Raw genomic sequence first — 44,157 nt, 5'->3', positions numbered from 1 at the left:
TTCCCCCTGAAGCCCGGTGGCCAGAGCGCAGTGGTCCCACCCGGTCCCGTTCCGAACCCGGAAGTGAAACGCTGCCGCGCCAATGGTAGTCGGACGATAGGTCCCGCAAGAGTAGGTCGCCGCCGGGATTTTTTTCATCAGGCCCCAACAGTCCCATCACTGTTGGGGCCTGTTCGTTTTCTTGTCTCCTTGAATCTAGCCTCCGGCTAAGTAGAACAAAGGCCCGTTATAATATTTCCTTAACTATTCCTCCTTTTTTCTTAACGGCTTAAGGGGGTGCCGGATATTGACGGACCACGTTCTTTCGTCAGAATAGCGGCGTATGAAATCTCATATTATTCAGAAACCTGTTGCCGTTATTCTGGGGAATGCCGGTAACATAGGATCTCTGGCGGCCAGGGCATTTGCCTGCCAGGGAACTGCGGTTGCCATGCTGCATGAGCACGGTGAAGAGGCATCCCGCGTGGTCGGCTGTCTTCCGGGCTCCAATCACTTTGCCATGTCCGGACATCTGGACCATTCCCCAGATCTGGCTTCTTTTGCGGGATTGGTGCACACCCTGTATGGGCGGGTGGATTATCTGCTTACCTGTGAAGATGCTGGGGTTGAGGTGAAAGGCTTGAATTGTTCCGCACGTAGCCGCCTGGCTGTTTTGCTGGAACATGTTTTTATTTCCGGCGCCATGGTCGTCCACATGGTTTCCCGTTCCGGAAGAGAGGGGAGGCGGAGGAAGGAGAGCCGCAAGGGGGGAACCGGAATGGAAGATTGCCTGAACCGGAGTGATATCAGAATGAACCGGGTGGTAATTCACCGTCCGGTATTCCGGCATGTCTCGAATTCCCGGCTGGCTTCCTCTGCCTGCGCGGCGGCGTTGTTCCTGTGCGGGAGTGAAGGACGGCATATCCACCAGGAATACATCGTCGTTAATGGAAGAAGGGCAGCCTGGAGGCACGGCTTCCGTCCGGAAACGCCCCTCTTCTTTCTCAAGTCCTACCTGGAATTTTGTTCCGCCTGTTCACGGACGGTGTTTTTGGATGCCTGACAGGCGTGCCATATTTCTGTATTCTGTCGTGACAAAAAGTGTCTGTTAAGATAGTATGCCCCCAAGTAAAGTTATGAAGTTTCAAGGTCTTTATACAGCAATTGTGACTCCTTTTATCGGCGGTCGTGTCGATGAAGAGGCTTTTAGAATGCTTGTGGAAGCCCAGGTTGCTGCCGGCGTGGCCGGTATTGTGGCTGTCGGCACCACGGGAGAATCCCCCACCTTGACTGTAAAAGAGCACTTGAGGGTGATTGAACTGGCCGTCAAGTACGCTGCGGGCCGCATCCAGGTAATTGCCGGTACAGGGGCCAATGCCACCGCAGAGGCCATCCACATGACGCAGGAAGCGGAGAAGATGGGCGTGGATGGTACGCTTCAGGTGTGCCCTTATTACAACAAGCCTTCCCAGGATGGCGTTTATGCCCATTTCAAGGCCATTGCGGACGCTACGAGGCTCCCGATCATGCTTTACAGCATTCCCGGCCGCTGCGGCATTGAGATCAGTGTGGAGACGGTTGGCCGGCTGGCAAAGGACTGCCCGCATATCATCTGCGTGAAAGAGGCCGGCGGCAGCGTGGACCGTGTGAATCAGCTCATGCAGGTGGTTCCTGAAGATTTCACCATTCTATGCGGTGATGACGGCCTGACGGTACCCTTTATGGCCTGCGGAGCCAGCGGTCTGGTATCCGTGACCTCCAACCTGGTTCCCGGCATCATGAATTCCATCGTGAAGGCCGGACTGGACCGGAATATGGGAGAAATGCTTTCCCTCCAGAAGACGTTTTATCCCCTCATGAAGGGATTGATGACGCTGGACAGCAACCCGGTTCCGATCAAGGCGGCACTGGCGTTGAGAGGTGATATCCAGCCCGGCGTGCGCCTCCCCCTGGTTCCTTTGCCGGAAGAGAAGGAAGCCCAGCTTTCCGCTCTTCTTCAACGTTTCAACGTTCTTTAATATCTTAATTATATGATTTCCATTCTTGTTACAGGTATTTCCGGCCGCATGGGCCAGGCCGTCCAGGAGGCGGTAACGCAGAATCCGGACACTTGCGTGGGCGCCACGCATGACCAGGGGCAGGAGCTCTATCCGGCCCTCGCCAAGTGCGACGTCGTCATTGATTTTTCCCATCATGCGTTCACCAGCACCCTGCTGGCTGAAGCCGTGGCTAATAACAAGCCCCTGGTGATCGGCACCACGGGTCATACGGCTCTGGAACGGCAGGAAATTATGGATGCAGCCGCGTCCATCCCGATCGTGTTTGCCTCCAATTATTCCGCAGGAGTGAACGCCCTGTTCTGGCTGACGCGCAAGGCGGCCCAGATTCTGGGAGACAGCTGTGACATTGAAGTGATGGAAATGCATCATCGCCACAAGATTGATTCTCCTTCCGGCACGGCCCGCACCCTGGCGGAAATTTTGTCCGGCGCCATTGACCGGAATTATGAGGACAGCGTGGTCTTTGGCCGTGAAGGCCTGGTGGGCCCACGCCCGGCCAAGGAGATAGGCATGCATTCCCTGCGCGGGGGTGATGTGGTGGGTGACCATACCGTGGTGTTTGCCTCTGACGGCGAACGCCTGGAACTGACCCATAAGGCGTCCAGCCGCATGACATTCGCCTCCGGAGCGGTTCGCGCCGCCCTCTGGCTCCAGGGAAAGGAACCGGGACTGTATACCATGGAAGACGTCCTGGGCCTGTCCGAGCTATAATTTTTCCGGCGTCATGGCCGTCCTTCTTTCCCGGAGCGGCCATGACGCTTTTTTTGCGTGATGAAGAGAGCCGGCATTGCACTGGGTTCCAACCTGGGGGACAAGAACAGCCTGATGGTCCAGGCCCGGGACCATCTGCTGCAGATGAGCCTGTCTGACGATCCTTTTTTACAATCTTCCCTGTACGCTACCAGTCCCCAGGGCTGCCCGCATGGAGCGGATGATTATTTGAATGCCGTGGTAGAGTTCACCTGGCCCGGCACGGTGGAAGAGCTGCTGGTGCACTGCCAGGGAATAGAACGTGCGCTGGGGCGCGTCCGCTCCGGCATCCGCTGTGAGCCCCGTACCGCGGACGTAGACATCATTTATGTGGGAGACATGGTGGTGAATGATTCCCCGCGCCTGATTCTTCCCCATCCCAGGGCCCATCTTAGGAAGTTTGTCCTGAAGCCCCTTTCCGATATCAGGCCGGACCTCATTCTGCCGCGGCAGGATAAGACGGTTGCCGAGCTGCTGGCGGAACTGGATACGGATGAGGCTGACCCGCTCTTGGTTTCGGAACGCTGGTAACTGCTTGTTTACTGAACATCATGAATCAATCTCTTGAAAAAGCGGAACGCATCCGCGCCTGCAAGAACAGGCGGCACGTAACGCTGGTAACCGGTTATGATTATCCCACGGGCCGTCTTCTGGATGAAGCCGGCGTGGACATTGTTCTGGTAGGGGATTCTGTGGGAATGGTGCTTCTGGGGTTTCCGGATACCACCCACGTGACGCTGGACCACATGCTCCACCATGTGGAAGCTGCGGCCCGTGGCGTAAAGAATGCTCTTCTGGTGGGGGATATGCCTATTCATACCTATGATACCGTGGAGGATGCCGTGCAGTCCGCCAGGCGCCTGTTCCAGGCCGGAGCGGATGCCGTCAAGCTGGAGGGAGGGGCATCCCAGGCGGAAAAGATCCGCGCCATTGTGGATTCCGGCATTCCTGTGGTGGGGCACATCGGCCTTTTGCCGCAGAAGGTGCTGGAGGAAGGCGGTTACAAGATCAAGGGGAAATCCTCCGCGGAGGCGGAGGCCCTGGTGAGGGACGTGAAAGCCGTGGCGGAGGCGGGAGCCTGCGCCGTGGTGGTGGAAGGCGTGACGGCTCATGCGGCCCGTCAGATTACCGTCCATTCTCCCATTCCCACGCTGGGCATCGGCTCCGGCGCTCATACATGCGACGGGGATGTAGTGGTGATTCATGATCTGGTGGGCGCATTCCCGTGGTTTGTCCCTGCCTTCGTAAAACCCCGCGCGGACGTGGCCGGCAGCATGACTGCCGCCGTCAGGGAATGGATGAAGGATTCCTATACGGAACCGGGCTCCATCAAGTTACCATAATTTATTTTAACCTATGCTGGTATTTTCTACATGCTGGAATTCCCACCGTCACCAGGACGGAGAAGAGATGATTGATGAAATCCTCTCCCTGGGATTTGACCATGTGGAGCTTTCCCACGGCATCAAGCTCTCCCTCCTGCCCGGCATCATGAAGGCGGTGGAAGCAGGGAAAGTTCAGGTGGCCGGCGTTCATAATTATTTCCCCGCTCCGATTGACGAGGTGGGGGACGCTCCGGACAGCAGGCCGTTTACGGCGGATCTGTCCCAGGTGCGCAGCAAGGCGATTGAACTGACGAAAAAATCCATGGAACAGGGCGCGGCCCTGGGAGCGGGATACATTGTCCTCCACATGGGTACGGTAGAGCCTCTGGTGAAGCGTACGGATACGGCCCATTTGCAGAGCCTGGCACGGCAGGGAATGGTGGGAACGGAGTCTTTTGCCGGAACCAAGGGAGAGTTTGTGCGCCGCCGCAACGGAATGGCTCCTGTTTACCTGGAGCGCGCCCGTGAGGCCATCCGGCAGCTTCTCCCTGGCGCCGCGGAACTTGGCGTGAAGCTGGGCATAGAGGGGCGCAGCCATTACGAGCAGGTTCCCAGCGAGGATGAGATGGACCTGCTGATGCAGGAGTTTGGAGAAAATCCCTTCATTGGCTACTGGCATGACTTCGGCCATATTCAGAGAAAGCACAATTTGCTTATCTTGAATCATGAGCAGTTTCTTCGCAGAATGTCCCACCATTTGATAGGGGGTCATGTAAACGACGTCAAGTGGCCTTCCCGGGACCATCAGGTTCCCCTGTTGGGCGGCGGGGTACCGTTTGAACGCCTGCTGCCCTTTTTCCCGCATGGAGTCCCGCTGGTTTGGGAGCTTTCAGGCCGCGCCTCTGCGGAAGACATTCGTGCGGCGCGTGAGCTGTGGACTGAAAAATTCCCGCAGACGCTGGACTGACCATCTTGTGGTTGTAAATCCGGCGGAGTGGATATAAAGTCGGGACGATGATAGACAAGACGACATCCCGCGTCATCCTGGGCCTTCTGGGAACGGCCTGTGTCCTGATAACGGCGTTTGCCTGGTACAAGACCAGCCATGCCGCCTCTCCGGAGGCAGGGATGCGCCATAATATTTATGATGAAGATGTGCCCTTGTCGGCTCCCGTTCCTGTAGATTACAGGATGATTTTATTGACTCCCCAGGAGTTGGCCAAGGCCCCGCTGGCGGATGTGTTTACGTCTCCGCTGGGAGATGAGAATGGAGCGTTTACCTACGTTGCCCAGGGACTGGGGGACATGAATGTTCCCCGCGGCGGACGGCATACCGGACAGGATTTGAATGGAATTGGCGGGGAGAATACGGATGAAGGCCTTCCGGTGCGCGCTGCCGGACGCGGCCTGCTTGTTTACGCGGGCGAACCTTCCCCAGACTGGGGCAACGTGGTGGTGCTGCTTCACCGACTGCCGGACGGCCGTTTTATACAGAGCCTGTATGCCCATTTGAAGACTGTCAGCGATATTCCCCTAGGTTCCCTGGTGGGCCGCGGAGAGCAGATCGGCACCGTAGGCACTGCGCATGGGAATTATCTGGCCCATTTACATTTTGAAATAATTGAATCCATTGCCCATGAAGCGGGGATGCCGGGCTATGGAAAGACAACGTTCAACCGGATCAATCCGGATGAAGTGCTGAAACAGTACGCCCCCCCTGCTGGCGTGGTGATGCCTGATCCCATTATTGCCCTGAAACAGGTCCAAATGGCGGCGGGATGGGAAAAACTGCTGGAAAACCTGTACAGGGATAACAGTATGGAAGCTCTGGACAAGATACTGCCGGATGACCGGCCGGACACGGCGAAGAAGGAAGAACGCTGAACGAAGAAAGCCAGGCGGTCACGGTTGCGTGTCCGTATTTTCGGAAACCAGCTCCTGCTGTTTCCTGCTGATTTGCAGGACGCAGACCAGCCACAGCACGGTGGCCGCCGTCATCAGGGAGCCAATCACCAGGAACGCCGCCAGGTAATGTTCAGCCCCAAAGGGGAAAAGGGCGCACAGGGTCAGGGCCGTGGTAACAAGCAGGTACAGGCGCAGGGAGCGGGACGGAGTTTGCAGCATCCACTCCGCCGGATTCTTGGACGCACGGTACAGCTCCTGAAGAATCAGCGCATTCAGCACCATGCCGACTACGGGCATGCAGCTCAGGATGACGCTCAGGAATGGTGTGAACCGGAGCCCCTGGATGTGGAATCCATGAACATTGGCGCACGCCCGGTACAGCCAGATCAGCTGAATCAGCAGGGAAGGGATGAACAAAATGCTGAAGAGGAAGACCATCGGCGCAGCGGAGGAAGGGAGCTGGGCCAGGTTCTGCTGAATGGCCGCCTGGATTTCCTCATAACTGGCGGTATTGTTGGAAAAGACAATCCAACTGCTCCAGAGCATGCAGGGGAGCAGGACAATGCATGCCAGGATAGACAATCTGGCAAGACCCGCCAGGGGATACCGCAAACGGTACGGCTGGTCTGCAGGCAGGCTTTCCTCTTCTTCATCCCGGCTTTTTTCCGGGGCGGAGAGCATAGCCGGCAGTACCTGTTCCACGGGCATCCATCCATCCATGCCCTGTTTCCAGGTGAGCGTTGTTGAGTCGATCACCCCCTGTCCCAGAAATTCTCGGACCTCATATTCGGAATAAGCTCTCGGCTGGGAATCACCGGGGAGTTTCAGGTAGTATTCACTCATTACCTATATTTTAGGAAAAGAAGCAGGCGCGGGGCAATGGGAAATTTGACGGATGACTGATTTAGTCAGAAAACAAAATAGCCGCCCGGAGGCGGCTATTAAAAAGTGGTCGAGCTGACAGGATTCGAACCTGCGACCTCTTCGTCCCGAACGAAGCGCGCTACCAGCCTGCGCTACAGCTCGTTGTTTGTGGTGCGGCGAAGTCTACGGGTGAAAGGAAGGTTTGTCCAGTTTTTTTTATTCGCTGCGGCACTTGGTTGTGATACGGTACCGTAGTTATGATGGATATGCTGGTGCGGCTGTATGATTTGCCTGATATTGAAGAAGAGTTGCGGAAGCTTGGAAAGGAAGGCATTCTGATTCGGCGTCCGGGGGCTTATGAACGCCATTTGGTGGCTGGATGGGTAGACCGGAATTTTTCTCCCAAGTGGGTGAGCGAAACGAAGACCGCATTCAGCCGCCAGCCTGTTTCCTGTTATATCGCCACACGGGAGAAGAAGATTCTCGGTTTTGCCTGCTATGACGTGACGGCGCGCGGTTTTCTTGGCCCCATGGGGGTTGCGGAGGAGGCGCGCAAGAGCGGCGTGGGCAAGGTTTTGCTGGTTTCCGCATTGAACGCACTCCGTGAGATGGGGCATGCCTACGGGATTATCGGCGGGGTGGGGCCTGCGGAGTTTTATGCCCGGACGGTAGGTGCGATGCCCATTGAAGGGAGCTCTCCCGGCATTTACGTGGATATTCTGCCGGAGCCCTGATTTCGTCGGTTACGGAAGTTGTTATTTTTTATACCCTACGGGATGGCAGAGCATGGGCGTTTGGGGGGAGGCCAGTTTCAGGGCTTTTGCCAGGGCATCCTTGTTCATGCTGGCCCGTGGGTAGGTGGCCAGTCCAGTCCCGGAGCAGAACAGGGAGATGTTCTGGGAGACGATGCCGGCGTCCATGGCTGCCCAGGGTTCCGCCGTGTCCGTCACAAGAACCAGGCACACGGGCGCGTCCGCCGGGCGCGCGTCCCCGTCGCTTACGGGGACCATGGCGTGGGCCTTGTGGTCATAGAGGTAGGAGGCGTCTTTCGTGCACACGTAAATTTTGACGTCCTGGCGGTTCATGGCGGACGGGGCGGTACGTTTGCCGGAATCCTGGCGGTTGACGCCGTTGGCGGCCCAGAGCAGGTCTGACAGATCTTTTTGGGAGAGCATTTTTTCAGAAAAGCTCCGGATGGATTGGCGGTCGGAGAGGGCCTTCATGACGGGCGCTCCCCGTTCCAGGTCCGGCTGGTCCAGTTTGACGGGTTCCGCGGCGTGAATGAGGGCTGTTCCAGACAGCCCCGCAACGAGGAGGGACAGGATGATTTTTTTCATGGCTTTGCGGCGGGAGTGGTTGACGGATGCGGATGTTCCGCATTTTCCCATTAGCCGGAATTTAACATGGGGAGGGAGGGCTACAAGGTTTTTGTGCGCTCGTTTTTGCCGCCGTCCGGCGGGGCGCCGCAGGGGCGGGAAAAAATCGAAGGAGTTTTTCAAGAAAAGCCTTGAGTTCTTGCGTGAAACTGGTATTGAAGGCAACCGATTTTTCGCCCGGCGGGGGAAGGCGCCCCGATTGCCCGCCGGCCAATAAGGGGCCATGAGAAAAATCGGCAATACTAACTCATCAACCATTTAAATGAGCACAACTGAACTGGCGGAACTTATTGACAGCAAGTTCCGCGAATTGCGTGAAGGTTCCATCGTTACCGGAACCATCCAGGAAATCCGTCCCCAAGTCGTTTTGGTGGACATCGGCTACAAGTCCGAAGGCGCTATTTCCATTTCCGAGTTTGAAGACGAGGAAATCGAAGTGGGGGACCAGATCGAGGTCCTTCTGGAACGCCTCGAAAACGACGAAGGCATCGTCGTCCTTTCCAAGGAAAAGGCCGCCCATAAGCAGAACTGGGATAAGATCGTGGGCGTGTACCGCGATGGCGGCCTGGTCAAGGGTAAAGTGAAGAGCGTCGTCAAGGGTGGCCTCATGGTCAACGTTGGCGTGGAAGCCTTCCTTCCCGGTTCCCAGGTGGATATCATTCCTCCGCGCGACCTGAACGAATACGTGGGCAAGGTTTACGAATTCAAGATCGTCAAGGTGAACGACGACCGCAAGAACATCGTCCTTTCCCGCCGCGAAGTGATCGAAGCCGAACGCGCCGACCAGCGCCAGCGCTTCCTTGAAACCGTCAAGGAAGGCGACAAGGTGGAAGGCCTCGTGAAGAACATCACGGACTTCGGCGCCTTTGTCGACCTCCGCGGCATGGACGGCCTGCTTCATATCACGGATATGAGCTGGGGCCGCGTGAACCACCCGAGTGAAATGCTCCATATCGGCCAGTCCCTGGAAGTCGTGATTCTGGAAGTGGATCGCGAAAAGGAACGCGTTTCCCTGGGCCTGAAGCAGATGACGGACAATCCCTGGGCGGACATCGAACGCAAGTACCCGATCAATTCTCATGTCAAGGGCCGCGTGACCAAGCTTCTGCCTTACGGCGCCTTCGTGGAGCTGGAAAAGGGCGTGGAAGGCCTGGTGCACGTTTCCGAATTGTCCTGGGTCAAGAGAATCACCCGTCCGAGCGACGTGCTGAAGCTGGACCAGGAAATCGAAGCCGTGGTGCTTTCCATCTCCGTGAAGGAACAGAAAATCTCCCTCGGCGTTCGCCAGTTGGAAGACAATCCCTGGGCGGATATCGAATCCCGCTTCCCGATCGGCACCGTTATCAAGGGCCAGGTCCGCAACCTTACTCCCTACGGCGCTTTTGTGGGCCTGGAAGAAGGCATCGACGGCATGATCCACGTGTCCGACATGAGCTGGACCCGCAAGATCAACCACCCCTCCGAAGTCCTCAAGAAGGGCGACGAAGTGGAAGCCATCGTTCTGGAAATCAAGAAGGAAGACCAGCGTGTCTCCCTTGGCATCAAGCAGCTTGAGTCCGATCCGTGGGAATCCATCAACGACCGCTTCAAGGTGGGTGACATGGTGACCGGCCAGGTGGCCAAGATCGCCAGCTTCGGCGCCTTTGTGAACCTGAACGGCGACATCGACGGCCTGATTCACATCTCCCAGCTTAGCGAAGACCACGTGGAACGCGTGAAGGACGTGATCAAGGTGGGTGATGAAATCACCGCCCGCGTGATCAAGGTGGACAGCATCGAACGCCGTATCGGCCTTTCTATCAAGGCCGTCAATTACGACACCGAACAGCTCCGCCGTGAAACCGCCTCCTTTGAAGCTCTCCGCCCGAGCAGCGACATGGTGGGTCTGGAGCACGCCTTCAACCTGGCTACCCGTGAAAACGAAGAATGGAGCCCTTCTGAAGAGAAGTAAGCTTATCTCCGTAATTCACTGATTGATTTAGCCGCCGCGAATAGTGATATTCGCGGCGGTTTTTTTTCTCATTCCAAATCAGGATGGAAAAAGTCTTGAGTTAGTTCCGCCTAAGGGATTAACTGTTCTCTTATACCATGTTGGAGCTGACCAAGAGCAATGAGGATTATCTGGAGGCCATCGGGCTGCTGTCTGAAAAGAGCGGAACGGCCCAGGTGCGGGATATTGCAGAGATGCTTAAGGTGAAAATGCCGTCCGTGACGTCTGCCGTGAAGCAGCTGGCGGACATGGGGCTGGTGGAGTATACGCAGTACGCTCCGGTCAAACTGACCCCCCAGGGGCGCCGGATTGCAGGGAAAATCATTGTCAGCCACGGCATCCTGTTTGATTTTCTGCGGGAGGAGCTTGCCCTTCCGGAAGAACGCGCCAATGAGGTTGCCTGCCAGATTGAGCATATCATGACCTTTGAGGAGATAGAAAAGCTCAAGTCCTGCCGGATACGGCCTTTTGAAGGAGCCGGTGATGACGCTGCCGGGCAAGTTTAGGGTCAGTGGCGGCGGGCTTTAGATAAAGCCTCCGCTGCGCTTCGGAGGCCGTTTTTAATGAAGGCCGGAAACCGGGAAAACCCGGTTGGGCCGGAAGTTTTGTAGCCCGGGTTCCCTGTCCTGGCAGAACCCCTCTGAAGTTCTGCACAGGAAATTCCCCATGAAAACGAATGACCGGAGGAATTGGCATTTTGCCCTTTTCCGTTCAACCGTTTCGTGGTAGGTTCCCGCGCATGGATCCCCATATCGCTGCAGATCTCTCGGCGCTCGACACGGCTGCTTTACACAGCCGTCTTTCCGAGCTCGGGAGCTATCTTTGACCTGGCCGGCATTCAACAACGAGTGGCCGAGTTGGACGAACGCATGAGCGCACCGGATTTCTGGGATGACCAGAATGCCGCCCGGGCGCTGATGGCGGAAGTGAACCCCCTGAAACACAGGATGGAGGCCTTTTCCGGGCTGAAGTCCAGGCTGGAGGATATTGACGCCACCATTGAACTGGCCCAGGAGGCGGATGACGACGATCTGGGCCGCGAGGCCGTGGAGGAGTTTGCCAAGTGGCAGAAGTCCCTGGCGGATTTTGAGCTGCTGACCTTGCTGAACAGTCCGCAGGACCAGGCTTCCTGTTACGTGACCATCCACGCCGGTGCCGGCGGCACAGAAGCCTGTGACTGGGCGTCCATGCTGCTGCGCATGTATATCCGCTGGTGTGAGCGCCGCGGCTTTTCCGTGACTTATCTGGAAAGCACGGACGGGGATGACGCCGGCATCCGTTCCGTGACCTTGAAGGTGGATGGCGAGTACGCCTACGGCTATTTGAAGAATGAACGCGGCATCCACCGCCTGGTGCGCATTTCTCCCTTTGATTCCGCCGGGAAGCGGCACACTTCCTTTGCCTCCCTGGACGCCACGCCGGAAGTTTCCGATTCCATCAATATTGAGATTCTGGACAAGGATTTGAAGGTGGACACCTACCGTTCCGGCGGCAAGGGAGGCCAGAACGTGAACAAGGTGGAAACCGCCGTGCGCATCACGCACATTCCCTCCGGCGTGATTGTGGCCTGCCAGAACGAACGCAGCCAGCTCCGCAACAAGGAGGAAGCCATGAACATGCTGCGCGCCAAGCTGTACCAGATTGAGGAAGACAAGAAGCAGGCGGAAGCCGACCGCCAGTACAGTGAAAAGGGGGACATCGGCTGGGGCAACCAGATTCGTTCCTACGTCTTCCAGCCTTACCAGATGGTGAAGGATTTGCGCACGGGCGTGGAATCCGGCAACATTCAGGACGTGATGGACGGCAACCTGGACCCCTTTATTGAGGCCATGCTGCGCGGCCACAAGCGCGAACGCTGACGTTTTCCTTCCCTTCTTATGGCCGCCGGACTGATTATTGACGTTCTTTCCCTGTTCCCGGAGATGGTGGAAGCCCCCCTGGGCGGCAGCATCCTGGGTAAGGCCCGTGAAAAGGGGCTGGTGGAGGTGCGCTGCCATAACATCCGTGACTGGACGGTGGACAAGCACCGCAAGACGGACGACTACCTCTGCGGGGGCGGGCAGGGCATGCTGTTGAAACCGGAACCCATTTTTGCCGCCGTGGAGGAACTCCGCAGGCCGGAAACGCGCGTGGTGCTGATGACCCCGCAGGGCCGCACCTTCAATCAGTCCCTGGCCGGGGAGCTGGCCGCATCCGGCGGCCACCTCATCATTCTCTGCGGGCATTATGAGGGGGTGGACCACCGCGTGGTGGAAGAGCTGGTGGATGTGGAGCTGTCCATCGGGGATTATATTCTCACGAACGGGGCGATTGCCGCCGTGGTGGTGATTGATGCCGTAGCGCGCCTGATTCCCGGTGTGCTGGGGGATGAACGCTCTTCCGTGGAGGAATCTTTTTCCAACGGCCTTCTGGAGGCGCCCGCCTATACCAAGCCGAATGTGTTCCGCGGGATGGCCGTTCCGGACATTCTGCTGGGCGGCAACCATCCCGCCATTGAAAAGTGGAAGCACGGGAAATCTCTGGAGCGTACGCGGCTGAACCGTCCGGATTTATGGAGGGCGTGGCTGAAGGCGCATCCGGAGGATGCCGTGGAATGAGATATTTGACCGCCGCGTCAAATTTCTCTTGCCAAGACCGGGGCCTTCCGTTATAAGACCTCGCCTGCCACCGCGAGGGTGGTGTAAAGCACCTTTCTGAACCTTTTACAAAACATAAGATCATGTCCAAGCATTCCAGCCTCAAAGCAACCGGTACCGTAGGCGGCAAGCGTTCCGTCCTGAAGCGTTTTGAACGCGTCAAGCTTCTCAAGGAACGCGGCGAATGGAAGAAGGGCCAAAGCCCCCTCGGCCTGCCGAAGACCAAGCATGAAGCTTAAGCCTGCTTTTACCCCCTCCGGAGAGTTTCCCGGCGGAGTCATGCACGGCAAGTCATTTTCCTAATACAGGAAGCCTCTCGGATGTCTATGAACCGAGAGGCTTTTTTCTTCCGGCAAAGAAGGCTTTCCCTCTTTTTTTGGGGGGCGCAAATTGCCGTAATACAAACAATACAAAACCATCCGCTGAGATAGCGGACATTATACCAATATGAGTGAAGAACAACATGGCTCCGAAGAAAACGGAGGTATCCGCATTAATAAATTCCTTGCATCCTGCGGCATTGATTCCCGCCGGGTGGCTGACAGACTGATTGAGGAAGGACGCGTGGAAGTGAACGGGAAGGTTATTGATACGCCCGGAATGAGGGTGACGGAGAAGGATTTCGTGAAGGTGGACGGTCGCCACATGACCCCCATGGAAGAAGTCGTAGTGCTGCTGAACAAGCCGCGCGGGTACGTATGCAGCCGTGAAGCCCAGGGGGCCATAGGCACTGTTTACGACCTGCTGCCGCCGCGTCTGCGCCATCTGAATTATGTGGGACGGCTGGATGCGGATTCCGAAGGCCTCCTGATCATGACGAACAAAGGGGAGCTGACCCAGACCCTTTCCCACCCTACCGGCGGGATTGAAAAGGAATACTGGGTGACGGTAGATCAGAATTTTGACAATTCCGTGCTGATGCAGTTTTTGCGCGGAGTCCGTATTCCGGAAGGCAATGCCAAGGCCAAGTACGTCTGCCGCGCTTCCGCGCGCCGCGCCTGCATTGTTCTGGAACAGGGGTTGAAACGCCAGGTGCGCCAGATGTTCCAGTGCCTGGGTCTCCGTGTCCGCAAGCTGGTGCGCGTGCGCATCGGCTCCCTGTGGGGGGGGGATCTGGAACCCGGAAGTTGGAGATTCTTGGATGATGCGGACGTAGCCCTGTTGCTGAAGAATCCTCCCCGCCAGCGCAAGTACCTGGGCGCTTCCCAGCTTGTCGCCGGGACTTCCGCCAAGGGCGAACAGAGCGGGAAAGACAATGATTCCGATGAAGGTTATGTATTTAATCCGGAAGATTTTGAGGCTGGGGATTCTTATGAACCTACTCCGGAAATGAAAACCCGCTTTGCGGATACGGAAGACGAGGATGAAATCAAGGACGGGGAAGACCTTCGGGATGATTTCGGATTCCGTTCCCGCGAACGCCGGGAAGATGGTTTCCGTGGACGCCGCGAAGGCGGTTTCCAGCGCCGGGAAGGCGGCTTCGGTGGCAATCGCCGTGAGGGAGGCTTCCAGCGCCGTGAAGGAGGTTTCAGAGGAGACCGCCGCGAGGGAGGCTTCCAGCGCCGTGAAGGAGGATTCGGAGGAGACCGCCGCGAGGGAGGCTTCCAGCGCCGTGAAGGCGGATTTGGCGGAGACCGCCGCGAAGGAGGATTCCAGCGCCGTGAAGGCGGATTTGGCGGAGACCGTCGTGAAGGAGGATTCAAACGCCGCGAAGGCGGTTTCGGAGGAGACCGCCGTGAGGGAGGATTCCAGCGCCGTGAAGGCGGATTTGGTGGAGACCGNGGAGACCGTCGTGAAGGAGGATTCAAACGCCGCGAAGGCGGTTTCGGAGGAGACCGCCGCGAGGGAGGCTTCCAGCGCCGTGAAGGCGGATTTGGTGGAGACCGCCGTGAAGGAGGCTTCCAGCGTCGAGAGGGAGGATTTGGCGGAGACCGCCGCGAAGGAGGATTCAAACGTCGCGAAGGCGGTTTCGGAGGAGATCGCCGCGAGGGAGGCTTCCAGCGCCGCGAAGGCGGTTTTCGCAAACCGGGCTTTGGCGGCAGATCTTCCGGCGGTTTCTCCCGTGGAAACAGGGGCCGTTAATGATTGACTTGTTCCGGTATGAAGAAGCAGTGCAAATGGTGGCTCCTTGCCGGATTGTGTGGGCTGTGCCTCGTTCAGCCTCCGCTTCATGCGTCTCAGGATGCTCCCTCCCCGGCTCCTGCCGGTGAGGGGGATTTTGGGACGTACCTGTCCAGTCTTCAGGAGAAAGCCCATAACGGGGATAAAGCTGCCGCCCGGGAGCTGGCCGTGCATTATGATGTGGCGGGAAATGCCCCGGAGACGTCCAAATGGATGTCTGAATATGTTTCCCTGGCGGAGAAGGGGGCTAATGACGGGGACATGGATTCCATGCTGGATTTGGGCAAGCTGTTTTATACCGGAAGCCGCTTGTACCCCAAGAATCTTGAAAAGGCCCGGTACTGGTTTACCCGCGCTGCTGACAGCGGGAATGCCGCGGCCCAGTACCAGGTGGCTGTAATGGCCTCCAAGGGAACCGGCGGTCCGAAGGATGAGGAAACGGCGTCCCGCTATTATGAAAAAGCCCTCCAAACATGGAGGAAAGAGGCGGACGCCGGCGATTCCAAGGCGGCGTTGTGGGCGGCCCTTGTTTATGAGCGGAAGCTGGTTCCGGACAGCTCTCCGGAAAAGTCGGTTCCGTACCTCCTTCATGCTGCGGAAAGCGGCAACCTGACGGCGCAGGGGCTTCTGGCATTCAAGTACCGGGATGGCCTGGGCGTTCCGCAGGATGCGGCCAAGGCCGTGGAATGGTTTGAAAAGGCGGCCGGACGGAAGGATCTGGGCGCCGTCATGGAACTGGGCATGATGTACCGGGACGGCAAGTATATGCCTCCTGACCGGGAAAAAGCCCTCAACTGGTTTGAAAAAGGCGCGGAATGGAAGGATCCGTACAGCATGGCTGCCCTGGCGGACATGCTGATGGAAGGCTCTCCTTCCGGAGAACAGGCGGCGCGTGCGCTGGCCCTGTACCGTGAAGCCGCCGCCATCGGTTACCCCCCTGCCGCCCTGAAGGCCGCGGAATTGCTCCAGAACGGGAAAGGCGGGGAACTGGATGCGGATGAAGCCTACAGGTTGCTGCGGCGCGCCGCAGACGCAACGGGGGACCCCAAGGCCATGTACATGCTGGCCCAGGTGTATTATACGCGGGGTGATGATGCGCAGGGGGATTCCCTGATGAAAGCATCCGCCCAGGCGGCTTATCTGCCGGCCATGAACCGCATGGCGCGCCTCCATCTTCTGCCGGGCAGCACCCTGTCCTGGAATCCGGTGCTGTCCTATTATTATTGGAACCAGGCCGGAGAACTGGGGGATGAAGGGGCGGCTTCCGCCGCGTTCTGGCTGCTATGGGGCAGCATGGCTGCGCTTTCCCTGGTGATTTTCCTGGTCGTTTGGCGTTTCCACCGTTTTGCCGTCAGAAGGCTTGCGGAGCAGCAAAAACAGGAACAGGAATCCTCTGATGACGCATGAAGCGCATTATGAGGTATCCGGCATGAAAAAATCTGTTAAAAACACCATAGCACTCCATGATGAATACGTTAGCTATTTTTGGACTGGGAACGCCGGAGATTATCGCCATTCTGGTGATTGTCTTCCCTGCGCTTTTCCTGGTGATCTTCCTGGTCGTTTGGCGTTTCCACCGTTTTGCCGTCAGAAGGCTTGCGGAGCAGCAAAAACAGGAACAGGAATCCTCTGATGACGCATGAAGCGTATTATGGAGTATCCGTCATGAAAAAAATCTGTTAAAAACACCGTAGCACTCCATGATGAACACGTTAGCTATTTTTGGTCTGGGAACGCCGGAGATTATCGCCATTCTGGTGATCGTTTTCCTGCTGTTCGGCGCTAAGAAACTCCCGGAATTCGCCCGCGGCCTGGGCAAGAGCCTGGGAGAGTTCAAGAAGGCCAAGTCCGAGTTTGAAGAGGAGCTGTTGAAGACGGAAAAGGAAACCGTGAGCGATGCTTCCGCTTCCAAGCCGGAAACCCGCCCCTCCCCCGAGCTTTCCCAGCCCATTGACGTGGAAGCGGAAAAGCCGGTGGAAACCAAGGAAGAGACCAAGTAAGTTTTTACTGCCTGACGGCAGAAGGAAAAGGGCGGGAACTCCCGCCCTTTTTTGTGCCTGGATGGCAGGGGGGCGCAGGAAGGCGTGCGGGAAGATTTTTTACAAGGACCGGGAGGTTCCTGTTCCAGTAGCATGGCGCCGGAAGATAGGAAGGACAATATCTTTACGCTTGAACGGAAGTCAGTCATTAGGGGATGAAGGACTTCCGGTTTTCACAGGGTGCGGTGGAGGAGCTATACCTCACGGGTTGAACGGCTAACTCCCTTGAATCGCAAGGTCCAGGCATTGATTTCTTGCGTTGGCCGGGGGCTTGTTGTACACATGTATTAATGAAAATTCATTTTTGCGGCGCGGCGGGTACGACGACGGGGTCCCAGCATTTGCTGGAGGTGAACGGAAGCAGGATTCTTCTGGATTGCGGCATGTACCAGGGGCGGCGTGAGGAGGCCTGGCACATCAACAAGGATTTTCCCTATTTTTCTCCGGCGGAGGTGGATGCGGTGGTTCTTTCCCACGCGCACATCGACCATTCCGGCAACCTTCCCAATCTGGTGAAGCAGGGGTTTCAGGGGAATATTTACAGTACGTTTGCGACCCGGGACCTCTGCCAGCTCATGCTGGCGGACGCGGCGCGCATCCAGGAGCACGATTGCGCGTTCATTAATAAGATGAACAAGCGCCGGGGCATTCAGCAGCCGGAGATTTATCCCACTTATTCCGAACAGGACGCGGAACGGTGCATGCGCCAGTTCGTGAATATCGGGTATGAACGGTCCATCCCCGTCGTTCCGGGCGTGACGCTCACGTTTTATGATGCGGGCCATATTCTGGGGGCCGCGCAGGTGTGCCTGGATATTGAGGACCGGGAAGACGGGCGGAAGAAGCGCTTCCTGTTTTCCGGAGACGTGGGAAGGGGGGATAATGAACTCCTGCGTGATCCCGTGCCCGTTCCGGATGTGGACATCCTGTTGATGGAGAGTACTTACGGAGGCCGTTTCCATGAAGCCCCCTCCCGTGATGACGAAGCCTTCTGCAGGGTGATCAGGGAGGCTCTGGAGCTGGGCGGCCGCGTTTACATTCCGGCTTTTGCCGTGGAACGCACCCAGCAGCTTCTTTACCTGCTGAACAGGGCTTATCATGAAGGCTCGCTGCCTTTGCTGCCCGTGTATGTAGACAGCCCCATGGCCGTGGGCGCCACGGAGATTTTCCGCATTCATCCGGAGTGCTTCAACAAGGAGGTGTACGATTTCCTGTTCCGGGAAAAGGATCCGTTCTGTTTTGAACAGCTGCGGCTTATCCGTTCCGTAGGGGAATCCCAGGAGCTGAACAAGATGAACGGGCAGGCTATCATTATTTCCGCCTCCGGCATGTGTGAAGCCGGGCGCATCCTCCACCATCTGGCAAACAATATCGGCAACCCGAAGAATACGGTCCTTTTTGTGGGCTATTGCGCGGAACATACGCTGGGCCGCAAGATCATGGACGGGTGGAAGGAGGTTCCCATCCTGGGCAAGCAGTACACTGTCCGGGCCAGGATACGGGAGATGGATTCCTTTTCCGGCCATGCGGACCATGGAGAGCTGCTGGAATATTTTGACAAGACCGGAGGGCCCAAGAGAAATATCATTCTGGCGCACGGGGAGGAGAAGGCCTCCCTCGCCCTGGCGGAGGCGCTCAGGGCGCGGCAGCCCAATCCCGTTTCCATCGCGCAACTGGGAAGCGCCATGGTGCTTTGACGTTCCGGAGCGCCGGGCCTTCCTGCTGCGTTTTTTTTCAGGGTACGCCGCTTTCACGGCGGAGGCGTCCGGCGTGTTCCAATCAAGTCATGACGGCAGGATGGCTGTGCTGCCCGCTTGACCCGGTGTGTTTGCGGGGCTAGCGTGCAGGTATGCCTTCCTTGTTTATTGAATATCCCAAGTGCACGACTTGCCAGAAAGCCAAAAAATGGCTTGATGAACAGGGCGTTTCCTATAAGGACCGCCACATTGTGGAGCAGAATCCCACGGCGCAGGAGCTCCGGACCTGGATTAAAGAGAGCGGCCTGCCGTCCAAGAGGTTTTTCAATACCAACGGCCTGCTGTACAAGAGCATGAATTTGAAAGACAAGCTTCCCGGCATGAGCCTGGAGGAGCAGGTGGCCCTGCTGGCTACCAACGGCATGCTGGTCAAACGCCCCATTCTAATCACCAACGGGAGGATCTGCGTCGGCTTCAAGGCTGACGAGTGGAAAGCCGCCCTTCATTCCTGATTTCCGCCATGCCCCTGATTACCCGCACCAAGCAAGGCGCAGCCAATTTCGGCCCCTGGGAAAACGTCGTCAGGGTGCTGATTCTGGTATGGTTCATGCTGTACACGCTGAATGCCATTCCGGACGTTCACCCGCTGGTAGGCCGCATTGCGGCCAAGGTGAATTACTGGATCAGCTATTTCTTTGTGTTTGAGTACATCCTGCGGGTACTGTGCGCCAAGCCGCGGAAGGCTTATATCTTCAGCGGCATGGGCATTCTGGATTTCATCGTCTGCGTGCCGTTCCTGGGCATGTTTTTCGGAGTGGACTGGCAGATTCTTTATTCCCTGCGGATTGTCCGCGTGCTGGCCATCTTCAAGCTGGCCCGGTTTAATGAAACCGCAGCCAGTTTTAAAAAGGCCTTTTACCTGATCCGGGATGAATTTTTCCTGTTCTTCTCCGTGATCCTGTTCATGTTGTACGTCACGTCCCTGGGCATTTACATTGCGGAGCATGAAGCCCAGCCGGAGAAGTTCCGCTCCTTTTTTGACGCCCTCTGGTTCGCCGTGGAGACTCTGAGCACGGTGGGGTACGGCGATCTGGTGCCCATTACGCCCATGGGGCGCATTTTTACCGGGGTGATCATGTTCATTGCCGTATCCATTATCGCCATTTCCACGGGGCTCATCACGTCCGCCTTTTCCCGCGTATGGCAGCAGGAGAACGTTTTTGCGCACCGCCGCAAGCGGCCCGCGGACAAGGCCGCGGCTGACGCCGGCGGCGAAGAAGGGGAGGCCAAATAGTCTCCGGTTTTTTTTGAGGATTCCTCAACTCCGGTCCATGGATTTTTGAAACAGGCTTGAACAGGAACGGCCGCCTTTCCACGGGGAAGGGCGGCCGTTGCGTAAAAGCGGGAAAGGATGTTTCCTTAGCTGTTGTACATTTCCGTGTAGTACTGGTCCGCCATGCGGTCGGAGTCGAACTCGGGGTAGATATCCGTCATCGCATTGAAGACGATGTCCATCCACTTGTCGTTGTGATCGTAGTAGAGCGGCAGAATCTTGTCGTCCAGGATGTTGTAGAAGTTGTCGCGGTCGGAGCGGTCGCGGGCTTCCGGGGAGAGGTGGGGAGCCGCTTCCGGGATGACGAAGCAGTTTTCTCCGTCCTTGGCGAATTCACAGATCCAACCGTCATTGGTGGAGACGGAGATGGAGCCGTTCATGGCGGCGGACATGCCGGAGGTGCCGGAGGCTTCCCGGGTGACTACGGGGTTGTTGAGCCACACGTCGGAGCCGTTCTTCAGGTAGCGGCTCAGGCCCAGTTCATAGCCGGTGAGTACGGCGGAACGGGGGTATTTGGCCGTCATGTCGTTCAGGCGGTTGAAGATTTCAATGGCGCCGTGGTCCATCGGGTAGGGCTTGCCGGCCCAGATGAATTGCACCGGATAATTGGTGCGCTGGAGCATGCGTTCAAACATGGTGGGATTGCCGGTGACCAGGTCCGGACGCTTGTAGGCCGCAAAACGGCGCGCCCAGACGATGGTGAGGCAGTTCGGGTCAAAGACGCGGCCCGTCTGTTCCCCCACCATGCGGAAGAGGGCTTTCTTCAGGGCGCGCTTGCGGCGGATGAAGGCTTCCTTGTTGCGGGCCTGGAAGGCTTCCGCCAGTTCCGGGTCCTGCCAGTATTTCTGGTTCTGAGCGTTCGTGATGTGGATGATGGGGCACACGCCTTCATAGTCCTTCCACATCTGGCGGGAAACTTCGCCGTGGAGCTTGGAAACGCCGTTGGCGATGTGGGAGAGGCGCAGGGCGGCCAGCGTGTAGTTGAACGTGTTGTCCGTCAGGCCTACGGCGGCGCGCACCTGTTCCATGGAAAGCCCGTCGAAGAAGGAGAACGTGTTCATGGTGTTCACGTCCATCTTTTCATTCCCGGCTTCTTCCGGAGTGTGGGTGGTGAAGACAAAGCGCTTGCGCACTTCCTCCACGCTGCCGGTCTTGGCAAGCACGTGGAAGGCGGCGGCCAGGCCGTGGGCTTCGTTCAGGTGGTAGATTTCCGGTTCAATGCCCAGCTCGTCAAAGAGGCGGGCGCCGCCCTTGCCGAGCAGCACGTACTGGGCGATGCGGGTGAAGCCGTTGGCATCATACAGGCGGCGGGAGATGTTGCGGCTTTCCTCGTCGTTTTCCTCCAGGTCCGTGGAAAGGAAGAACATGGGGGCGGTGCCGAAGGTTTCCGGATTCAGGAAGTAGGCCTTCACCCAGACGGGGGCGCCGCAGACGTGGATGAGGAATTTGATGTTGTGGTCTTCCAGGAACGGGTAGTTCTTGCGCATGTACTGCGTGGCCATGGAACCGTCTTCAGCCCGGATCTGGTTGTAGTAGCCGTAGCTCCACAGGATGCCGACACCTACGAGGTTCTGGCGCAGGTCATGGGCGCTGCGCATATGGGAGCCGGACAGGTAGCCCAGGCCGCCGGAGTAGATTTTGAATGAATTGTCAATGGCGTATTCCATGGAGAAGTACGCTACGCTTTTTCCGTATTTGGGGTCGATTTCATACGGATGTTCGAAAATGGTGGGTAAAAATGATTTCGCCATGGTTCTGTAAGTAGAGTAAAACGTTCAACAGGTGAACCGTATGCCTTGGTATCATGATTCGTCCATATTGGAAAGGGCAAATTGCGTGTGTGTCTGAATTGTTGATTGAACAGGAATGCCTTTCCGGAGTTTGCCTTCCCGGGTTTTACAGGGCCGGAACGGAGGGCAGGCGGCGGTGCGCCAGGCTCCGTTCCGGAAGCGGTTTTCCGGTGCGCCGGAAACGAATTTTGAGCTTGCCGCCGCAGGGGAAAAAGAGCATGAATGAGGGGCATGAAAGCTCTTGTAAAAACGCAGGCAGGCCCCGGTTTGGAACTGATGGATGTTCCCATGCCGGAAGTCGGCCCGAACGATGTCCTGATTAAAATTCATAAAACAGCCATTTGCGGCACGGACCTTCATATCTGGAACTGGGATAAGTGGGCCCAGCAGACCATTCCCGTGGGGATGCACGTGGGCCATGAGTTTTGCGGCGTGATTGAATCCGTGGGTTCTTCCGTAACGGAATACAAGCCCGGGGAAATCGTTTCCGGGGAGGGCCACATCGTCTGCGGCCACTGCCGGAGCTGCCGTTCCGGCCGGAAGCACCTGTGCCCGAACACGAAGGGCGTGGGCGTGAACAGGCCCGGCTGCTTTGCGGAGTATCTTTCCATTCCCCAGGACAACGTGGTGCGCATCCACAAGAGCATTCCAATGGAAATCGCCTCCATCTTCGATCCCCTGGGCAACGCCGTCCATACGGCCCTGTCCTGGGACATGGTGGGGGAAGACGTCCTGATTACGGGCGCGGGCGTCATCGGCTGCATGGCCGCCGCCGTCTGCAAGAAGGCCGGAGCCAAGACGGTGGTCATTACGGACATTAATGATTTCCGCCTGAGCCTGGCCAAGACGCTGGGCGCGGACCGCACCGTGAACGTGACCCGTGAAAAACTGGAGGACGTGATGAAGGAGCTGGAAATGACGGAAGGGTTTGACGTATGCCTGGAAATGAGCGGCGCCCCGTCCTGCCTGAAAGACATCATTGACAACTCCCGCAACGGAGCCAACATTTCCCTGCTGGGCATCCAGCCGGACGGCTCCAGCATCGAATGGAATAAATTCATCTGGAAGGGGCTGAAGATGAAGGGCATTTATGGCCGTGAAATCTTTGAAACCTGGCACAAGATGGATTCCATGATCCGCAGCGGCCTGAACATAGCGCCCATCATCACGCACCGGCTGCCCTACACGGAATTCCGGGAAGGCTTTGAAGCCATGAATTCCGGCAAGTCCGGCAAGGTGGTTCTGGACTGGATTGTCTGATCTGTCCGGCCTTTTTTAACATGTTAAGGAATGCCCCGGTTTTTCCATGTGGAAAGCCGGGGCATTTTTTAGCGGTGGAATAAGGAGGAATATCAGGCCGTCTTTCTGGGCGGTGGCGGGGTATGGGCCTCACGGGCCTGGGCGCGGCGCTCCTCCTTCATGCGGCGCGCGTAGCTGTCGTCGTCTTCCTCAAAGGCGTCCGGGTGCGTCAGCTTGAGCCTGCGCACCACCTTGGCGTGGTCCTCCGGGGAAACCATATCCGTGAACAGTCCGCCATGGAGGTGGTCCACCTCATGCTGCAGGCAGCGGGCCAGCAGCCCGTTGCATTTGATGGTCACCGTGCGCCCGTCCATCAGTGTCAGAACGGCTTTCACGCAGGAACGGCGCATAATGTCCGCATAAACCTTGGTGATGCTCAGGCAGCCTTCCCGGTACGGCACTTTTTTCCCGAAGGGATGCAGAACGGGGTTGATGAAATTCAGGGGCATGATCTGTTCCAGCGTAGCCGGGCGTCCGTCCACCTCCAGCCAGGTAGTGGTGGTGTCCGTGGGCGGAATATTGATGGTGACCATCTGAATGGGTCTTCCCACCTGCGGAGCGGCCAGGCCTATGCCCCCCTGGGCCAGGGTCTCCTGCATATCGTCCAGAAAGGAAAGAAGGTCTTTGTTGATATGAACCACGGGGCTGCATTCCTCCCTCAAAAGGGGGTGCCCGTATTGAAGAATGTCAAGAATCACGGCGGATAAGATGGAGTTGGTAATAAGGTGTGACCTCCGGGTTCGGGAGAGTGTTCATGATATTAAAAGAATATTTCCGCACATCAAGAATGCGGGAATGTTTTTTCCGGATGAAATGAAAAGGCCTTGAACTTTGGGGCCGCTTTCTTACGGTAACCATGTTGCCACGATGCGGGCCGGGCTTCAGGGCCTCCCCTCATCAACGCCGCTTTCTCATGAAACTCAGTTCCCGTTTTTTCCTGTTCCTGAATTTGCCGCTGCTGGGGGGGGCGTGTCTGCTGGCGCTGTCTTCCTGCGGTAATAAGGAGGATAAGCCGGAATATGTTGAAGAAGGTGATTCCGGAAAGCTTTCCCCGGTGGAATCTTATGAAGAGCTCCTTTCCCTGCGCCTGAAGGATGTGGAGCAGATGACGGACCTGGTCGCTTCCATTCAGGACCGCGCCATGGGAGAGGCCGCGATGGAGGAGCTGGGGCGGCTGACGGAAAGGCTGAAGCTTTACGACATGAACTGCGGGCGGCTGATGATCCTGAATCCGCGCGTACATGAAGAATCCCGGAAGGAGCATCCCGCCTTTCATTCCATTCTTCAGGAGCGGGTGGACCAGGCCCACGAGCGGATGATGGAGGGAGTGCTGAAGATTCATCAATTCGGGTATTATGATTCCGGCCTGATCCGCGACGGTCTGGAAAAATACGGGCTCAGCCTGACGGAGGAACGGATGGCCCGGTATTTGAGCGACAGGATTCTGCCGTTCCTGAAAGCTTACCTGGACCAGTATTCCGCCATGGTGGACATGCTGGAAGGGATTGACAACAAAGTGGCGGCGGAAGCTTATGCCATGTCCGTAGCCCTCCAGGGCCGCATGGTCAAGGAGCAGGTGAGCAATATCGGACGGCTAGAAAAGGAGTACAGGGCCTGGATTCCCGGATTTGAACGGTACTACCATAACGGGCTGGAGAAGATGAGGAGGAAGGCGGATGAAGACCGCAAACGGGCGTTCCGGGCTCTGTTAAGGCTGGTGACTGCCAGGATGTATGATTCCCCTGCCATGCAGAAAGCGGTGGTAGGCCTTGAAATGGAACAGCCCAGGCTGATGGATTTTCAGGAATTCTGGGTTGACCCCATCATGACCATGGAGGAATTCTGCCTGTGCCTGGAGAGAGTCCAGTTTCTCCTGAGAGGCATCAAGGATACCGCGACGGCGGACCAGCGCGCCATGGAAGTGGTGGAAGTGGTGGCCAAGCTGAAAAGGCTGCGCTACGTTGTTGATATTTTTCAGAAATCAGGGCAGATGAACCTGGTGAAAACCAAGGATATGGAGCGGATCAGCCGCCGTGCGGAGGATGCGGAAATGGCTGTTTCCAGCACCATGGCCCATCTCATTGTGGAGACGGACGTTGTGAGCCGTTCTCCGCTTCTTTCCCGCGCCATGGGCTTTTACCGCTATGTGATGTACATGCATTGAGAGCGGCATGCCGGAAAGAGCCTATTGACATCCACGGGAGGAGCAGGACAATCGGTCCATGAAGGATATTGATTTTTCCGGCCGCGTTGTGGTAGTGACGGGGGGCGCTTCCGGTATTGGCCGCGCCATTGCGCGGGCATGCGCCGCGGCAGGCGCACGGCTGGCGGTGCTGGATGTCAGGCATGGGGAAACGGCCGCCCTGCTGGAGGAACTGCCGGGAGAGGGCCATCTCTGCGTGACGGGGGATGCGGGAGTGGAAGAGGACGTGCGTTTTTTTGCGGAAAAGGTATTGGAACGCTTCGTTCATGTGGATGTCCTGGTAAACAATGCCTGCATTACGCGCCGCGGCATTCTTTCCGGCTGCTCCTATGAGGACTTTAATGAAGTTCTGCGCGTGGGCGTTTCCGCCCCCTACCTGCTCAGCCTTTTGTTCCGTGATCATTTTTCCCGCGGCGCTTCCATGATCAACATCGCCTCCACCCGCGCCTCCATGTCCCAGAAGGACACGGAAAGCTACAGTGCGGTTAAGGGCGCCCTCGTCTCCCTGACCCACGCCCTCGCGATGAGCCTGGCTCCCTTCGGCGTCCGGGTGAACAGCATCAGCCCCGGCTGGATTGATACGGGGGCGTTCGGCCCCTTGTCGCGGGAGGACGCGCTCCAGCATCCTGCCGGACGCGCCGGAACGCCGGAGGATATCGTCCAGGCTGTGTTCTTCCTTTGCCGTTCCGGCTTTGTCAATGCGGAAAACCTGGTCATTGACGGCGGCATGACCCGCATGATGGTGTATCACGGGGATGAGGGCTGGACGTTCCGTCCGGAGCTGCCGGACACGGTCCCCTCATGACGGCAGACGACGGCTGAGCCAGGCATCCGGATGGAATACGTACCCGTGCGGGAAAACGTTTCCCGCATGGGGATGAAGCAAGGGCGGGCACGAACGCGAAGGCGCGTTGTTTGCTTGGAACGGCCTGGTCCGTCATTCCCCGGAGCACAGGTAGTACAAGCCCTTGCAGGGGGCGGCCACGATGGCCGCTGGAATGATGAGAATATTGGCAATCACGGTACCGGGGGCGTCAATCAAGCAGCTCTGTGCTCCCGCCAGAATTCTCCGGCCCGTGGAGGGAGCGCTGATGATCTTTACGGCTGCTACGGTGGGAGAAGCGTTTTCTTTTCTGCTAAAGTTCAGGTGGGGAAGGGTAATTTGATGAGCTCCATACAGAGAAAACCGGGGAGGAACGGTGAAATTCTCCTCAAGTACCATGCCCAGGAGGTCTTTGTATTCCATGGGATCGGGAAGGTCTTTCTTGTTAAGCTGCAAAAAGACGGTCTTTTCCGTTCCCGGAATATCCTCCATTTGTGAAATGAAGTCTGACTGGGCCATGGGCGGTCCGATGACCGGAGTTTCCTTGCGCTGGTCGCATTGCACGGCTTTGATGTAAACGAAGCCGTTTTTCACATAGGCGCGGTCATCCAGCTCCCAGTTGCGGTAAACGGTCCCGGCGTTCAGCGTCTGGGCGGCCGTATTGACGGAAATGCAGGCGCACGGCAGCAGGAATGCCGCCGGCAGGAGGAGGAAACGTTTCATGGGGTACTGCCGTGGATAGCAGTATACTGACTGACAGTCAATATAAAATAGAAGAGCCGCTCCTTTCCGGAGCGGCTCCAATATTCCCTTCACGGGAGCAGAATGATCAAAGTCAGCGGATGGTGACGCGGGGATCGTTCGCCAGGACATCAGCCAGTTCATCCCAGCCGTCTTCCGTCTGGAGCTGGAACATCTGAAGGTATACGGACGCTACGCCGGGGGAGTACTTTTCAAACAATTCATCCACGGCCTTGGAAAGTTTTTCCTTGTCCAGCGTTTCCGGCAGTTCGTTGACAATGCCGTTGCCGTCATGGGGGATGCCCAGCGTGTTCAGGAAGGTAACCAGCATGTCCTGGTGCTTGCGCAGGAGCCAGACTTGAAGCAGATGGTCACCTATCTCATTGCTGGGCTTCCATCCCAGCATTTTCTGGATGAAGGAAAACTGTTCCTTCAGGGGCTTGCGCTGGATGAACTCCGGGCGCAGCTTTTTCAGGGCGCCCAGTTCACGCACGGCGGCGCGGTAAATGGCGCGTTCCTGGTTGCGCATCCAGTCCAGAATGTCGCTGATGGTCTGTTCGTCTGCCTGCTGGAAAATGTAATATGCCTTCATGATAAGTAAGGAAAGAAAAGCTCTTTGAGGAGTTGAACTCCACCATGTTTCCTCCTCCTATGCAAGCTCTTCTACTGTCAACTGCCGCGCTTGTCTCCAATTCCGGATTCAAGGCGCAAAAAAACGGCCTTATTGCAAAAAAGACTTGCTAAAAGGGGGCTGTTATGGTTACTTACCTCCGCGCTTCTCGCGATGCCACTGTAGCTCAGGGGTAGAGCAACGCATTCGTAATGCGTGGGTCGTCGGTTCAATTCCGACCAGTGGCTCCATCTTCAGAGTTGGAACACATCGTGGGGAACTGCCGGATACATGCCTCGTTAGCTCAGTTGGTAGAGCAGCTGACTCTTAATCAGTTTGTCCACGGTTCGAGCCCGTGACGGGGTACCATCCGGTTGTTCCGGCAAGGAACGCCATTACATCCAAGTGCCTCGTTAGCTCAGTTGGTAGAGCAGCTGACTCTTAATCAGTTTGTCCACGGTTCGAGCCCGTGACGGGGTACCACTTCTTTTTTAAGTCCGGCTTTGCCATCTGCAAGCCGGGCTTTGTGTTACAGGCGGTTGTTGAAAAAACGATTTTTTTGTCCATCCGGATGTTTACAGCCGTTTATTCTTGTATCCCCGCGCCGTCAATTACGGGTTTCTCCGTACATGGGGAAAGGGTCATGTTCATCCACGCATGACATCTCAAGAAAGTATTGTTTGGAATACGGCTCTTTGAAAATATGGCCATTGTAATAATGGGAAATGGCAAACATGTCGGCCAGGATGCTGCCGTCTTTAATAACTCTGCCGGGCAGCCCCCATTGCTGAGAACCGTCTAAAGACCTGAGATAGCCTTTATACCCCCGGTAAATAATACGGCCGTCATGGTAAATGATTAATTGATCTGCATCTTTAATGTCACTTTTTGCCAGGAATTCCTTGATGTTGGAAGAGGTGAAATTTAAAAAATACGGGCTTTGGGCCACTGTTACATTTTCAGAAAAAACAATCTCCCCGGGCTTCCGTTCAATTTGAATATGGGCATGGCCGTTTTTTGTAAAAAGAACAATTGAGGCCAGGATTAAAATAATTAATATAAACGGGAAAGATATTTTTAATATGCTTTTTTTCATGGACTTATGATTCTGTCGCCGGAGATTGGCCGGAGCCTTCAATATGGTGCCGAGCATACACGGTATCGGCGCATCTTCCAGAGTAATAAAAATTGGGGAGCAAACTGAAGCGGCTCCCCGCCAGGATTTCAAGACCGCGCCCCTTTTGATTGCGTGGAAGAGTCAGGTGGTGTAGGAATACGGCAGTGAAGGAACGGAGCGTTCAGGAGTGTTTCATGGCCCGGTGCTTTTTGCCGGAGAAAGGCGGCGGGAGCCGTTCTGAAGCCTGGGGACGCTTGAAAGCGGCCTTGATGGAACAATGGTTAAAGCGGGAGGGCGGCCATGGATGCCGCCTCCCGGAAGGATTCGCATTTTCCCATCGGGAAGATGATGAATTCCGGGCAGTCACTCCGTCCGTGCTGGGGAGTTTGCTGGAACGTTCCCTGGCGGATGCGCCTCGGTCCGGGACCGTGTATACTCCCGGCTTCCTGGTCCGCTGGATGGCGCGGGAGGCGGTGTCTCTCTGGCTGTCATCCGGATCGCCGGACTCCCGGAGTGATGAAGAAGCCGTGTTGCTGAAAAATATCCGGGTTCTGGATTTATCCACCGGGGCCGGGGCATTTACCATGGGAATACTCCAGGAGCTTGTCCGCCGCAGGAAACGCCTGGAGCCGGAACGTCCGGAGGCGGATTTAATCCGTTCTATTCTGGAGGAGAATATTTACGGGGTGGACATTTCTCCGGAGGCGCTGGAGGTGGCCCGTTTCCGTTTTCGCTGTGCGTTGCTGGCCGCGGGCGGGGAGGGCGTCTTCCGGGATCATCTCCTGTGCGGAGACAGCCTGGATTTTTCCGCGGACGGCGTCTGGCGGCAGGGGCTTGCAGCAGTGATGGAAGACGGCGGCTTTGACCTCGTGATAGGGAATCCCCCTTTTGTGGGGGAAAAGGGAAACAGGGAGTTGTTTGCCCGGCTGAAATCCTCTCCTCTGGCCTCCTTCTGTTCTTCCCGCATGGATTACTGGTATGTGTTCGCATGCGTGGGGCTGGATGCCCTGAGTCCCGGGGGCGTCATGCACCTGGTCGTTCCCAACAAGTGGATGGCGAATGCCGGTGCGGCGCCCCTCCGCCGCAAGTTGCTGGCGGATTGCAGTTTGCTGCGCCTGTCCGACTTCGGGGCCTGCCGGGTGTTTGAAACCGCACGGGTTCACACCATGACCGTTCTGGCGGAAAAGGGGGGAGACGGGGCCGGAAAGCTGGTTCCGGAATACCGGCGCTTTTGCGGTTCCATGGAAGAGGTGGGGGCATTTCTGGAACATGAACCCTACCGTCAGTTCCCTCTGCCGGAAGATGCCGGGGTGTGCGTGAAGGAGGGCCTGTCTTTCTGCTCTGCCGCCCAATGGGCCGTTTTGGAAAAGATGGAGGCAGCCGGAAATTTCAAGCTGGATGGAGCCAGGGAAATCACCCAGGGGATTGTACCGAATCCGGATGTTGTTTCCTCCCGTGCGCTGGAAAGCCTGGAGCCGGGAATAGTGCGCCGCTCCGGAATCCGGAGGGGGGAAGGGGTATTTGTGGTGCCGCAGGATTATTTCCATGGGCTGCCGGAACGGGAACGGCGCTTTCTCAAACCCCTGTATGAACCTGCATTGGCAGGCAGATATTCCCTGAAGGAGCCGGAGAAGGTCTTGCTGTACCTGACCCCGGATAACGGCTCGGACCAGGCAGTGACCCTGATTCGCCATCTGGAGAGGTTCCGGCCCCTGATGGAGCGCCGCAGGGAGACAAGGATGAGGCGCATGAAGTATTACCATGTGCACTGGTCCAGAAGAGAGGAGTTCTTTTTACCCGGTCCCAAAATTCTCGCCGCCCGCAAATGTGCGCGGCCCACGTTTACCTACACGGAACGGGAAGCGTATGTGATGATGTCATTCAACGTGATCCGCACGGAGCGCGTGAGCATGAAGTACCTGGCGGCCCTGTTGAATTCCAGGCTGATGCAGTTCTGGTTCCGCCTGCGGGGGAAAATGCAGGGGGATGCGTTCCAGATGGATACGGCTCCTATCCTCCGGGCTCCCGTCTGTGTGCCCCCGCTGGCCGCGCTTGAGGAGGCGGAAAGACTGTCCGGGGTTCTGCACGCCTCCTACCGTCCGGAGGATGATGAACGGATGAACAGGCTGGTGGAGGATATTTACGGCCTCTCCCCGCAAGAGCGGGAAGTGGTTATTCAGGCGTGTCCTCCACAGCAGGCCGGGAGGGGAAGCAGGCCAGAATGATGAGCAGCAGCCAGCAGGCGGAGGAAATGATGCCCAGGAACTGCGTTACGGGGCCGCCCTCGTAATGGAAGCGGTCCATAACAGCCCAGTTGAGCAGGCCGATGATTCCCAGCGCAATATAGCCGTAGCCCCACGCCGTGCTGAACCCCGCGTCCCGGAGCCTTCTGATGGTGACGCCCCAGATGGGCAGATAGAAGGCCATCATGATTATTTGCACGGCAAGGATGAAGGAGGTGATATGGGGGGCAAGCATGGCCTGGATTTGAGCCTGGTCATGCACTCCGGCCAGTTCCCCCCACGGAAGCGACATCGCAAAGAATACTGCGCCGGCTATGCCGAAGATCATGGAGAAGAGGTACAGAAAGAGGTAGAACCCCCAGAATTCGCGCCGCGGTGCCGTTCCGGAGAAGGAACAGTAATTCTTGGTGAGGCACAGGATAAAGTATTTCCAGAGAGAGGGGCGCGTTTGGGTGTTCATGTCTGCCCGTCTTCATAGCACGGGCCGCCGGAAAACTGCAATGGCAAAAGAAACATCCGGGCTTGATTTTCAGGAACGCCCCCTTAAGGTGTCTGCCCTGCAACCTGTTTGTTGACGCTGTGATGAAGTCTCTTTTTCTGAGGAACGGCCTGTTTGCCGTCTGCTGGTGCGCCGCTTTTTCCGCAGCGGAGGCCGGTGCGCGCGTAACGCAGCCCCAGCCCGCGCCAGGTGAGCCTCTTCCGTCCTTGTGCCGTGTGCTGGACCGCGGCCCCGTTCTGTACCGGAATGATTCTTCCTGGATTAAAAAGGTGAAGCTGACCTTGATCGGCCAGTACCAGGCAGCCGCCGTCAGTCCCAATGGAGCCAACAAGTTCTGCCCCTCCTCCGGCGGCCATAACAGTGAGTGGCGGCGCGCCTACCTGGGCGGGGATGTTGTGATGGGGGACGGCTCCTGGCGCCTGTCCAACCTGACGAACGTGGGAGACCTGGAGGGCCGCCACCGCGAAGTGCGCGGGGAATGGACCGGCAGCCGCACGGAGTGGTCCCTGTATGAACTTTATCTGGAAAAGACCATGCCCGGCGTCAAGTTCAGGGCCGGGAAGCTGACTCCGCACCTGACGTCCGAATACTGCCTGGCATCCTCCCGGATCAAGACGGTGGAGAGGTCCGCCCTGTGCAATGAACTGATTTCCATCTCCAACTGGGGATTGGAGGCCAATTTCCAGAAGGACGCCAAGAGCCTGTACCATTCCTACGGCGTTTATCTGAACGCAAATGGTACGGACCTGAAGGATGAAGTGCAGTTTCATTCCGCAGACAACGTATTTGCCCTGAACGCTATGAAATGGAAGGTGGCGTCTTCCGCTTGGGACAGCCAGACCCTGGGTTACCAGTACGCACATAATTTTACGGAATGGCGGGGAAGAAAGATTCCTTCCACTTCTGATTATTGCGGGACGGGAGCCCAGGACGTAATTTCCCTGAGCTGGGATGCCAGCCGGGGAGCTTTTTCCGTGATGGGGAACCTGCTGGCGGGCGTGGGGATTGTGGGCCAGCCGGGCGCTAAGAATGTGTACGGCCTGGTTCTTCAGCCCGTTTACCGGATTTCGCCCCATTTGGAGGGCGTATTCCAGTACCAGTGTTCGTTCGGTAACCGTTCCGTGAAGCTGAACACCCGGTACGCGCCCAGCGTTACCCATTATCCCGGGTGGGTGGACAGCATGCATTCCTTTTACCTGGGGCTGAACTGTTATCTGTGCCCGGAAGCGGTCAACGCGGTGAAGCTGATGCTGGCGGTGGAGTATGTCGCCAGCCGGGCGGATTCCGCAACGGCCAAGGCGTTCAACGGCTGGAGCGTGTTTGGCGCCGTCCGGTTCAAGTTCTGATCTTCCGCCGCCCCTACTGTAATTTTCTCAGCACGGTGGGCTGGTAGGCGGGGAGCGCCGGAATGGGGACATAGCCCGGAGGCAGCTGGTCCCACATGGGATGCATGGGTTGCGGGTCCGCTTCAAATACGGCTCCGTTGAAGGATTTGATGATGGTGCGGATGGCTCCGGACGGAGCCGGCTGGATCACAAAGGGACGCGGGGCGGACTCCTGAAGGTTCATGTCCAGGTTGACCTCCGCTTCGTTCCAGGCGGGCCAGACGTCGGACGGCGCGGATATTTCACGGATTTCCGTGTTGGTGGCGGAACGGGGAGTGTGGAAAAAAGGGCTGTCCGGGTCACCGTCGTTCAGCCAGATTTCCTCATCCGGGGGTTCTGTGGTAATGACCGTTTCCTTCCGGCTGTCCGGATGGTGGAATTCATAGCCGGACAGGGCGTGCCCGTCCCTTTCCATCCTGTCGTCATTCATGTGGATATCAATGGCGGGCCTGCTTTTGGGAGCCGCGTGCCTCATTTGTGAATGGAAGAGGGCTGCCTGCCGTTTCAGGGCTTCCGGGGAGGTGCCCCGCGCGTATTTGGGGAAGAAAACGCTCTTGGTATCTATTTTGCCGGGACGCACCTTTACCGGCTCGTCCGACAGTTCAAAAATGTACTTCACGGGCAGTTCCGTCGCGAAAGCCCCGCAACAGAACCACCCCAGGGACGCCAGGCCCAGGCACGTCAGGAGATACAGGCGCGGTACTAATTTCATTAGTGGTTGAACTGGTTCCAGTAAAACAAAAAGAGGGGAAATATTCAATGATAAAAGAGAAAATCCCTTTTCTGCGGCGCATGACGGCGTTTTGCGCGTTTTCCTGTGGCGGAGGCGGTATTTCCGTCATTTCTCTTCTTGGCACGTCCGTGCGGCTGTCCTATGGTGGTGGGCATGATGAAAAAAATAGTTGCCGGGTGCGTGGCCGTCTCCGTGTCCCTTCTCTGGTGCGGGTGTGACCGCAAGCCTGCCTCCGGGGAAAAGCAGGGGACCCCTGCCGGGGAGCGGGAGGAACCTGCCGCGGAAAAGGCGGAAAAAGGGGAGGCCGGAAAATGGAAGGACCGTCTGGATGCCGCCACAGCCGCCGCTGCCCGTGAGAAAGGGAATGACAAGGAGCAGGTGAAGGCGCTCAATGATGTGGCCGCCCTGTACGCGGAGGGATTGCAGAACGGCTGGGCGCATCCGCTGGATGTGCGCGCCTGGTGTGACTCCGTGGCGGAGGCCGGGTCCGGATATTCCGGGGAAACGGTCATCGGCGCCATGTACCTGTACGGAACCGGCATCAAGCGTGACGCCGCGGCGGCCAGGGAATGGTTTGAATACGGGCTGGCACGCCCCGGCAGCCAGCGGGGAAATGCCCTGTACATGCTGGGCATGATGTATTTCAAGGGGGACGGGGCGACCCAGGACCGGAACAAGGCGCTGGAACTGTGGAACAAGGCGTCGGATGAGGAACACCCTGCGGCCATGGGGCTGCTGGGCCGGGCTTACATGGAAGGGGAAATGGGCTTTGACAAGGATGCCGCCTCCGGGCTGGTGCTGCTGGAAAAGGCCGCCAACGGAGGCAATACGCCTTCCTCCGTCTACCTGGGGAACCTTTATGCGAAGGGGGCGGGAGTGCCGCAGGACATGGAGCGCGCCATGAAATGGTATGAACAGGCGGCTTCCGCCGGGGACGCCCGTGCCCAGTACATCGTGGGGCTGGCGTATCTGGATGGTTCCGGCGTTCCCGTGGATGAAGGCAAGGCGTTCAACTGGCTCCGGCTGGCCGCCGGGCAGGGCCACGTCAATGCCATGCTGATGCTTTCCGTCTGCTACAGTACCGGAAAGGGAACCAGGCAGGATGCGGACATGGCGGAAGTCTGGAAAAAGAAGGCGCTCCAACTGAATGCGGAGCGGGAGGGCTCCGCCGCGCCGCGGGCGGAAGAACGCTAGTCTTCCGCCATGCCTTCCCGGATCTCCCGGTTCAGGAAATCCAGGGCCTGTTTCCGTTCCAGAATAATGTTTCCCCGTCCGTCCGGAATGACCAGCAGGCCGTCCCGGTGTTCCAGGATGGCGTGGATCATGGCGAAAACGTGGCCCAGGGCGCATTCATCCTCCAGGATGAAACGCAGCATTTTGGTGCGGCTCCCTATTTGCTGAAGGGCCGCGCGGTCCCTTTTGAACGCCTGCCGGGCGTCGTCCGTCTCCATGACCCAGAACACGTCCAGCTGGGATTCTCCCTCTTCGTCCAGGTATTCCCCTTCCAGCACATGCTCCGGAGCATGTTCCGGCGCGCCGGAAAGGTTCAGGCGGAAGCAGGCGTCCAGGCGGAACATGTTTTTCTGCAACTCCTCCGCCGCGGGCAGGGGCTCATTCTGAATAAAAAGCCAGAATTCCTGCTCTTCCGGGGCTGGGGCGGCGTGGGTCATGGGCGGATTGTGGCATTCCGGCGGCATTTTCCCACCCGGATTTGTGACATTGGGGCGGTGTGCGCGGATTTTTGGATGTTCAATGCCGCTCCTCCCGATTAAAAACAGGGGCATGAGTATTCCCGTAATGATGACGATTGCCGGTTCTGACTGTTCCGCCGGGGCCGGACTTCAGGCGGACCTGAAGGCGGCCCACGCCATGGGGGCGTTTGCGCTGACGGCGGTCACCTGCGTCGTTTCCGAGGTGCCGGGACTGGTGCGCGGCATTCAGGAGGTGGACCCTGCCCTGGTCGCGGACCAGGTGAGGATCAATCTGGAGCATTTCCCCGTAGCTGCCGTGAAGACGGGCATGCTGTACTCTCCGGCCATCGTCCGCGCGGTGCATGAGGTGCTTTCCGGCGCAGGTATTCCCGTGGTGGTGGACCCGGTCATGATTGCCACGGCAGGGGACCGCCTGATGCGGGAAGAGGCCGTGGCCGTTTATGAAGAGCTTCTGCTGCCGGGAGCGGCCCTGCTGACTCCCAACCTGGATGAAGCCGCCGTCCTGCTCCGGAGTTCCGCCAATCCCGGGAGGGATGAACTGCCGGAGTGCGCCGCACGGCTGGCCCTCAGGTACGGGTGCCCGGTTCTTTTAAAGGGCGGCCATCTGGAAGGGGACTGCCGGGATGTGCTGGCCGGGCCGGACGGCCGCATTCTGGGGGAATGGAACCGTCCGCGCGTGCAGGATGTGAGCACCCATGGAACGGGCTGCTCCCTCTCCGCCGCCATTGCGGCACGGCTTGCCGCGGGGGATGGGCTGGTGGCGGCGGTGGACCGCGGCCTGGGCTTCATTGCCGCCGCCATCCGGGACCACCTGCGGTGGGAGCATCCGGACCGGGTGGACGCGCTGAAATTGTGGTAGAATGCCGCCCCGCTCTGCGCTGGCTCCCCCGTTCCGTTTTCCGGGACCCGGTTGGGAAAAGCGGGGAGTGCCGATGTCTTTCTGTGCCTTAATAACGCTTTGTGCTTGCGTATGGCATGCGGGGTTGGTAGTTGTATCCACGCCCATGTGCCACATGGAGCTCTTAAGAATTAGTAAATATCATAGCAATTATCACTATGGGACAGCAAATCCGCAAAGTCACCAAGCGCCGCAGACGTGTTGAATACATCAAGCGTAAGAAGGAACAGTCCAAGTTGAATTCCAATACGCCTATTCGTCTGGCCGTTCCCGTTGCCAAGGACGCCAAGCCTGCCGCCAAGGAAGCTCCCGCCAAAAAGACCGCGGCCAAGGCCCCCGCCAAGAAGGCTGAAACCAAGGCTCCCGCAGCCAAGAAGGCCCCCGCCAAAAAGCCGGCTGCCAAGAAGGCCGCCGAACCCGCCGCTGAATAATTGCCTGGGCGGAGGTCTCCCCCTCCGTGCGTCAATCAAACAGTTTTCACAAGCCGCCGCGCAAACACGCGGCGGCTTTTTGCATGCCCGGAACCCTCCTGCCTTCAAAAGGATCAAGGGCAGGGACGGAGGAACTTTTCCTCCCACGCCGGGAAGGTATGGCCCGGGTTCTGAACGGCGCCCTTTCTCCCTGGTTCATGACCCGTGAAGGGGGCTTCTTCTGGGTTCTTCCGGAATGATATTGACTCTGACCCCCGGAGGCGTACAAAAAGGAATAACACCATCTTGTTTTTTTCAGATATGCGCCATCGTACCACAGACACCGCCAAGGGGCACCGCAATTACATCATCATTGCGTGTGACGTGCTCCTTTTCCTGGCCATGCTCAAGTGGCTCCCCGTGGAGCCGGAAGTAGCCAGGGGGCTGGCCATACTCACCTTCATCGGCATTCTGTGGCTGACGGAGGCCCTGCACGTGACCGTAACCGCCCTGCTGGTGCCGGTGCTCGCCATGTTCATGGGCATTCTTCCGGGAGCCAGGGCGCTGGCGGGCTTTGCTGATCCCACCATTTTCCTGTTCTTCGGCGGCTTTGCCATGGCCGGAGCCCTTCATGAACAGAAAATTGACATCTGGCTGGCGGGGAAAATCCTTCAAATGGCCAAGGGAAGCCTGGGCATGGCGCTGGTGCTGATCTTCCTGGCTACGGCCTTCCTCTCCATGTGGATGTCCAACACGGCCACGGCGGCCATGATGCTCCCCCTCGTGATCGGCCTGCTGGACCGCGTTCCGCCGGAAAAACTCAAGACCACGGCCCCTTTTGCCGTGCTGGGAGTGGCGTACAGCGCTTCCATTGGCGGCATGGGGACGCTGGTGGGCTCCCCTCCCAATGCCATTGCGGCGCATGAGCTCGGCATGGGATTTGCGGAATGGTTCCGGATTGCCATGCCGATTGTCCTGGTATTCGGGGTAGTCGTTTTCTTCCTGATGTACCTGTTCTTCCGGCCGCGGCTGGGCCTGCATGTGGACATGACCCCGGAAGAAGGCAATGAGCAGGGGAGCCGGCTGAATGCCAGGCAGGTGCGCGTTCTGGTTTTGTTCGTGCTGGTAGCCGGGAGCTGGATGTGCAGCAGCTTCCTTTCCGCCGCGCTGGGCGGCATTCCGGCCATGGATACGCTCATTGCGCTGTGCGCCGCGGTGCTGCTGCCCCTGTGCGGAGTCATCAACTGGGGCGGCATTGCCAAAAACACGGACTGGGGCGTTCTGCTGCTGTTCGGCGGCGGCATCACGCTCAGCAGCATCCTCGTCCAGACAGGCGCGGCGGGATTTCTTGCGGACCAGGTATCTTCCATTGCCATGGGGCAGAACCCCCTTGTCATTCTGCTCATCATCAGTGTCTTCATCTCGTCACTGACGGAATTCTGCTCCAATACGGCCAGCGCGGCCCTGGTGGCTCCCCTGATGGTGACGGTGGCTGCCGCCATGGGAATGTCCGCCACGCCGCTGGTGCTTCTGGTAGGCATAGGCGCGTCCTGCGCCTTCATGCTCCCGGTATCCACGCCGCCCAACGCCCTGGCTTATGCCACGGGGAAATTCCCCCAGATGACCATGGTCAAGGTGGGGCTGCTGATTGATGCAGTGCTCATCTTCGTCAAGGCCTTCTGGGCGTGGATATTCTGGATGTAGGCAGGAGGGCGGTCGCAGGATTTCCCGTTCCGGGTGCGGTGGTTATTTTGCCGGAGCGGTTGCGCTCTGCGCCTGTTCCTGGAGCTTCCGCGCCGCTTTCTTATCCAGCTTGGCCAGCTTGGCGATCAGGTAGAAGAAGGAGGGGATGAAGAATACGCCGATGAAGACGGCCGTGATCATCCCGCCGATCACCCCCACGCCCACCACCCGCCGCGCCGCCGCTCCCGCACCCGTAGCCAGGGCCAGCGGAAGGCAGCCCATGATGAAGGCAAAGCAGGTCATCAGGATGGGGCGCAGGCGGATTCTGGCCGCGTCCAGCGTGGCCGTGAGCAGGTCCGTGCCCTGCCGGAGTTCCAGCACGGCAAATTCCACGATGAGGATGGCATTCTTAGCCGCCAGCGCAATCAGCACGATGAGGCCGATTTCCGAGTAAATGTTCAGGTCCAGCCCGAATATCCACAGGGCCAGGAAAGCGCCCAGGATGGCGATGGGAGCGGTCATGAAGATGGCCACGGGGAGAGACCAGCTTTCATACAGGGAGGCCAGGATCAGGAAGACGAACACGGCGGAGGCAATGAAGATCATGCCGATGGTGATTCCCTTCTGCGCCTGTTGTTCCTGGTAGCTCATGCCGGAATAGTCATACCCCATGGCTGCCGGCATGGTCTGGGCAAAGACTTCCTCCAGCGCGTTCATCACCTGCCCGGAGGAATAGCCGGGCGCCGGGGTGACGTTAAGCTGGGAGCTGTTGAACATGTTCTGGCGGATCAGGAATTCCGGAGCCCAGCCGTGCGTGACGTTGATGACGGAATCCAGCGGGACCGGATCCCCGTCATTGTTGCGCACGTAAAACATGGAAAGCTTGTCGATGTTGTTCCGGTACGGGGCGTCCGCCTGCATGTACACCTGCCATTCCTGGCCGTAAATGTTGAAGTTGTTCAGGAAGGTGCTCCCCATGTACGCCTGGATGGTCGCGTAAATCTCATCCACGTCCATGTTCTGGAGGGTAGCCTGTTCCGTGTTCACGTTCAGATTGTACTGAAGGTTGGACGGAGACATGAAATTGCTGATGCCCGCGATTTCAGGCCGTTTCTCGGCGGCCGCGATGAATTTGGCCGTATTGGCGGCCAGGAATTTCTCGCCGATGCCCTGGCGGTCTTCCAGCAGGAAGGTGACGTCCCCGGACGTGCCCACGCCCGGCAGGGGCGGCGGGGGAACTACATACGCCATGCCGGAGGAAACCTCCGCGTTCAGCTTGCTCTTCAAGCTGGCGGCGATGCCGTCCGCCGTCATTCCGGGAGCCTTCCGTTCGGACCACGGTTTCAGGGAAATGAAGAAGAAGGAGTTGGAGGAACTCTGGACGGAGCTGATCAGGTTGAAGCCGTTCACGGTGGTGACCACCTCCACGCCGGGGTTCTCCCGGATAATCCGTTCGATTCGCGCGGCTGTGGCCTCCGTGACGTTCAGGGAGGTATTGTCCGGCATTTCCACGCCCCCGAACAGGTAGCCCTGGTCTTCATTGGGAAGGAAGCCCGTGGGAATGAGCTTGGCCAGGGGGAAGAGCGCTGCCGTCATGGCGGCCAGCAGCAGGATGGAAAGCCACATGCGGCGGATAAGCCACTCGCAGGCGTTCACGTACCAGTCCCGCGCTTTGCCGAAGCCGTTGTTGAAGGCCTTGAATAACGGCCCCAGCAGGGGGATGGTGTCGGATTTGCCTGATTTCAGCAGCCCGGCGGACAGGGTGGGGCTGAGGGACAGCGCGCAGAAGGCGGAAATGAGGATGGCCGTGCCGATGGTGACGGCAAACTGCTCAAACAGTTTGCCCGTGACGCCGGGCAGCAGCATGGTGGGAACGAACACGCAGGCGATGACCAGGGCCGTGCTCACCACGGGGCCGGAAACCTCCCTCATGGCGGCGATGGTGGCCTGCATGGGCTTTTCCCCGTGGGAAATATGGTTCTTCACCGCCTCCACCACCACGATGGCGTCATCCACCACCAGGCCGATGGCCAGCACCAGCCCCATCAGGCAGATGGTGTTGATGGAGAATCCGAAGAACGGGAAGGCAATGAAGGCGCCGATGATGGAGACCGGAACGGCAAAGGCCGGAATCAGCGTGCCGCGCCAGCCTTGCAGGAAGATGAACACCACCAGCACCACAAGGCCCAGGGCCGTGACCAGCGTGTTGACGATGTCGTCAATGCCTGCGCGGACGGCCAGGGTGGAATCCAGGGACACCAGATAGTCCATTCCCGGAGGCAAATTGCTTTTTTCCAGCAGGGTCTTGATATTGTCCACCATCTGGAGGGCATTCCCTCCGGGCGCTTCATAAATGCCGATGGAGGCGGCAGGCATGCCGTTCACGGAAGAACTGAGACTGTATGTTTCCGATCCCAGTTCCACGCGGGCGACGTCACTTACCCGCACGATGGAGCTGCCCTGTCCGCGCACTACAATGTTTTCAAACTCCTTCACGCTGCTCAGGCGCCCGGGAGCCTTCACGGTAAAGGAAAGCTGCTGGTCCGGCGGAGCGGGCTGCGCGCCTATCTTGCCCGCCGGATTTACGGCGTTCTGGGCCTGTACGGCCAGCATCACGTCACGGGCCGTAATGTTCAGGGCCGCCATCTTTTCCGGATTCAGCCAGATGCGCATGGCATAACGGCCGGCTCCGAACACCTGCACGTCACCCACGCCGGGCACGCGTTTGATGGCGTCCACCATATTGATGTAGGCGTAATTCGCCAGCCAGAGGCCGTCGTAGGTTCCCTGGGGGGAATAAAAGCTGAGGACCAGGGCGGGCAGTCCGCTGGTTTTGCGCAGGGAGACGCCCAGCTCGCTCACTTCCGGCGGAAGCTGGGAGGTGGCCTGCCCGTAGCGCAGGTAGGAAAGCACCTGGTCCATGTTCGCCTCCGTGCCGATCTCAAAGAGGATCATCATGCTCATCTGCCCGTTGTTGGTATTGACGGAAGTCATGTAGGACATCCCGTCCACGCCGGACATCTGCTGTTCAATGGGGGAGGCGATGGATTTGACCACCGTCTCGCAGTCCGCCCCCGGATAGGTGGCCGTTACCTGGATGGAGGGCGGGATGATGTCCGGATACTCGGAAATGGGGAGCCGCAGAATGGCGAAGCTCCCCAGCAGCACGAGGATGATGGAGAGGCAGATGGAGAGGATGGGGCGCTTAATGAAGAAATCAGCCATGGGGAGAGGAGCTTACGGGTTGCTGGCGGGGACTGCCTTCAGGTGTGCGGCCGGATTTCTGGAGGCCATTTCCGCCTGGAGAAGGCCATCCACCACCACCTTGCTCTGCGGGGTGAGGGAATCCGGTTTAAGCGGAATGACCTGCTGGCGCTCCCCTACCTGTGTTCCGGCCTGTACGGGGATGATGGAAGGATGGTCGCGCTCATCCAGCGCGATGACGAAAAAGCGGCCCTGGGTGGAAAGAAGAGCCTTGGACGGAACGGTCAGCGCGTTCTTGACGGTAGCCAGCTTTGCCGTGGCGGTGATGAACATGCCGGGGCGCAGCAGGTAATTCCCGTTGGGAAGGTCCGCCTGCACGCGGATGGTGCCTGTCTGGGGGTTGAATGCCCGGTCAATGGCTACCACGGTGGCCTGTTCCGGGTACTTGGTGCCGTCCTTCAGCGTAATGTCCAGCTTGCTGCCCGTCTGAACGCCTTCATCCCCGTTCTTGCCTGCCTGCTGGATCCATTCCTGCTGGGTGACGGCAAAATTGACGCGGATGGGATTGACGGAGGAGACGACGGCCAGGGGGCCGCTCTCCGGGCTGACCAGATCGCCTATATTCGTCTTGGAAATGCCGGCGATTCCGTCAAAGGGGGAGTAAAGCACCGTATAGGAAAGATTCTTCTCCGCCAGCGCCAGGGCGGCGGTGGCCTGCTGCACCTGCGCCTGCGCGGCGATGGCGGACAGGCGCGTATCCTCATACTTCTGCTTGGAAATGGCGTTCTCCGCGGCCAGGGGCTTGTAAATCTCCAAGTCGTAATTCAACTGCTGGAGCTGGGCCTGCGCCTGTTCCAGGGTTGCCTTGGCTCTGGCTGCCTGGTCCTTGAAGGTGGAATCGTCAATGCGGAAGAGCACCTCCCCCTTCTTCACCAGGGCTCCGTTAGTGTAATTCTGCGTCAGCAGGTAGCCCGTTACCTGGGGAAGGATGGCGGCGTTGTCCACTCCGTCCAGATGGCCCACCCAGCTTCCCTTGACCGGTATATCCATCGTAACCGGCTGTTCATAAATAAGCGTGGGCGTTTCATGCGGGACCTGTTCCGTCTTTTTGCACCCGGAGAAAAGGAGGGAGAACAGGAAGAGGAGAACGGCGGAGCCGGAGATAGAGCCCGTCAGGCGTGTCAAGTCCATGCTGTCAATGACACGCCTGCGGCCTCCTTTGTTGAAAGAAGGCTTTCCGGGCGGCAGCGCCGTCCGTGTCATGCAGGCGTATTCCCCCGCATGAGCTGTCCGGAAGGCTTACGGACGGCTGGGGGATTTGTCCGGCGTGAAGGCGCGCACCAGCTCCCCGATCCACAGGACGAGGGAGGTGCCGGCAAAGATGATGCCCCAGTCTGTCCAGCTCAGCGGCACCACGTTGAACATCTTGCCGCCGAAGGTGACGATGAGGTACTGCCCGGCCAGGATGAGCAGGGCCACCAGCCCGAATCCCCCGATGCTGGCCCCCATTCGGGCAAAGGCGCTCTGGTGCGTATTAAAGGCCTTGGCATTGAACATATTCCAGAATTGGAGGAGAACAAAGATGGTGAAGAACAGGGAGAGTTCATAGCCCGTCAGTTCATGTTCCGGTGAGGAGAAATCCAGGTAGCTGCCGAAGTAGCCGCTGAGGCTGAACTGCGTCAGGCTGGTGATGTCCGCATGCTTGAAGTACTGGAGCAGGCCGAACAGGAAGGCCACGAACAGGATGCCCACGCCCAGGATATTCCGGCCCATGGGGCGGGTGATGATATGGTCCGTGGTCTTGCGCGGCGGGTCCTGCATCACGCGTTCGTCCGGCGGGAGGGAGGCCAGGGCCAGCGCGGCGAAGGTATCCATGATGAGGTTCACCCAGAGCATCTGCGTGACCGTGAGGGGGGATTCCGTGCCCAGGAACGCGCCGATGAGCACGATGAGGCAGGCCGCCACGTTGATGGTCATCTGGAAGACGATGAAGCGCTGGATGTTCCGGTACAGGGAGCGCCCCCACATGACGGCGCGGGAAATGCTCATGAAGGAGTTGTCCAGAATGGTGATGGCGCTGGCCTCCTTGGCTACGGTGGTGCCGTCTCCCATGGAAAGGCCCACCTGCGCGGCGTTCAGGGCCGGGGCGTCGTTCGTTCCGTCCCCGGTGACGGCCACCACCTGGTCCTTCTTCTGGAGCAGCTTCACCAGGCGTTCCTTGTCCATGGGCCTGGCGCGGCACATAATTTTCAGGTCCATCACGCGGTCCAGCAGTTCTTCGTCCGGCGTCTGTTCAAACTCCACGCCCGTCATCAGGCGGTCCGGCGTGTCCGCCTCCGTCCACAGGCCGATCTGGCGGCCTATTTCCCGCGCGGTGCCGGGCGTGTCTCCGGTGACGATCTTAATGCTGATGCCCGCGTCCATGCAGTCCTTCACGGCTTGGGGCACGTCATCCCGGACGGGGTCTGAAATGGCGGCTATACCCAGGTAAACCAGGTCCGTGCGGATGACGCGGCCGTCCTCAAACACCGGGGCGTCATCATCCAGGATGCGGTACGCGAAGCCCAGCGTGCGCATGGCCTGGTTCTGGTAGGCCAGCAGCCGTTCTTCAATGGCGGGGCGCATGTCTGCGGCGGGCACCCGGCCTTCCGGAGTCAGGACGGTGGAGCAGAGGCCCAGCACGATTTCCGGTGCGCCCTTTACGTAAAGAACCTTTTTGCCCAGCAGGGGGG

At 58.2% G+C, this 44,157-nt stretch carries 42 protein-coding genes, 4 tRNA genes and 1 rRNA gene (1 of these 47 running past the window's edge); 33 read left to right on the top strand and 14 right to left on the bottom strand.

All coding sequences use genetic code 11. The annotated features are described in order from the left end of the window. Positions 1-12 precede the first annotated feature (12 nt). From rrf to CXU21_RS06030, 8 genes are all read left to right on the top strand, one after another. Positions 13-128: ribosomal RNA gene (gene rrf, locus CXU21_RS06070) — 5S ribosomal RNA — on the top strand. Positions 129-322: 194 nt separating this feature from the next. Beyond that, positions 323-1,042, top strand: coding sequence for a hypothetical protein (locus CXU21_RS12160; protein WP_146016985.1), 720 nt, complete (start codon positions 323-325; stop codon positions 1,040-1,042). 73 nt (positions 1,043-1,115) lie between these two features. Then, complete coding sequence (dapA, locus tag CXU21_RS06055; RefSeq protein WP_102725402.1) at positions 1,116-1,997, top strand: 4-hydroxy-tetrahydrodipicolinate synthase; 882 nt, start codon at positions 1,116-1,118, stop codon at positions 1,995-1,997. Between the two features lie 12 nt (positions 1,998-2,009). Continuing rightward, positions 2,010-2,750, top strand: a complete 741-nt coding sequence (gene dapB, locus CXU21_RS06050; protein WP_102712377.1) for a 4-hydroxy-tetrahydrodipicolinate reductase — start codon at positions 2,010-2,012, stop codon at positions 2,748-2,750. Between the two features lie 60 nt (positions 2,751-2,810). After that, complete coding sequence (gene folK, locus CXU21_RS06045; RefSeq protein WP_102725401.1) at positions 2,811-3,320, top strand: 2-amino-4-hydroxy-6-hydroxymethyldihydropteridine diphosphokinase; 510 nt, start codon at positions 2,811-2,813, stop codon at positions 3,318-3,320. Positions 3,321-3,340: 20 nt separating this feature from the next. Then, a complete protein-coding gene (gene panB, locus CXU21_RS06040; RefSeq protein WP_102725400.1) occupies positions 3,341-4,132 on the top strand; it encodes a 3-methyl-2-oxobutanoate hydroxymethyltransferase in 792 nt (263 codons plus the stop codon). A 13-nt stretch (positions 4,133-4,145) separates the two neighbouring features. Next, complete coding sequence (locus tag CXU21_RS06035) at positions 4,146-5,081, top strand: sugar phosphate isomerase/epimerase family protein (RefSeq protein ID WP_102725399.1); 936 nt, start codon at positions 4,146-4,148, stop codon at positions 5,079-5,081. A gap of 47 nt (positions 5,082-5,128) precedes the next feature. Further along, complete coding sequence (locus tag CXU21_RS06030) at positions 5,129-5,998, top strand: M23 family metallopeptidase (RefSeq protein WP_102725398.1); 870 nt, start codon at positions 5,129-5,131, stop codon at positions 5,996-5,998. An 18-nt stretch (positions 5,999-6,016) separates the two neighbouring features. Here the strand turns inward: CXU21_RS06030 and CXU21_RS06025 are convergent, their stop codons facing one another. Continuing rightward, a complete protein-coding gene (locus tag CXU21_RS06025) occupies positions 6,017-6,862 on the bottom strand; it encodes a GYF domain-containing protein (protein ID WP_146016983.1) in 846 nt (281 codons plus the stop codon). 106 nt (positions 6,863-6,968) lie between these two features. Beyond that, positions 6,969-7,045, bottom strand: a tRNA-Pro gene (locus tag CXU21_RS06020). Between the two features lie 95 nt (positions 7,046-7,140). On the opposite strand from CXU21_RS06020, the gene CXU21_RS06015 reads away from it, so the two are divergent. Continuing rightward, positions 7,141-7,617 (top strand): GNAT family N-acetyltransferase, encoded by a 477-nt coding sequence (locus tag CXU21_RS06015; protein ID WP_102725396.1) that lies wholly within the window; start codon positions 7,141-7,143, stop codon positions 7,615-7,617. 21 nt (positions 7,618-7,638) lie between these two features. Here the strand turns inward: CXU21_RS06015 and CXU21_RS06010 are convergent, their stop codons facing one another. Next, positions 7,639-8,220 (bottom strand): nitroreductase family protein, encoded by a 582-nt coding sequence (locus CXU21_RS06010; protein ID WP_102725449.1) that lies wholly within the window; start codon positions 8,218-8,220, stop codon positions 7,639-7,641. Positions 8,221-8,521: 301 nt separating this feature from the next. Here CXU21_RS06010 and CXU21_RS06005 point away from each other — a divergent pair, with 301 nt between their 5' ends. The 12 genes from CXU21_RS06005 (at position 8,522) to CXU21_RS05950 (ending at position 20,036) form a co-directional block, all read left to right on the top strand. Next, complete coding sequence (locus tag CXU21_RS06005; RefSeq protein ID WP_102712389.1) at positions 8,522-10,210, top strand: 30S ribosomal protein S1; 1,689 nt, start codon at positions 8,522-8,524, stop codon at positions 10,208-10,210. A 137-nt stretch (positions 10,211-10,347) separates the two neighbouring features. Beyond that, the gene (locus CXU21_RS06000; protein WP_102725395.1) at positions 10,348-10,755 is read left to right on the top strand and encodes a metal-dependent transcriptional regulator; all 408 of its coding nucleotides are present in this window, start codon (positions 10,348-10,350) and stop codon (positions 10,753-10,755) included. A 233-nt stretch (positions 10,756-10,988) separates the two neighbouring features. Further along, positions 10,989-12,108, top strand: a protein-coding gene (gene prfB / locus CXU21_RS05995; RefSeq protein WP_343125738.1) for a peptide chain release factor 2 whose coding sequence is annotated in 2 segments (ribosomal slippage) — positions 10,989-11,072 and positions 11,074-12,108 — 1,119 coding nt in all. Because the reading frame shifts where the segments join, the coding sequence is not laid out codon by codon here. Positions 12,109-12,126: 18 nt separating this feature from the next. Next, a complete protein-coding gene (gene trmD / locus CXU21_RS05990) occupies positions 12,127-12,846 on the top strand; it encodes a tRNA (guanosine(37)-N1)-methyltransferase TrmD (protein WP_102712393.1) in 720 nt (239 codons plus the stop codon). A gap of 122 nt (positions 12,847-12,968) precedes the next feature. Continuing rightward, positions 12,969-13,124: a small basic protein gene (locus CXU21_RS05985; protein ID WP_012419301.1), complete on the top strand. Its 156-nt coding sequence runs from the start codon at positions 12,969-12,971 to the stop codon at positions 13,122-13,124. Positions 13,125-13,332: 208 nt separating this feature from the next. Then, complete coding sequence (locus CXU21_RS05980; RefSeq protein WP_102725394.1) at positions 13,333-14,967, top strand: pseudouridine synthase; 1,635 nt, start codon at positions 13,333-13,335, stop codon at positions 14,965-14,967. An 18-nt stretch (positions 14,968-14,985) separates the two neighbouring features. Then, the gene (locus CXU21_RS05975; protein WP_102711344.1) at positions 14,986-16,413 is read left to right on the top strand and encodes a tetratricopeptide repeat protein; all 1,428 of its coding nucleotides are present in this window, start codon (positions 14,986-14,988) and stop codon (positions 16,411-16,413) included. Between the two features lie 56 nt (positions 16,414-16,469). Next, positions 16,470-16,649 carry a hypothetical protein gene (locus tag CXU21_RS12370; protein ID WP_180971127.1) on the top strand — a complete coding sequence of 60 codons (180 nt, stop codon included), beginning with the start codon at positions 16,470-16,472 and terminating at the stop codon, positions 16,647-16,649. Positions 16,650-16,706: 57 nt separating this feature from the next. Continuing rightward, complete coding sequence (tatA, locus tag CXU21_RS05965) at positions 16,707-17,006, top strand: Sec-independent protein translocase subunit TatA/TatB (RefSeq protein ID WP_102725393.1); 300 nt, start codon at positions 16,707-16,709, stop codon at positions 17,004-17,006. Between the two features lie 329 nt (positions 17,007-17,335). Beyond that, a complete protein-coding gene (locus tag CXU21_RS05960; protein ID WP_102711340.1) occupies positions 17,336-18,742 on the top strand; it encodes an MBL fold metallo-hydrolase RNA specificity domain-containing protein in 1,407 nt (468 codons plus the stop codon). 152 nt (positions 18,743-18,894) lie between these two features. Further along, positions 18,895-19,254 (top strand): arsenate reductase family protein, encoded by a 360-nt coding sequence (locus CXU21_RS05955; protein WP_102725392.1) that lies wholly within the window; start codon positions 18,895-18,897, stop codon positions 19,252-19,254. 8 nt (positions 19,255-19,262) lie between these two features. Next, a complete protein-coding gene (locus CXU21_RS05950) occupies positions 19,263-20,036 on the top strand; it encodes an ion transporter (RefSeq protein WP_102722708.1) in 774 nt (257 codons plus the stop codon). Positions 20,037-20,161: 125 nt separating this feature from the next. On the opposite strand, the gene glgP is transcribed toward CXU21_RS05950, so the two are convergent. Next, on the bottom strand, positions 20,162-21,826 hold the full coding sequence (gene glgP, locus CXU21_RS05945; protein ID WP_022396089.1) for an alpha-glucan family phosphorylase: 1,665 nt from the start codon (positions 21,824-21,826) through the stop codon (positions 20,162-20,164). 261 nt (positions 21,827-22,087) lie between these two features. Between glgP and tdh the strand changes: the two genes are divergently transcribed. Continuing rightward, on the top strand, positions 22,088-23,125 hold the full coding sequence (gene tdh, locus CXU21_RS05940; protein ID WP_102711333.1) for an L-threonine 3-dehydrogenase: 1,038 nt from the start codon (positions 22,088-22,090) through the stop codon (positions 23,123-23,125). A 92-nt stretch (positions 23,126-23,217) separates the two neighbouring features. Here the strand turns inward: tdh and def are convergent, their stop codons facing one another. Further along, positions 23,218-23,862 (bottom strand): peptide deformylase, encoded by a 645-nt coding sequence (def, locus tag CXU21_RS05935; protein ID WP_102725390.1) that lies wholly within the window; start codon positions 23,860-23,862, stop codon positions 23,218-23,220. A gap of 215 nt (positions 23,863-24,077) precedes the next feature. Here def and CXU21_RS05930 point away from each other — a divergent pair, with 215 nt between their 5' ends. Continuing rightward, positions 24,078-25,328, top strand: a complete 1,251-nt coding sequence (locus CXU21_RS05930) for a hypothetical protein (protein ID WP_102725389.1) — start codon at positions 24,078-24,080, stop codon at positions 25,326-25,328. Between the two features lie 58 nt (positions 25,329-25,386). After that, on the top strand, positions 25,387-26,172 hold the full coding sequence (locus CXU21_RS05925) for an SDR family oxidoreductase (RefSeq protein ID WP_102725388.1): 786 nt from the start codon (positions 25,387-25,389) through the stop codon (positions 26,170-26,172). 132 nt (positions 26,173-26,304) lie between these two features. Here the strand turns inward: CXU21_RS05925 and CXU21_RS05920 are convergent, their stop codons facing one another. Together CXU21_RS05920 and CXU21_RS05915 are read right to left on the bottom strand one after the other, a co-directional pair. Continuing rightward, entirely contained in the window at positions 26,305-26,913 is a 609-nt protein-coding gene (locus CXU21_RS05920; RefSeq protein WP_102725387.1) for a hypothetical protein, read from the bottom strand. A gap of 112 nt (positions 26,914-27,025) precedes the next feature. Continuing rightward, the gene (locus CXU21_RS05915; protein WP_102711323.1) at positions 27,026-27,523 is read right to left on the bottom strand and encodes a hypothetical protein; all 498 of its coding nucleotides are present in this window, start codon (positions 27,521-27,523) and stop codon (positions 27,026-27,028) included. 194 nt (positions 27,524-27,717) lie between these two features. Here CXU21_RS05915 and CXU21_RS05910 point away from each other — a divergent pair. The 3 genes from CXU21_RS05910 (at position 27,718) to CXU21_RS05900 (ending at position 28,024) form a co-directional block, all read left to right on the top strand. Further along, positions 27,718-27,792, top strand: a tRNA-Thr gene (locus tag CXU21_RS05910). 42 nt (positions 27,793-27,834) lie between these two features. Beyond that, positions 27,835-27,910: transfer RNA gene (locus CXU21_RS05905), tRNA-Lys, on the top strand. Between the two features lie 38 nt (positions 27,911-27,948). After that, positions 27,949-28,024, top strand: a tRNA-Lys gene (locus CXU21_RS05900). A gap of 124 nt (positions 28,025-28,148) precedes the next feature. Here the strand turns inward: CXU21_RS05900 and CXU21_RS05895 are convergent. After that, positions 28,149-28,637, bottom strand: coding sequence for a hypothetical protein (locus CXU21_RS05895; protein WP_146016982.1), 489 nt, complete (start codon positions 28,635-28,637; stop codon positions 28,149-28,151). Positions 28,638-28,927: 290 nt separating this feature from the next. Here CXU21_RS05895 and CXU21_RS05890 point away from each other — a divergent pair, with 290 nt between their 5' ends. Beyond that, positions 28,928-30,883, top strand: a complete 1,956-nt coding sequence (locus CXU21_RS05890; RefSeq protein WP_180972681.1) for an Eco57I restriction-modification methylase domain-containing protein — start codon at positions 28,928-28,930, stop codon at positions 30,881-30,883. On the opposite strand, the gene CXU21_RS05885 is transcribed toward CXU21_RS05890, so the two are convergent. Then, complete coding sequence (locus CXU21_RS05885; protein ID WP_102725384.1) at positions 30,831-31,361, bottom strand: DUF805 domain-containing protein; 531 nt, start codon at positions 31,359-31,361, stop codon at positions 30,831-30,833. The two genes, CXU21_RS05890 and CXU21_RS05885, sit on opposite strands and share 53 nt — an antisense overlap. Positions 31,362-31,483: 122 nt before the next feature. Here CXU21_RS05885 and CXU21_RS05880 point away from each other — a divergent pair, with 122 nt between their 5' ends. Then, entirely contained in the window at positions 31,484-32,746 is a 1,263-nt protein-coding gene (locus tag CXU21_RS05880; RefSeq protein ID WP_146016980.1) for a hypothetical protein, read from the top strand. Positions 32,747-32,759: 13 nt separating this feature from the next. Here the strand turns inward: CXU21_RS05880 and CXU21_RS05875 are convergent, their stop codons facing one another. Further along, positions 32,760-33,497 carry a hypothetical protein gene (locus CXU21_RS05875; protein WP_102711313.1) on the bottom strand — a complete coding sequence of 246 codons (738 nt, stop codon included), beginning with the start codon at positions 33,495-33,497 and terminating at the stop codon, positions 32,760-32,762. 174 nt (positions 33,498-33,671) lie between these two features. Between CXU21_RS05875 and CXU21_RS05870 the strand changes: the two genes are divergently transcribed. Next, positions 33,672-34,712: a tetratricopeptide repeat protein gene (locus CXU21_RS05870; RefSeq protein WP_180972680.1), complete on the top strand. Its 1,041-nt coding sequence runs from the start codon at positions 33,672-33,674 to the stop codon at positions 34,710-34,712. Here CXU21_RS05870 and CXU21_RS05865 read toward each other — a convergent pair. Then, entirely contained in the window at positions 34,709-35,188 is a 480-nt protein-coding gene (locus CXU21_RS05865) for a hypothetical protein (RefSeq protein WP_102725381.1), read from the bottom strand. The genes CXU21_RS05870 and CXU21_RS05865 overlap by 4 nt on opposite strands. Positions 35,189-35,300: 112 nt before the next feature. Between CXU21_RS05865 and thiD the strand changes: the two genes are divergently transcribed. The 3 genes from thiD to CXU21_RS05850 all read left to right on the top strand — a co-directional run bounded on the left by thiD (position 35,301) and on the right by CXU21_RS05850 (position 38,242). Further along, complete coding sequence (thiD, locus tag CXU21_RS05860) at positions 35,301-36,089, top strand: bifunctional hydroxymethylpyrimidine kinase/phosphomethylpyrimidine kinase (protein ID WP_180972679.1); 789 nt, start codon at positions 35,301-35,303, stop codon at positions 36,087-36,089. Positions 36,090-36,286: 197 nt separating this feature from the next. Then, entirely contained in the window at positions 36,287-36,559 is a 273-nt protein-coding gene (locus tag CXU21_RS12365; RefSeq protein ID WP_180972225.1) for a hypothetical protein, read from the top strand. 300 nt (positions 36,560-36,859) lie between these two features. Continuing rightward, the gene (locus CXU21_RS05850; protein ID WP_102725379.1) at positions 36,860-38,242 is read left to right on the top strand and encodes an SLC13 family permease; all 1,383 of its coding nucleotides are present in this window, start codon (positions 36,860-36,862) and stop codon (positions 38,240-38,242) included. A 42-nt stretch (positions 38,243-38,284) separates the two neighbouring features. Here the strand turns inward: CXU21_RS05850 and CXU21_RS05845 are convergent, their stop codons facing one another. From CXU21_RS05845 to CXU21_RS05835, 3 genes are all read right to left on the bottom strand, one after another. Next, positions 38,285-41,446 (bottom strand): efflux RND transporter permease subunit, encoded by a 3,162-nt coding sequence (locus tag CXU21_RS05845; RefSeq protein WP_102725378.1) that lies wholly within the window; start codon positions 41,444-41,446, stop codon positions 38,285-38,287. Between the two features lie 12 nt (positions 41,447-41,458). Beyond that, positions 41,459-42,616, bottom strand: a complete 1,158-nt coding sequence (locus CXU21_RS05840) for an efflux RND transporter periplasmic adaptor subunit (protein WP_180972678.1) — start codon at positions 42,614-42,616, stop codon at positions 41,459-41,461. 108 nt (positions 42,617-42,724) lie between these two features. Further along, on the bottom strand, positions 42,725-44,157 hold the 3' portion of the coding sequence (locus CXU21_RS05835) for a calcium-translocating P-type ATPase, PMCA-type (protein ID WP_102725376.1). 1,324 nt of this gene lie beyond the right edge of the window; 1,433 of the gene's 2,757 nt are visible here — the last part of the coding sequence; the start codon falls outside the window, past its right edge — the gene reads right to left on this strand; its stop codon occupies positions 42,725-42,727.

This window comes from Akkermansia muciniphila (assembly GCF_002884975.1).
GTDB lineage: Bacteria > Verrucomicrobiota > Verrucomicrobiia > Verrucomicrobiales > Akkermansiaceae > Akkermansia > Akkermansia muciniphila_C.
The sequence above is the reverse complement of the archived record's forward strand: the minus strand, read 5'-3'. Positions and strand labels throughout refer to the sequence as shown.

Coding starts and splice junctions, on each gene's coding strand:
- CXU21_RS12160 (WP_146016985.1), top strand. CDS start 323: ATGAAATCTCATATTATTCAGAAACCTGTTGCCGTTATTCTGGGGAAT.
- dapA (WP_102725402.1), top strand. CDS start 1,116: ATGAAGTTTCAAGGTCTTTATACAGCAATTGTGACTCCTTTTATCGGC.
- dapB (WP_102712377.1), top strand. CDS start 2,010: ATGATTTCCATTCTTGTTACAGGTATTTCCGGCCGCATGGGCCAGGCC.
- folK (WP_102725401.1), top strand. CDS start 2,811: ATGAAGAGAGCCGGCATTGCACTGGGTTCCAACCTGGGGGACAAGAAC.
- panB (WP_102725400.1), top strand. CDS start 3,341: ATGAATCAATCTCTTGAAAAAGCGGAACGCATCCGCGCCTGCAAGAAC.
- CXU21_RS06035 (WP_102725399.1), top strand. CDS start 4,146: ATGCTGGTATTTTCTACATGCTGGAATTCCCACCGTCACCAGGACGGA.
- CXU21_RS06030 (WP_102725398.1), top strand. CDS start 5,129: ATGATAGACAAGACGACATCCCGCGTCATCCTGGGCCTTCTGGGAACG.
- CXU21_RS06025 (WP_146016983.1), bottom strand. CDS start 6,862: ATGAGTGAATACTACCTGAAACTCCCCGGTGATTCCCAGCCGAGAGCT.
- CXU21_RS06015 (WP_102725396.1), top strand. CDS start 7,141: ATGATGGATATGCTGGTGCGGCTGTATGATTTGCCTGATATTGAAGAA.
- CXU21_RS06010 (WP_102725449.1), bottom strand. CDS start 8,220: ATGAAAAAAATCATCCTGTCCCTCCTCGTTGCGGGGCTGTCTGGAACA.
- CXU21_RS06005 (WP_102712389.1), top strand. CDS start 8,522: ATGAGCACAACTGAACTGGCGGAACTTATTGACAGCAAGTTCCGCGAA.
- CXU21_RS06000 (WP_102725395.1), top strand. CDS start 10,348: ATGTTGGAGCTGACCAAGAGCAATGAGGATTATCTGGAGGCCATCGGG.
- trmD (WP_102712393.1), top strand. CDS start 12,127: ATGGCCGCCGGACTGATTATTGACGTTCTTTCCCTGTTCCCGGAGATG.
- CXU21_RS05985 (WP_012419301.1), top strand. CDS start 12,969: ATGTCCAAGCATTCCAGCCTCAAAGCAACCGGTACCGTAGGCGGCAAG.
- CXU21_RS05975 (WP_102711344.1), top strand. CDS start 14,986: ATGAAGAAGCAGTGCAAATGGTGGCTCCTTGCCGGATTGTGTGGGCTG.
- CXU21_RS12370 (WP_180971127.1), top strand. CDS start 16,470: ATGATGAATACGTTAGCTATTTTTGGACTGGGAACGCCGGAGATTATC.
- tatA (WP_102725393.1), top strand. CDS start 16,707: ATGATGAACACGTTAGCTATTTTTGGTCTGGGAACGCCGGAGATTATC.
- CXU21_RS05960 (WP_102711340.1), top strand. CDS start 17,336: ATGAAAATTCATTTTTGCGGCGCGGCGGGTACGACGACGGGGTCCCAG.
- CXU21_RS05955 (WP_102725392.1), top strand. CDS start 18,895: ATGCCTTCCTTGTTTATTGAATATCCCAAGTGCACGACTTGCCAGAAA.
- CXU21_RS05950 (WP_102722708.1), top strand. CDS start 19,263: ATGCCCCTGATTACCCGCACCAAGCAAGGCGCAGCCAATTTCGGCCCC.
- glgP (WP_022396089.1), bottom strand. CDS start 21,826: ATGGCGAAATCATTTTTACCCACCATTTTCGAACATCCGTATGAAATC.
- tdh (WP_102711333.1), top strand. CDS start 22,088: ATGAGGGGCATGAAAGCTCTTGTAAAAACGCAGGCAGGCCCCGGTTTG.
- CXU21_RS05930 (WP_102725389.1), top strand. CDS start 24,078: ATGAAACTCAGTTCCCGTTTTTTCCTGTTCCTGAATTTGCCGCTGCTG.
- CXU21_RS05925 (WP_102725388.1), top strand. CDS start 25,387: ATGAAGGATATTGATTTTTCCGGCCGCGTTGTGGTAGTGACGGGGGGC.
- CXU21_RS05920 (WP_102725387.1), bottom strand. CDS start 26,913: ATGAAACGTTTCCTCCTCCTGCCGGCGGCATTCCTGCTGCCGTGCGCC.
- CXU21_RS05915 (WP_102711323.1), bottom strand. CDS start 27,523: ATGAAGGCATATTACATTTTCCAGCAGGCAGACGAACAGACCATCAGC.
- CXU21_RS05895 (WP_146016982.1), bottom strand. CDS start 28,637: ATGAAAAAAAGCATATTAAAAATATCTTTCCCGTTTATATTAATTATT.
- CXU21_RS05890 (WP_180972681.1), top strand. CDS start 28,928: ATGGAACAATGGTTAAAGCGGGAGGGCGGCCATGGATGCCGCCTCCCG.
- CXU21_RS05885 (WP_102725384.1), bottom strand. CDS start 31,361: ATGAACACCCAAACGCGCCCCTCTCTCTGGAAATACTTTATCCTGTGC.
- CXU21_RS05880 (WP_146016980.1), top strand. CDS start 31,484: ATGAAGTCTCTTTTTCTGAGGAACGGCCTGTTTGCCGTCTGCTGGTGC.
- CXU21_RS05875 (WP_102711313.1), bottom strand. CDS start 33,497: ATGAAATTAGTACCGCGCCTGTATCTCCTGACGTGCCTGGGCCTGGCG.
- CXU21_RS05870 (WP_180972680.1), top strand. CDS start 33,672: ATGATGAAAAAAATAGTTGCCGGGTGCGTGGCCGTCTCCGTGTCCCTT.
- CXU21_RS05865 (WP_102725381.1), bottom strand. CDS start 35,188: ATGACCCACGCCGCCCCAGCCCCGGAAGAGCAGGAATTCTGGCTTTTT.
- thiD (WP_180972679.1), top strand. CDS start 35,301: ATGAGTATTCCCGTAATGATGACGATTGCCGGTTCTGACTGTTCCGCC.
- CXU21_RS12365 (WP_180972225.1), top strand. CDS start 36,287: ATGGGACAGCAAATCCGCAAAGTCACCAAGCGCCGCAGACGTGTTGAA.
- CXU21_RS05850 (WP_102725379.1), top strand. CDS start 36,860: ATGCGCCATCGTACCACAGACACCGCCAAGGGGCACCGCAATTACATC.
- CXU21_RS05845 (WP_102725378.1), bottom strand. CDS start 41,446: ATGGCTGATTTCTTCATTAAGCGCCCCATCCTCTCCATCTGCCTCTCC.
- CXU21_RS05840 (WP_180972678.1), bottom strand. CDS start 42,616: ATGGACTTGACACGCCTGACGGGCTCTATCTCCGGCTCCGCCGTTCTC.